A 55,151-nucleotide genomic window follows, 5' to 3' on the forward strand; every position below is an offset into this window, starting at 1 on the left:
TTGATTAAGATTCTTTTATCAAAATTATATCCTTCCATTAATAGTGTATGTTTAAGTGATATTATGCTTGTATGAAGAGAGCAGACCAGAAGGAGGAATATGAAAAAATTAATTTTATGTCTCAGCATTCTTTTTATAAATACGCAGCCGATTAAGGCTGCGGAATGGAAAGCCTTAGATGATGATTGGTATTTACTGAATGATAACGGCAGTATAAGCAAAGGAATCGTTAAATTGGACGACCATTATGAATGGTTTGATCAGCAAGGCCGCTGGCAGCGCACCCTGCAGTATCCATTACTGCTGAGCGGCTATAAAACATTGGATCATCTTGCAGCTGATATTCTTGATTCAATTTATGATTCAACCCGCTCTGAGCGGGATCAGTTAATGGCCATTCAGACATGGCTCATGGAACATGCTTTTTATAAACCGCATACGACTGATCAGACACGCTGGGGCGATTATGAAACTGACAATGAAACGATCGGCATTCAGCGCCGGCTTTGGGAAGCTGCGCCAATTCTTCTTGATCATTATGGAATCTGTTTCAATTATGCAGCCTGCTTTTACTGGCTAACCCGCTCACTTGGCTATGACAGTATGATTATCACCGGAACTTGGCGCGGCCAGCCGCACTCATGGAATGCAATTTATCTAAATCAGTGGCTGTTCTTTGATGTTACGATGGCCGATACATTTAATGACTCAAATACTTATTTTATGATGAATACTCTGCCTGACGATTATCAAGCGGATGACTTTGCACACTCCCTGCGGCTGCATGAATGGCAAAGCTATACCGATCTTGAAAAAGAAACGACAGTAATCCGCAATAAAGAAGAATTGATTGACATGCTTGAAAGACAAAGTAATATTGATATCATTGATGTCTTTTATGCCGGTGAACCTTTTTGTATGGACATGTCCGCAATGTTGGTTAACGCGGAAAATATCAGTTATCTTTCAGCTGTTCCCAAAGCCTCAGATGCAGCGATAATGCTTAAAGGTCAGAGGATTCAGCTGCGGCTTACCTATAAAAATCAGTTGTTAGATCAATGGCTGATGAAAAACCAACAGACATTTTGTCTCACAAACTAAAAAACAAAGCCTCTGCTTTGTTTTTACTCTTAAACCCCTATTTCATTCATTCTGTTGACAGCTGTATGAATTTGTTGCTGATATAACTGCCAGTATTCCTCAACGATCTGCGCACCCCAGCGATCAATGAGATGCTGTTTCATCGCATCACTATTCATTTCGGCATTATACAACTCAACGTAAAGCTCATGGAAATAATGGACACCCCAATATTCCAGCTCACTGATTCCCTTGCCCATGTTTACCTTACTCCTTTTATTGATAATTTTACAATTCTTGGCAGGTTAACGCAAGCATATATGAGCAGAACATTTAATATGCCTATATTAATATGAGCATTACTTGTAGTTAAAACTGATTGAATTGCTTAATCAATATAATTATACATAAAGGGTCGGGTGATTGCATGAAGGAAATTTTTGGAAAAAGACTCAGGGAACTTAGAAAAAGCAAAGGCATCACTCAATCAGAGTTAGCCCTAATATTGAATGTTACCTATTACGCTGTCTGTAACTATGAAAGAGGTAAAAATATGCCCTCAGATGATATTAAAATCATGCTGGCTAAATTCTTTAATGTCAGTATCGATTATATGATGGGTCTTACTGAAGATATGTATATTCATGATAAAAACTCTATTGTTCTTTTACCCAAATCTGTAAGCGCTAACGCGAGAAAAGATATCGAAGCCTCGATTCACAAAATTGTTATGCAGGAACAAAATGGGTCATATAAATAACAAATTGGGAATAATTTCATTAATTCCACAATAAGTATAACACATTTTATATAAATAATACAAGTTCACATAAAGTAAAAAGGGAAATGCTAAGCGTTTCCCTTTATCTTATTATCGATGGCTTCCGCAGCCTTTTTACCGGCCCCCATAGCCAGAATAACCGTTGCCGCGCCAGTGACCGCATCACCGCCGGCATAAACATTTTCACGGGTTGTCATGCTGTCTTCATCAACGATCAAACATCCCCTTTTATTTGCCTCAAGATGCTCAGTTGTGCTTCTCAGCAATGGATTCGGACTTGTGCCGATAGCCATAATCATACAATCCGCTTCAATGATGAAATTGCTGTCCTTGATTTCTACCGGACGCCGTCTTCCTGAGCTGTCCGCATCACCTAATTCCATTCGGATGCATTCTACGCCGCTCACATTGCCGTATTCATCGCTGTGCACGCGGACAGGATTACACAGCAGTTGGAACTCAATGCCTTCCTCCTGCGCATGTTCAACCTCTTCACGGCGTGCCGGGAGCTCATCCATTGAACGCCGATAGACGATGGTTACGTTTTCTACCCCTAATCGTTTTGCACAGCGGGCTGCATCCATAGCCACATTGCCGCCGCCGACTACCACACATCTTCGCGCGTGCTGAATCGGTGTCTCACTGTCAGGCTGATAAGCCTTCATCAGATTGACCCGGGTTAAAAATTCATTGGCAGAATAAACTCCCTTTAAATTTTCACCGGGAATATTCATAAAGTTAGGCAAACCGGCACCAGAACCAATAAATATAGCCTCATAGCCAGCTTCAAATAATTCATCAATCGTTAATATCTTACCGATGACCATATTTGTTTCAATTTTAACACCTACTTGTTTTAAGCCTTCTATTTCATAATTCACGATTGACTTAGGCAGACGGAACTCAGGAATACCATAAACCAGCACTCCGCCGGCAACATGCAGCGCTTCATAAACGGTAACCTCATATCCCTTTTTCGCAAGATCACCGGCACAGGTAAGTCCTGCCGGACCGCCGCCGATAACAGCAACCTTATGATGATTGGAAACCGTACACTGATTATATTCATTCAGATTCTCTCTGGCCCAGTCAGCCACAAAACGTTCCAGCCGGCCAATGCCCACAGCTTCTCCTTTAACACCGCGCACACAGTGTTTTTCACACTGACTCTCCTGCGGGCAGACACGGCCGCACACCGCCGGCAGCGAACTGGTTTCCCGAATGATTTTATAAGCGGCTTCAAAATTTCCCTGCTTGACCTCATTAATGAACGCTGGGATATTTACGGCAACCGGACAGCCGCTGATACAAGGTGAATGCTTGCAATTCAGACAGCGCTCAGCTTCCTCCATCGCCATTTCCTTCGTATAGCCAAGCGCGACCTCATCAAAATTATTCCGGCGCACCTCTCCATCCTGCAGCGGCATCGCCACCTTCTTTAAACTCATATTAGGCATCCTGACTTACCCCCTTATTCAACAGATTACAAGCTTCATCATACATATGGCGTTCCTGCTGCTGATACATTTTGCTGCGGGCAATCGCTTCATCAAAGTCAACCAGCGCACCGTCAAAATCCGGTCCGTCAACACAGGCAAATTTCACTTCATTGCCAACGGTTAAACGGCAGCCGCCGCACATTCCTGTACCGTCAATCATGATGGGATTCATTGAAACAACCGTCTTAACATTATATTCCTTAGTCAGCTGGCAGACAAATTTCATCATTACCAATGGGCCAATCGCAATGACTTCATCAAACTGTTCCCCCTGATCAAGCAGCTGCCGCAAGACATCGGTAACTAAGCCCTGCTGACCGGTACTGCCATCATCACTGACAAGATAAAACTGACTGACAGCATTGAATTCATCTTCAAGAATGACTAGATCACGATTTCTGAAACCAGCCACAGCAATTACCTCACTCCCCTGTTCATGCAGTGCCTTAGCAACCGGATAAGCAATCGCGCAGCCTACACCGCCGCCGATCACACAAACCTTTTTTAAGCCTTCTATCTCACTGGCCCGTCCCAAAGGCCCTACAAAATCATGCAGCTCATCTCCCGCTTCAAGCATATTCAATTTATAGGTTGCTGCACCGACAATTTGGAAAATGATTGTTATACTGCCCCTGCTTTGATCAATATCCGCAATTGTCAGCGGAATCCGTTCTGAATGATCATCACTTCTAAGAATAATAAATTGTCCCGCTTTCGCTTTTTTCGCAATCAACGGCGCTTCAATCACCATTTTCACTACGGTTGGATTCAACGCCTTTTTTTCTAAAATTTTAAACATCCCTTCAGCTCCTTTACAAGTTAACATTATAGCATTCTTTCGATTTAATGCACAGCTCCCATTGAAAATAAATCACAAAAAATGTAAAATATATCATTTTTGAAATTTTTTACAAAAAAAGGTAATCTTTATTGATTACCGTTAAGTGATGCCTTGACCATCGGCGCTTCAAATAATTTACTGCAGCGTTTATAATCCGGCATATATTTTTCAATAATATAATAAAACTGTTTAGAATGATTAGGCTGAATAAAATGAGCAAATTCATGGATTACTACATACCGCAGAAATTCTCTTTGGTAGTAGATACAGCGAACATTTAAGGTAATCTGCCGTTTGGAGGGCATACAGCTTCCCCAGCGGCTGTTCATCTCTCTGATTTTTAATCTTGGCACCGGCAATACATAATCACGGCTCATTAATTCATAAACCGCTTCTACCTCAGCCATAAAGATTTTTTCACATTGGCGGATTAAAAAACTGCGGATCAGTGAAGGTGCTTCTTTTGCCTCATGAAGATAAACAATACATTCATGATGCTCAAGCTTAACCCCCTTGCGCTGACCTAAAACCAGCCGAATCGGATAAGCCGCCCCCAGATAATTCAATACCTGATCATCAGCGTGATAGAATACGTCAGCCTTATCACGGGCTGCCTGCTGGCATTTTAAGATCCAATCTACCTTATCCGCCACAAAGGCGTCAATTTTATTTAAAGGACAATAAGCATTGGCAGAAACTAAAATCTCTCCCTTTTCACTTACGTGCATATTAATATTCTTCACGTTTTTAATAATTAATGTGTATTGTATAATATGGCTGCCTACCGCCACTTTTCGTATTTCACTTGTCAAACGAATCACCGCTAACATTATTTCATTTTTACGATCAAAATGCAAATCTATGATAAAATAGAACCGGTGAAATTATGAAACAGAAAACAAATCCATTTCCATACAGTGATGACAATAAACGCTATCATACATGGAATTATTATTTAAAGCATCGCTTTCATAAAAAGGTATTTAAGGTAGCCTTAAATGCCGATTTTTCCTGTCCTAACCGCGATGGCAAATGCGGTGTCGGCGGCTGTACCTTCTGCAGCTCGCTGGGCAGCGGTGATATGGCCGGCAATGCAAAGGAAGATTGTATGCAGCAATTTGAAAAAGGCATTGAAATAATGCGCAGAAAATGGCCTAATGGTGAAGCGATGGCATATTTTCAGGCATATACAAATACTTATGCCCCATTAAGTGTACTGAAACAAACCTTTGAACCATTTGTACAGCGTGAGGATATCAAAGCTATTGCCATTGCGACGAGAGCTGATTGTCTTGAGGATGATGTCATTGATTATCTGCAAAGCTGTACCGCGCATAAAGAAATCTGGATTGAGCTTGGCCTGCAGACGATTCACAATGAAACTGCGATGGCAGTTAACCGCGGTCATACTTATGAATGCTTTTTGGATACGATTCAGCGGCTTGCCAGAACTGATTTAAAAATCTGTGTGCATCTGATGAATTCCCTGCCTCATGAAACAAGTGAAATGATGATTGAAAGTGCTAAAGCAATCGGTCAGCTGCCGATTCATGCGGTAAAAATTCATATGCTGCATCTGCTGAAAAATACCCGTATGGGTAACGATTATCTAAAACAGCCCTTTGCCATGATGAGCCGTGAAGAATATATTCATACGGTCGTTGAACAATTGATGGTGCTGCCAAAGGAAATCGTTATTCAGCGTTTAACTGGTGATGGCGTTCTGAGTGATTTAATAGCGCCGATGTGGACCGTCCGTAAGGTTACAATTCTCAATGATATTGATAAGGAAATGGCCCGCCGCAATGTCTGGCAGGGCTGTGCGTTAGAAAGCGAAATCACTCGCTGAATTTTCTCATTACACAGAATAAGGCAGATCCCCTGCAGGGTCCTGCCTTTTATTTTTTATCCTGTTCATGAAGTCTGAGAATCTTCTCAGCAATAAATTCATCGGTAATCAAGCAATGAATATAATTCCCCTTTAAGGCTGCATAAGTTGCATGTGCCTTATCGACACCGCCGGATACGGCAATTACATTTTTAGCTTTTTTTAGATCATCAAGGCTGACACCAATTAAATTATTTTCCACATCATCAAAGATCTTATTACCATTCTGATCCAAAAAATGCCCGCAGATAAAACCTACCGCTCCTTTTTGAATCAAGCGCTGCTTGCGTGCCTGATCGAGATAACCCGCCCAGCTGTTGACATTATCACCGGAATGAAAGTCAGCGATCCCTGTCACTAAATAATCGACACTGCGCGCCTCCTGCAAAGCCTTGGCAATGATGACCTCACGGACTAATGACTGCTTGACAATGTTGTTTTCCACAAACAGCGGCGCATAAATCTGTGAGTACGTTCCCCGATATTTCTCCGCCAGCTTGCGTACTAAAAACGGTGAGTCCATTTGGGCATTGTAACCGTCGGCCGCCGCCCCGGTCAGCTGAACAACATGAATATCCCGGCTGCTTTTCGGCTTGATCTGCGATACCATCTGATAAAGTGTTCTGCCCCATGCAAGGCCAATCGTATCGCCGTCCTTCAGCTTTTCATCCAGATATTCACCGGCAATCTTGCCTAAACGGCTCAGCCGCGTATTCGCATTATTATTTTCCGGATAATTTTTGATTACGACAGCATCCTTTAGACCAAATACTTCACACAATGTCCGCTCTAAGGTTACCACACGTTCTAATGGAAAACGGATAATGATTTCCACAATTCCCTGTTCCCTTGCTTTTTTCAATAAGCGGCTGACTTTTGCCCGCGAGAAAAACATCTTCTCAGCAATAACATTCTGCGGAATATCATGTTCATAATACATACTGGCAACTTCCGCAATAACTGCCAGTTCATCTGACTCTTTTTCTTTCATGCTTCCATCTCCAAAGAAAGGCAAGCTTTCGCTTACCCTTATTATAATTTATTTTTGTATAAAGTCACAGCTGTTTTTACTTTTTGGATCGATACAGGAACCCTTATTAACAATCCAGCCCGCCTGCAGCGCAATCGGCCCTTTCAACAGCGGATCATGGAAATCCTGCTGCCATTTTAATAGCTTGGCATCCATTTCCTCAAGCAGCGATTGATAAGCTTCATCATCCGCAAGATTATGCTGTTCATAAGGATCCTTGCGAAGATCGTATAACTGAACCATATCCTTTTTTGAATCCTCAAGCTGTTTCAGATATGCCTCTTTGCTGATGGAGTTATCAATATTGGACAGATTCAGCTGCCGCCATTCCTCATCATAATAACGGATCAGCTTGGCCGTCTTCGTTCTGATGCAGCGGATTGGCTCATAAGAAGTATGAAAGTTAACCTCTGCGAAAACCGCTTCGCGGACTGCCTGATTGGGATGATCAAACAGAGCGGAAAAATCAACACCGTCAACTTCATGTTCCAAATCAAGCTTAAGCAATGAACATAATGTCGGATAAAGATCAACCTGGGATACTAATTCATCACAGACAATACCCTGTTTTTTACCTGGTACACGCATCATTAAGGCAACCCCGATACCGGCATCATACAGCGTACATTTAGCCATTGGGTAGGGAATGCCATGATCGGTGGTAAACAACAGAATCGTATTCTCATACAGGTGGTTTTCTTTCAGCGCCTGTATTAGCTGGCCAAAGCATGTATCAAAATGCTTCAGAGAAGCGGCATGGCCTTGAAGATCCCTGCGGACTGCCTCACAGTCTTGAAGATAGGGCGGTATTTTACCGGTAAAGCTGTCATCGGTATCTGGATATTCGCGGTGTGTCGCAAAGAAACCCATTGAGAGAAAGAATGGCTTTTTAGCTTCCTCGCTGCTCAGCCATTTTGTACAGTTACGCACATTGGCTCGATCCCACTCGACCAGCTGCTTTTCTGACAACCCCTGATTATCGGCTGATAAATCACGCTGATAACCGATAATCGCAGCTCCCTGTTCATGCTCCACATAACGGCCGGCTTCATGCTGAACACCGCAAAGCAGTGTCTGATAGCCATTGCTGTTAAACAGATGCACAAGATGCTCACGATAATCATTTAATTTAAAACCGCGGTTGGCTAGCCCAAGCATGCCATTGTTGTGCGGATACCGGCCGCTGACTAATGCTGAGCGGCTTGGCGAACATGTCGGCGATGTACAATAGGCATTGGTAAACACACAGGCATCAGCCGCAAATTGTTCAAGATTTGGGGTAAAAACCTCAGCGCCATAAGGCGAAAAGAAACGGCCGCTGTCATGGGTGTGAATATAAACTACATTTGTCATAGCTGCCCTTATTCAATAATGCCTGATTCAAGGATTTTCTGTTCCATTTCAGCCTTTGACATAATATTTTTTAAACCAATAACCTTCGCCTTTGTATTCTTAAAATTGCGCACCAATGCTTCTGAAACAATAATCAAGTCATACTCATTTGCACTTGAGCTTGCTTCATCGATACTTGTATGATGCAAAGAAACCTGTACATTTAATTTTTTAAATACTTCCTGAGCACGCATTTTCATCATTTGACTGCTGCCCATACCACATCCGCATGCTACTACTACTTTCAACATTTTCTTAGTCCTCACTTTCTGCCAGATCAAAATATCTCTCTTTGTTATGACGATATTGCAGCTGTGGAATTACCAGCATGCCAACGATACATAACAAGACGCCTGGAATTGATAAATACTTAATAATAAAACCCATAGCCGGCCATAAAGTCGCCCAGTCAAAGTTACCGACATAACCGCCGAAGCCAGACATACCAAATAAGGTGATTGCCAGCGCACTACCTAATACTTGAATTAAACCGCTGCCGATACACATAACGATCAATGCCTTAAAGCCGCCCTTTTTATTCGCATATAAGCCAATTGTCGCATTGTCATAGAATAAAGGAACAAAGCCGGGAATAATCATCAATGGTGACTTAGTAATCAATAAACCCGCGATAGCGATGATTTGTCCGATAGCACCAAACAGAAAGCCTAAAGTAACCGCATTGCTTGAACCAAACGCATAGGTAGCCGCACAGTCAACCGCCGGCAGACAGCCCTTAAGAATTGAATTAGAAATACCGTTGAATGATTCAACCATCTCTGAAACGAACATTCTGACACCTGTTTTTAAGATTACCAGATTTACCGCGAAAGACGCGCACTTTTCAAGGATATAGACAGGGAATGCAAGTCCGGCAGGGAAATTGCCAGCATCGAGTTCCATCAGAATTGACGGACCGATTACAATCAGCACGATGCCAAAGAATACAAGCATTAGGATTGTTGTTGATACTACATAATCATCAAACAGCTGCAAAGCACCATTTAATTTAATATTATCAACACCCTTTTCAGGATCACCGATTTTACCAGAGAAACGATCTGCGAACCAAACGCCCAGCATCTGCTGATGACCAATCGCAAAGCCTGCCCCTTCCGTTAAATCCTGTGTAGCTTCAACAGTAAGATTTGAGAAGACTGACCAATAAGTACCAATCAGTAAACCGGTAACGATGATGCCTGTCATATTGCGGAAACCAGGAATCAAAAAGTAAATGATCCATGTAGCTACGGCCGCTTGTTTAACCATGATATGACCGGTCGTAAACAATGTTCTTACCTTTGTATATTTTCTAAATAAAATCAAAACAATATTCCAGATAAAGGCAATCAGTAATGTAATCATCGCAAAGGAAGTCGTTACCCCAATTGACTCCAAAGCTGAATTCGCGGCTACAAAGCCAAAGTTAGGATCGATAACTACGGCATTCAACGCGAAACGCTGCTGAATACCATTTAAGATCGGTGTTACTGAAGCGACAAGCTGTTTAGCCCCAACCTGCAGAATCATATAACCAACCATTGCTTTAATAAAACCAGCAAGCACTTCATACCATTTACGCTTTAATAAAATATACCCCACCAAAACGATCAATCCAATAAAAATAGCTGGTCTGGAAAGAACGTTATTAAATAAAAAGACCCAAGCTGAATTAACTATACCCATAAACGCATCCATATTTTTCACTCCTTTAATTAATGTAAACGCTTAACGCATTTTCAGTATAGCAAAATATGAAATTTATGCAATAGATAGCTAATATTATGAAATTAATTTCACTATGAATGTTTTCCAATTTTAAAATTATTGAAAATATGTTCATATACAGCGAATTCAGCGATGCCAATTAATACCAGACAAATGTGCTTATAATAAAACAGGACAAAATAGTTGGCGGCTGATACAATAGGATAAAAGGAGAGATATCATGGAATGGATCAATATCGTACAGAATACTTTAAATTACATTGAGGATCATCTGCTTGAAGATATCAATGCCGATAAGATTGCCAGTCAATTCTTTATTTCAAGCATTTATTTTCAAAAGATATTCAGCATTATTACCGGCTTTACAATTAATGATTACATTAAAAACCGGCGGCTTTCACTAGCTGGTGAAGAATTGGCAGGCAACAAGATTAAAATTATAGATGCCGCGCTTAAATATGGTTATGAATCACCGGAGAGTTTTACCAAGGCATTTACGCGTTTTCATGGCTTTACCCCTTCATCACTGCGCAAAGGGATCTGTCAGCTGAATTACTTTTTACCGTTAAATATTAAGATTGATGTCAGCGGCGGTTTTATCATGTCGAGAAAGCTGATTCCTAATGTGGAAAAGCTGTATCAGGTAAAATCAGAGAATTATATGTTTCCCAGCTGTATGCGTTCAGTAATGGCTGCCTTTAATGAAGATCAGGCTTATGATTTTTCCTTCTTTGCAGGGGTCAGCGGCGACTTCTTTACACAGCTGTGGCTGGAGCCTAAATGGCGTTATAATGATTCTTATTCAAATGTCTGCAAAGCGAGTCAAAAACCGATTAAAGCTGCCTTTGATGCCTGTGGTTTTGAATATACATATGTTGATAATACACAGATAAAGGAAAATGAAGCGGAAATGCTTCAAAAAATTATCGCGTCAATTGATAAGGGACTGCCAGTTCTTGCCTTTGGCATCGTCGGACCGCCGAATTGTTCAATTATCTGCGGCTATGCGCAAGATGGCAAACAGCTGATCGGCTGGTCACAATTTACCGGTGAAACTAATGAAGATGAATTAATTGATCAGGTCTGCGCGGAAAATTATTTCCAGGTAGGGAATGATTTAACACATATTGAAGCTTTAATTTTCTTTGGTAAACAGAAACCGCGGGTATCAATTGCGGAAAATATCAAGCAGTCTATTTTAAATATCCCGGCATTAGCGGCTTTACCGTCCACTGATGAGCTGCGGATGGGCAAGGATGCCTTTGATGCCTGGGCGGATTCATTGTTATGCGATGAATATTTCCAGGATGAAACGATGCTGGAAGGGCCTTTGGATACTTATCAAAGCTGTGTGGTTCAAACTGGCACTAACTTATTCTACCTTGATGATTATCTGAAAAACGCGTTAACGCTCTGTCCGGAAATTGAAGCACAGCTGAAAACCCTTATTGATCTGTTTGCGCAAGAAAAAGCGGCATTTGATCAGCTGATTGAATATCAGGGCGGTTATTTCTTTGAAAAGGATCGTAAGGCACTCTTAGATAAAAACTTCCGAGATGGTTTAGCAAAGCATGTCAAAGCGGTTGGCAGCTGTTATGAGAAAGCAATACAGTCTATAAAATAAAAGAGCCGGCAATCAGCCAACTCATCAGACAGCCCATGGCTGTCTTTTAATATTTACTTGTTTATTTCCTTAAGTGTCTCTGAGTGATCATTAAGATTAAGAAAAAGCAGTCTTTTGATAATTAAATTCTTCTTTATCATTTATTATCCTGTGTAATTACTGCTTTGCCTCCAGATCCAGCAGTCCTAATGCCAGCCGTTCATCAACGATCAAAGTATTGACATAGCCGCCCTTGACGGCACCGTATACACCCTTGGCCTTATTGACGCCGCCGGCCACTGCTACGACATTTTTTATTTGCTTAAGATCCTCAAGCTTGATTCCAATTACTTGCTGATCCAAGGTTTCATCAACCAGATGACCATGCTGATTAATAAAGTGAGCCAGCAAGACGCCTACCGCTCCCTTGTCGCTGAGCTGACGATAGCCGGCATCATCAAGGTGATGCTCCCATGCCTTGATTTTTCTTGATGAAAAATGCCCGATGCTGGTTACGACAATATCCACCTGCCGCGCTTCCTCCAACACCTTGCGGATAATCGGCTCACGGACTAATGAATCACGCACCAATTCATTTTCCACTACCAGCGGTGAATAGAACTGTGAAAAACTGCCGCCGTATTTATCAACAATCTTACGCACTAATTCAGGTGCGTCATAGGCACTGTTATTATCACTTTCTGTCGTTCCCATCAGCTGGATCACCCGCAGATTCTTATGATGATTGGCATTCATGGCTTCTACGATATGATAAATCGTCTGTCCCCATGTAATGCCCATTGAAGTATTATCCTTGATCACACCATCCAAATACTGAGCTGCCGCGTTCCCCAGACGTTTCAGCAGCATTTCATAGGTTGTGGAATAATCTTTGATGACGATAACCTCATTCAGTTCAAAGATGTCTTTCAATTTCATCTCAAGATTCATAATCCGCTCCAGCGGATAGTTAATCGTTATCTCAACCACCTTGCTTTCAATGGCCTTGCTTAACAGACGGCTTACCTTAGATCTTGAAAAATAGAGCTTATCGGCAATCTCCTGCTGTGAAAAATTCTGTTCGAAGTATAGACTGGCAACCTCTGCCATGATGCCCAATTCTTCATCATTAATTTTCATATTACCCCCTCCTTTCATTTATTATAACATTTTGAAGCAAAAACACTTATAAATCATAAGATCCATAAGTGTTTTTTATTTAATGATTAATCAGTCAATCCCAACCGGTAGAATTGCTCCTCTGGCGCGTCATTTTCACGCATCTTCGCAATCATTGCCGCAATCAGACGTTTCTCAGCCTCCGCGTCGCGGATTGGCTTAAGCTGTTCAGGATCATCCTTCAAATCAAACAGCAGATTGCCGAATTGTGAGACCTTATAATTCTCTTTCGCTTTAATTTTCAAAACGGAACAGCCCTTTGTAAAGGTAAACGGTTCTCTTAACTCAACATCCTGAAGTTCCTTAACCTTAAACCGCTCTGTCATATGCTGAGGAACTAAAGTATAGTTATATACCTCATTCTCTCTGCCCTTCACGGCGGCGCGCATATAGGAATACTGACCATCCGTGATATTCACATGACCGGAGAATACACCATAAATTGCCGTATCCCGTACTTTTTCATCCTTTTCAATCACCTTGCTTAAATCATAGCCCTGCATATCCTTTGGTACCTCAAGGCCATGGAAATTCAAGATTGTCGGTGCCCAGTCAATCAGCTGTACAAGACTCTGACGATGTTCACCCTGCTTCTTGCAGCGCGGGTCCCAGATAAATAATGGATTGTTTGCGACCTCATTGTAATAAGGCATTTGATTCTTGCCCCACCAGCCATGTTCGCCCAGCAGGAAGCCATGATCGGTGCCGACTATCAGCATCGTATCCTCCCACATGTTGTAGCGGTCCATCATATCCAATACCCGGCCGAGATTTTTATCACACATTGACACTAAGGCCTTGTATTGACGGCGGCAGTGATTGACTTCAGCTTCACTTTGATCAACCTGACCGCGCGGCCAATCAAAATGCTTGCCGTCATAGTCCTCCGGATAGAGATCCAGATATTCCTGCGGAACATAAAAGGGTTCATGAGGATCAAAGGTTTCAATATCTAAAAGCCAATTGTCCTGATCCTGATTCTTTTCGATAAATTCACAGCCGCGGTCAAACACCTGCGTCTGCGGAAAATCCTTTTCTTCAATGATATACTTGCGGTTTATCCAGTCATAGCGCCAAAGTCCGCTGACCCCCTCGCCAGTCTGTTTCTTTGGTACAAAAACAACCTCTGGAATCTGCGGATCTTTTATCTCCGCTTTCCAATGATCTCCCTCCTGACCGCGCACAACTTCCCAAGATGAATAACGAGCGTGGAAGTTGCAGCCGCCATCTTCCCAATAATGCAGATGATCGCTGATCAGATGGGTATAGACACCATGCTTCTTTAAGATTTCCGGCATTGAATCATCAAAAGGCTCCAGGGGTCCCCATTCACGATGAAGGAAATTATGCCGGCCGGTATGCAGCTCACGGCGAGCTGGAATACATGGCATACTGCCTACATAAGAGTTGTCAAAGGTAATGGCTTTTTGTGCCAATCGTTCAAAATTAGGCGCAATCGTATCACAATCTGGATTGTAGGGCGGTAAAAAGCGCTTATTCAGACTGTCATAAAAAACGATGATCGTTCTCATCGAACCACCTAGTTCTTACGTGCTTCAGGATAAAATTCATCAACGATCTTACCGATTGAAGCGGCGATCCCCTTACCATCCATGATATTAACAACCTCGATTACATGGGCATCTGCCGGGAAAGAAGCACCTTCAGCCAATTTTTTGGAGATAGCGATAATATCTGTCCAGTCACTCTGTGAACCCATTTCACCTACGGCGGTATGCTTTACCTCAGCATTGATGCCGTCAGCGGCTAAAGCCTTTTTAACGATTGATTCTGAAATAGCGCTGCTGCCAACACCATAACCGCATACAAATAATACATTTACCTTATCTTTCATCTTTTTTTCCTCCATGATTTATTTAATTAATGAATTAAATTGCCGATAAAACGTAAGCCCTCAGTCACTGCCGGCCAGAATGTTGAGAAGTCAAACATACCAGACCAACCAGTTCCTTCTGGATAATACATCAGATTGATTGCCCAAACACTGCCGAAAGTCTGAATAAAGCCTAATAAAATTGAACATACGATAATTGATTTAATACCGCCGTATTTATTCGCAACAACACCGATTGGGCCACCTGAGAAGAACAGCGGTACGAAACCAGGCAGTACCATGATTGAAGAATTCATAGCTAATAAGACTAACATTGCTAATACAGTACCAACCGTTGTGAAAATGAAACCTAAAGTAGCCGCGTTTGGTGAGAAAGGCAGCAAGGCAGCAACGTCGATAGCAGGCACTGCATCTGGTACGATTTTTTCTTGAATACCTTTAAATGCACCGGTCAACTCACCGCACATCATACGCACACCAGTCAGCAGGATAACCATGTTCATTGAGAAATTGATACCCGTTAAAATAATATAAACAAACCAGTGTGTATTGCCAGCTAATTCCTGAATTCCGCTGATTCCCAGCGGCGCCATAAAGGCACCTACGAAAACTGTCATAATGATAGCTACTGAAGTAACATTATTATTGAAAATATTCAGCCAGCCCGGCAGCTTCATGTTTTCCGCGTCCTGTTCCGGATTGCCGAAGAAATGCGCGATTTTTCCGAAGAACCAAATACCAATCTGCTGATTATGACCGATGGTGAAACCGGCGCCGCCTGTCACATCATCGACCGTCTTATACGCCAAGGTCGTAGAGAATGCCCAATAAACACCAACTAATACACCGGCAATGATCACAGAAGCGGTTGTGCCAAGTCCTAAAGTTGCTAGAACGAGCCATAAAATAGCTTGTGAATGCGCAATACCGGCATTACCTGTAAGGAAGATACCCTTTGCTTTTGTGAAACGGCCAAAATAAACAAGCACCAGATTCACTGCGAAAGCAATCAGGAACACATAACCGACAAGACCAAACAGACTGCCCAAGGCTTCCTGAGTTGTGGCCTTCATAGCATAAGAATCCATGATATAACCCTGAATACCAAATGAATTACTTACTGCCGTAGTAATCGGTTTAAAAATACTGGTAAACTGGCCGCCGCCAAAGATTACCATCTGAATACCAACCATAGCACTTAAGGTACCGGTGATTACTTTGGTAATACTTTCTTTATTCATGATATAGCCGATACAGATCAGCAATCCGATCAGGATAACCGGCTGTGTCAAAAAGTCATTAACGATAAAGCTAATAAATCCGTTCATATTTCCTCCTTATTCGTCCTCTAATTCAACGTTTGCGAATATGTTATAAATCTCATCAATTTCATTGCTGCCTACGACCTTTTCCGCAAGCTCAGGGTCGCCAAGTACGGCTGCCAAAGCCTGCAGCATTTTCATATGTGCAGCATTATCAACACATGAAATCGGCAGAATCAATACCGCCCGGCTGTCTTGAGACTCATCAAAATATACGGGGGTTTTCAATTTTAATATGGCAAAACCATTTTTCAGAGCACCGCTTTCTGAGCGTGCGTGCGGCATGGCAATATTTGGAGCTATAACAATATAGGCACCCAGCGTATTGACTGTTTCAATCATCGCGTCAATATACCGTTCTTCTATATACCCCTTGTTCAGCATCGGCTGTGCCGCCAGCTTAATTGCGGCCTGCCAGTCCGTAACGCTATCGGCGATTTGAATACAATCTTTGCTAAGTAATTCTTCCTTCATAATTTCACTCCTTGGTGTAAGCGCTTTACACTTATAAAATAATAAATGGCAGAACATTTGTCAACGCTCTGCCATTTACTTGCACGAATGTGCATTTCTAAAGTTTTAAAAATTCATATAAATTAATAACCGTTCATAAAAGTTACTTCTTACTATGTTTTGCAATGATCTCATAAGCCTGCTTGCTGACCGAGAATAAATCATTCGTTGTTGTCTCTACCCCATACATCATAACGATCCCCTTCTGGGTTGTCAGCTTCTTTACTTCACTGTATTTAAAATATTTATTGCAATAGAAAAAGCCATGTTCATCATAATAGAAGTCTTTAACTGTGATAGCACCAAAGATTTCACCGATACTTAACAGAATCAGCAATGCACAGACCGCGGTCGTTACCGGATCAGCAATATAACGATATAAGGCAAATCCCGCTAAGCCGGCAGTAATCAGAAACAGAATGACATTGCCGGTGCTTAAACGCAGCAGCTGAAGCTTTTGGCCGCCCTTGATTGCTTCCTGAATGGCCGTGCGGGTCATCAAAAACTGTTTAACACGTTTATAGGCAAGGAATACACCCAATGCGACACAAAGTATAACTATAACCATAAAAATCCACTCCTTTTGAAATTACTCTCATTGATACTGATATTATAGCAGACTTATGATGAACATTTGTGCATTTTGAATCTTTTCAATGAGAATTTAACATTTTGAACTTGAATTTTGTAAGTGCTTTCGATAAAATGGAAGCATAAAGGCTGATGAAGACATACTTCTGTATTGCGATACTCAGAATATGTTGCCTTTAACTTCTGTTAAACATGAAGTGTTTAAATCCCTTTCACTTCGAAAACAGAAAAATCGCATATAAAAACGGCGCTTGCTCCGCCGTTTTTATTTTACTCTTGATGATTATTTATTATTCAAGAACAACACTTAGATCAATGTAATGCTTATCACGAATAACCTTGAAAGTCATTGTATCACCCGGCACATGACTTTGCAGCTTAGCCTTTAATTCCGCTGAAGAAGAGATTTGTTCCTCATCGGCAGCAATAATCAAATCACCTTTCATGAAGCCCGCGCGTTCAGCATTAGAGCCCTCACTTACTTCCGCAACTAATAAGCCAAGAGTATTCACACCATAGCTCATCGCTGTCTGTACATTGCTGATTTCCACATAACTGATACCCAATGTCAGACGGCCTTCAACCTTACCGTTTGAGATCAGCTGCTCCGCAACTTCCTTGGCAATATTAACCGGAATTGCAAAGCCGATACCTTCGACATCACTGCCGCTTGATTTAGCATTGACAATACCGATCAGTTCACCATTTGTATTAAATAAACCACCGCCAGAATTACCCGGATTAATAGCCGCCGTAGTCTGCAGCAGCGTCATAGTCTGACCGCTGATTGTAATTGAACGATCAAGCGCGCTGATAATACCCTCGGTCACTGAACCGCCTAACTCACCTAATGGATTGCCAACCGCGACAACACTTTGACCAACTACCAGATTGCTTGAATCACCAAAGACGGCTGGTTTTAAATTAGACGCGTTGATTTTAATTACCGCGACATCGGTCTGCGAATCACTGCCAATCACTTCCGCATCATATTCTGTACCATCACTTAAACGTACCGTAATCGAAGTAGCACCCTCAATTACATGATTATTCGTTATAATTGTACCGTCTGATGAAATGATTACTCCCGAACCGGCACCGCTGGCTACATATTGCTGCAGGAAGGTACTAGTCTTAACCGTTGATGTAACGATCTCAACCACACTTTCCTTTACTGTTGCCGCGACATCAGGAATCGACATATTCGTTGCCTCACTGCCATCCGCCTTCGTTTGTATCACTGACTGATACAAAACTGATTTACTGCTGTCATTGCTTGGACTCGTCAAGCTGACTGCCAGATAACCGCCGGCAAAGCCTAATCCGGTGGATAATAAACAGCCTGCCAGACACAATGCGATAATTTTTTTATTCGAACGGAAGAAGTGCTTCTTCTCAGGCTGTTCAACCTGTCTTTCATTAACCTCTGCTTCCAGTATTTCAGGATTTCTTTCTTCATTACTCATAAACTCAACCTCCTTGTTTATGCTTCTAGTATAGGAAGCATTCGTGACATTTATATGAAATCAATGTGAAGATTAGGTGAACAATTATGGAAAATTTCGTCAAATCTTACGCAAGATTATCTAGGCTGTCACCAATGCTCTTTACCGCCTTATTATATCCCCTTTTTTGATTCAGCGTAAACTTAAATGAACAACTGTATTTAACTAATAAACCGAATGGGTTTGCGAAAAAATCTTGAAGTATAGCGCCAGTCAAGGTACAATAAATGAGTATTCTTTTCATATAATAGGAAAGTCTGGAGGAAATTATGAATCTTACTCTTGAAATATTAAAAGCGATTTTGCTTGGCATTGTACAGGGTATCACTGAATGGCTGCCAATCAGCAGTACCGGCCATATGATTCTGGTTGATGAATTTATCAAAATGCAGTTTCCTGCTGAGTTTGTCGATCTGTTTCTCGTTGTCGTTCAGTTTGGCTCGATTCTTGCCGTAGTATTACTGTATTTCCATAAGCTGAATCCCTTCTCCCGAAGAAAATCAGCAACCGAAAAAGCCAATACCTTTGAATTATGGTCTAAGGTTCTGGTAGCATGTGTGCCAGCCGGTATTATCGGTGTTTTATTTAATGATACGATCAAAGAGCTGTTTTTTAATTCAACGGTGGTGGCAATCACTTTAATTGTCTACGGTATCGGCTTTATTCTGATTGAGAACCAAAAGAAAGTATCTGTTACCAACACATTAAATGCAATTACTTACAAAGAAGCACTGCTGATCGGCGTCTTTCAGGTATTAGCATTGATTCCCGGCACTTCACGCTCCGGGGCGACAATCTTAGGCGGCATCATGCTTGGTTTATCACGAACCGTTGCCAGTGAATTTACCTTCTTTGTCGCGATTCCGGTGATGTTTGGTGCTTCATTGCTTGATATTGTTAAGTACAGCGGTTCTTTCACCTTTGCACAGGTATTGGTTCTTTTGGTAGGTATGGTCACAGCCTTTTTAGTATCCGTCGTTGCAATCCGCGCATTGATGAAATATATCCGCAAACATGATTTCAAGATTTTTGGTTATTACCGCATCGCTTTGGGGGTGCTTGTCCTTTTGTACTTTGCCTTTATTCGTTAGGAGTGAAATTTTATGGATTCATCGATTATTCTGATATTATTAGCCCTATTTATTATCTTCGGGCTGATTAAAAAAATCTTTAAGCTAGTCCTCTTCGGACTTTGTCTTTTTGCCCTATATCTTCTGTATATGTATGCAGTAGATCAGGGAATGCTGACAGCAGTATTTACTATATTTAATTTCTAGCAGCTCTGGCTGCTTTTTTTATATCAGTCCAATTGCTTCTAATAAAGCACCCTTTTATGGGTGCTTAATAAGCATAATATTTACAGTTTTTACATTTTTCTCTAAAATCATCTTTATTAAACTCAGCTTCAAGACAAGTTTCTATCAACTGCTTGTCTACGACATCTCTGCATACAATACAATTTATAATGTTAATCATCCGTTCAACAATAGGACAAAAAATCTGTTCATTATCTTCCATTTCTCTTCAATACCTCCCTTTATTATCATATATCTTAATCAAATTCATTAGTGCGAAACACGAATTTTTTATTAACATCAGCAAATTCGACACCACCTGCATGAATACTAACGAGAATCAAATCCGATTATCTAATTTACAATATTAAAGTTTCAATTTTTCACTGTCTGCTTGCATATTTTATTTAACTCATGAAGGAGTTCTGGAAGATCTTCATGTACGGTATCATACACTACAGTTAAATCAACATCACCATATTCATGAACAATTCGGTTTCTCATACCTTTAACTGCACGCCATGGTATCGAAGTTTGATTTTTGAAATTGTCTGTCAAGCGATCTGCGTTTTCCGAAATTTGAATCAACCTAAACATCACTGAATCAGTAAGGAGTTCATTATCTTCGAGTTCAGATTGCGTCAGTCCTTCTGTATGTTCTATAATAAATTCTAAATCAGTGACTATTTTCTTAATGTAATATTGATTATCTTTCTTATTATCCATATATTTTTATTCCATCTTTCAATATTTCATTCATTAATTCTGGATTGTCATTCAACTGTTCACGCTTTAAGACGTCAACCTTCTTTTTCAAACCTTCGCGTAATGCTTCAACCAAATCATAATATTTCATTCCTGTAATAGAAGTGGAAATCAAAAGATCCACATCGCTCTTTTCATTGGCGGTTTCTTTAGCATAAGAACCAAATAAATAGCAATATTCAATATCAAAATTTCTGAAAATATCAGTACATATCTCTTTTATTTGATTAAGCGTCAAAATGCCATGTGTTTCATCAACGAAACCATATTGTTCTAACTTCTGCATCATAAAAGCATATTTAATTGATGTCACCTTGGCTTCATCTGTTTCGTAGTTTTGATAGGTACGCAAAGGAATGCCAAGGTATTGAGCACATTCACACTGAGTTAGTTGTTTTTGTTTGCGAAGTTGCCTTAACGTCACATCCATCACCTCTATAGATAGTATATCATTAAAAGGGATAACACGCAATAATTGCGTATTGAATAAAATAAAAAGTGCAAAAATTGCGTGTTTAATAAAAGTAAAATGCGCAATTTTTGCGTTTATTAAAATCATATTAACACACCTGCCACAAATGGAACATTAGCTGTAAGTCTTTTTGAGCTATCAAAAATTCAATTCCTTATTTAGCTTCCATAACTTTTTAGTCCTCATAGCAATAAACTGTACGATAGATATTTAACCAGCATCTCTTTGATGTTATCTCGCAAAATCAAGCGTAATAGATAGATGGAAAAGGCAAAAAATAGCTGCCCGTAAAGAAAGAGCCACGGCTATATGTCCAATAGCCAAGGCTCTTTTATTTTTCTAATCAGTATAAAGTTTGTTTAATTGCATTCTAACCTCGTCCAGCCAATTATAAAACGCATTTTTAACTGTTGATAAAATCAAGAATCATATCCATGCGATCCAAAGTATCCTGATAACCTAGGTCAAACCAAGCCCCCAGCAATTCCTTATCCTGAGTATAACGGGTAACTCCCATATCTCTTGATGGCCGAAGCGTTATCGCCTTGCCTTCTTTTTCAAGCTGTTTTACCTTCTCCCACTGTTCATTATAATGAACATGGCGCAGCTCAAGATCCTTGCGTACATGCTTATACTTGCCATAAAACAGCGATGCCAGCATCAGCTGATACTTAGCCGCCGGTTTACGGACATAATTCTCTTCTTTGGTTGAAATGAAGACATGCTTGCTGCAGCCCTGACGAATGGATTGCTCGATGGGAATCATATCGACCAAACCGCCGTCCATATAAGTGCCATGATTAAATGCCACCGGTTTCGTCAGCAACAGCAAAGCACAGGCTGCTTTAATCAAAATATCATCCTGTTCATGATAAGATTTATCAAAGTATTCAACCTCACCAGTATCCAAATTATATAAACCAACATCCATCTGGGCAGCGTTTTTTTGATAAGCCTCATGATCCAAAGGTGTCATTTCCTCAATATAATTGTAGGTAGAATAAATACCAAATACCGCGTGTTCATGAAGGATCGGTGATAAACCGACCGCTTCCTTACGGCTTGCGGAATCAACGCCTGTCACCCGCAGACGATCCCGCTGCTTAGACACATACGGCATCAGACAAACCGCTCCGGCACTAATACCCACCGTATAGGGGAATTCAATATTGTTATCTAAGAAGCACTGCAGAACACCTGCCGTATATGCCGCTTTAGTGCCTCCCCCTTCACAGATTAAACCTATTTTTTCTTTCATTCTTCAATCTCCTTTAAAGCAATGGTGAGAACAGACTTAAAATGGAACGGTAAGCCCTTCTCAAAATATTTGACTTCATATATTTTTCGTAAGTGATTTCTTCACATTTTTCCAATGTTTTTAAGTAATCTGCCTTCAGATCCATGACAGCCCGGCTTTCATACATCCAGACACCACATTCATAATGCAGATAATAACTTCTGAAGTCAAGATTAATCGTACCAATAACTGCTAATTTATCATCAGTGACCATCGTTTTCGCATGGACAAAGCCCGGGGTATATTCATAAATCTTCACACCGTTCTTAAGCAGAGAGCGATAATTGGCCCGCGTTACCTCAAACACAAACTTTTTATCCGGAATATGCGGTACCATGATGCGCACATCAACACCGCATTTAGCCGCCAGCTCCAGCGATGTTTTCATTTCATTATCCAGTACCAAATAAGGCGTCTGAATAAATATATAACGATTTGCGGCATTTACCAGTGAGATATGAATATTTTCACCCACATGCTCATCATCTGTCGGTGAATCAGAGAAAGGCTGTACATACCCATCATCACTCAGATCATCAAAGGCATGAGCATCCGCTTTATACAGCAGATAGTCGTCGCAAACCTTTTCATCATAATTCCAAAACTGCAGAAACATCAAAGTAAAATTCCATACCGCTTCACCACGGATCATAATTGAACAATCTTTCCAATGACCATAAACTGTTTTCGCATTCATATATTCATCAGCCAAATTAATACCGCCGGTTACGCCAACCAAACCATCAATCACCACAATCTTACGGTGATCACGATTGTTCATTTGTATTGCCAGCTTTGCCTGAATCGGATTAAATACCTTACACTTAATGCCTAATGCCTGAATCGTCTTATAATAATCGGGATCTAGCTTAGGGATACAGCCGGCATCATCATACATCAATCTGACATCAACACCCTGCTTCACCTTTTCCACCAAAACATCAAGGATGGTATTCCACATAATCCCTTCTTCAATAATGAAATATTCAAGGAAGATAAATTTCTTTGCTTTTTTCAATTCTTCAACTAACCGTTCAAACTTTACCTCACCGCTTGGCAGAAAGGTTGTCTGCGTTCGTTTATAAACCGGGAAATCAGCATTTTTCCAAAGATAATTAGCCTGCTTATAAGCATTCTCATCCTGATCGCGGATTTCCTGCATGATCTGCTTATCCTGTGAAATGATCCTATGAACATTTAGCTGTGATTCATGATCACGGCGCATTAAAGCCTTCGGCACCTTTTGTCCGCCAAACAGCAGATAAAGCAGTCCGCCGAAAATCGGCACCAGCATAATGACAACGATCCAAGCTAGTTTATAAGAAGGATTTTCATCCTTATTCATGATATAGATGACCATGACAATACTCAGCAGATTTAAAATCTGATTGATAAATCTGGAATAGGCGCTCAGTATTGAAACCACACTCAGCAAAAACAACAGCTGAAGCAGAATCAGGTAAGCCACAAAAGCTGTCTTAGAAGTCAGCACGCTTACCAGCTTCTTCAAATTCATAAGTTCACCTCCCGCCCTTGACTAAATAATAAAGCTTATTTCTTATCCGCAGCGATAAAGCGTTTCAGCATTTCAGTAACCGTATCAATCAAAGCATCATCCAGGACACAATCCTTCCCGGAAGCTGTTTTCATTGTTACCAGATAGCCCTTTTCATTCATTGTACCACTGGTAACCAACAATCCTTTTTTATAATGTGCCATCGAAGAATTCTGACGTTCCTCCTCTTTTAATTCACACATTTCATGCTTCACATCACCCTTACAGCATTTAACTAATTCATTGGCTGACTTGCGGTTACCCTGTGTATAACCGATTGAAAGCTCCTCACCGTCACCAACACAATTCAGCTGAATCACATTGGGATTACGATTCATAAAGGATAATTCATCCTTTAAAATCATATCGCCGAAGAAGACACCCTTATTCGCGTCTGTAAAGACGAAGGCTGTCTTGCGGCGGCCGTCAACCCCAATTGCATCCGCAATTTCAAGAGCTGCCAGAATACCACTCGTATTACGGTTAAAATTCTTCTTATTAGGAAATCCCTTAGTTAATGCAACTAGAATCAGTGCCATCAGCAATAAACTGATCAGACTGATTGCAGCCTGCGCCCCAGCCGTTGGAAAATAAGGCGGCAGCACATACAGCAAGACAACAAACAGCAGATAGAATACAATGATCGGTACAAATGTCTGTACTAAACCGGCATTCTGATTCTTTGTTCCGTTATTGACATAATATGTATTTTTATACCACAGACAGCGCTCTGGTGTATCATAAGGAATCACCAAGATATTTTTTGCCTGTTTCAAATTACCGTACACATAATCATAACGCGGAAAAACACTGAAACGTTTCTTCATCAGCACAGAGCCTTCCATTCCCAATGCCTTAAAATCCTCATCCAAGGCCGCATGGAATTTCTTCTTCTGCCATGAATAAAAACGGCAGCCATAAGTTTGTGTATATTTATCTTTTAAATCCTGCTTCATAATTCATCTCCTATTTTATCTTAAATTCATCCGCAAAGGTCAGATTCAGACCCTCAATCAGTTTATTACATTCATCAATTGCTCGTTCATCAAGCAGATCAACGGGTACATGAGCGTCATAGCCATAGACACACTGCACCGAATATTGGGCAATAATCTCCCAAAAAGGCCGATAAGGATACGGATAAGCGTCACCTTGTGCATAAGGCTTCTTGCCGCTCTTTCTTCCTTTCAGATTCACTTCCAGCAAAACATCACATTCAACCGCGCATTGGGCAATCTGATGAGCCGCTTCCTCACAAGCCTTGGAAAAACTGCGGCGGCCAAGCATGAAGTAATCCGGATGCGCCAAACAGCTGACTAAACCGCTGCGCATTGCCTTACAGACAAGATCAGTATAATCTCTGACATCCTCATCCCGGCATAAATAATCAAAACCAAAACCATCAACATATTTGCAATGCTGACCAACAATCATATAATCACAGCGTTCACGCATGTCTTTAAGAAAATCAACCTCACTATCATAATACTCGATTTCAAAACCAACTTTAATATCAATTTTGTCACGATACTTTTCTTTCAGATGATAAATCGAAGTCAGATAATCATTAGTATCCCGATAAAGCATGCGGTCTGTCGGTATATCAAACCATGTATAACCGATATGTTCACTAAAGCCAAGCTGTTTAAAACCTGCATCAATAGCGGCCAAAACATATTGTTCATCATCGCCGTAGGCATGTCCGCAGCGCTTGGTGTGGGTATGCATATTAAAATCCTGTTTACTTTTCATATTCCACCTGCCAATCCCCTTTATTATACACTGATTAACGAACAATTTATAGTATTAGCATCAGATATTGCACGATCTGTCTAAAATTCAGTATCACCGCAAGAATCACTAAAATCAATGCAAACAGACTCAGCTCAATACATTTATCTTTCATCAGAAACCTCTTTTCAAGATATACTATGCTGATTATTAACATTGAGTTAAAATTGTGTTACAGTTTTGTCACTTCCGTTTTCTTTTTGTTAATGACGTGTTATAGTATGCATGTGAAACAATCATTAAACTTTTTCATGAACTATATTTGTCCCTACCTACCTAAAACTCAACGAAAGCAATTGTTTCACAGCCCTCAAGAATTGTCCTCCTAGTCAAAAGACAATTCTTTTTTTCTGTTTAAAATGAAAAGACCCGCTGACATATTGTGACAGCGGGTTTTGCTTTTACTAGTTATTTAATTTCGATTAATTCATAGCTGCGGGTGCCGAGACCGATTTTCTGCGCGTGCTCCAAACAAACTTCCCAATTTGTATCCGGGTGCGTGCCGGTAAACGGATCATGGTGATCACAGTGGTGTTCCCGGTTTTTAGCAAGCTGAGAACCTGGAATAACCGGTGCCTTTTGACACATATCAGCACATGCCTGATCGATAGCGACAGGATCAAAAGACGCAAACATACCGACATCACCGATGATTGGCAAATCGTTTTCAGAGTGACAGTCGCAGCATGGTGATACGTCAACGACTAATGAGATATGAAACTGCGGGCGGTTCTGAACAACAGCCAGCGAATATTCCGCAATCTTTTTATTCAGCAGATCATTGGCCGAACCATTGGTAGGGTGGATAGCATCATGATTGCAGGCACCGATGCAGCGGCCGCAGCCAACACACTTGGTATGATCGATAACGGCCTTGCGTTCAACAAATGAAATAGCGCCATGCGCACAGTTTTTATAACACTGACCGCAGCTGACACACATTTCCTGATTAACCATCGGCTTGCCGCTATAATGCATTTCCATCTTACCGGCCCTTGAACCGCAGCCCATGCCGATATTTTTCAGACAGCCGCCAAAACCAGTTGATTCATGACCCTTAAAATGTGTCAGCGTAATGAAAATATCAGCGTCCATAACAGCACGGCCAATTTTTGCTGATGTCACATATTCGCCATTAACCGGCACATCAATATCATCAGTGCCTTTCAAGCCATCAGCGATAATGACATGACAGTTTGTCGCAAAAGGATTGAAGCCATTTTCATAAGCCGTATCCAAATGATCAATCGCATTCTTACGGCGGCCTACATAAAGTGTATTGCAGTCAGTAAGAAAAGCGCTGCCGCCATTCTTTTTAATTAAATCAACTAAAACTTTCGCATAATTAGGTCTTAAATAAGACAGATTTCCCGGTTCACCAAAATGTATTTTAATCGCCGTAAATTTATCTTTGAAATCAATTGTTTCAATACCTGCCGTTTTGATTAGCTTTTCCAGCTTTTGAAGCAGATTGCAGTCAGCCGTTGCGGTAAAGTCACAATAGTAAACTTTAGCTTTATCCATAATTCATACCTCCCATTTATACGCCTATTATACTTTTTTTGTGTTTAAAGTACAATTGGTGAGTTGTGATAGTTGAGATAAATGAATAACGATGTTTTGAACTTTACTCATTCGCCGGATTTACATGGATCATGATATGTTTAATTTCAGGATAGTTATGTTCTACATCCTTGTGTATATGCTCAGCGACCTCATGAGCCTCACGGAGTGATTTATTGCCATCAACAGATATTTCTAAATCAATATAAACCTTGTTGCCAAACATCCGTGAATGAAGCATATCGACGGATAGTACAGATTCCTTTTCAGCAATAAAGCTAGTCAGCTGCTCTTCATAATCTTCACCGCAGGAAGTGTCCAGCATTTTGATCAGCGCGTCTTTTGAAATATCGTAAGCAACCTTTAAAATGAATAAACAGATGACAACACTTGCGATTGAGTCCATGACGGGGTAGCCTAACATCGCACCGGCTATGCCGATCAATGAGCCGATAGAGGAAAGCGCGTCTGAACGGTGATGCCATGCGTCTGCCATGAATGCGGATGAATGAATGATTCGCGCATAATGTCTTGTATACCAAAACATTGCTTCCTTTCCTATTATGGAAAATACGGCAGCGGCAAGAGCGATGGCTTTGGGTACGGCTAACGCATCATATTGATTGGCAATGATATTTTCTATTCCAACCTTGCCAACCCCAAGTCCGGTAGCCATTAATACCAGTCCTAGGATTAATGACGCGACACATTCTAAGCGCTCATGACCATAAGGATGTGAGTCGTCAGCGGCTTTCTTGGAAACCTTGACACCGATCCACGCGATTAAAGTTGTTAAAACATCGGAGAAAGAGTGGATGGCATCGGAAATCATAGCTCCTGAGTTGCCTGCGATGCCCGCGAACATTTTAAAACCGGATAATGCGGTGTTGCCAATTAAACTTACCATTGACAGTTTGCGAATAATTACCGCTTCATTCTTGTCAGCGGTGCTGATTGCCATTTCACATGGCGTTTTGTTTTCTGTTGTCATAAAAGAGTCCTCCTAATTTCGTCATAAATGTACGAAAATGTCTTATCTCTTATGGCACTTCATTGAGAATGAATTCCGCAAATGGTTAAAAAAAACATCTGTGGAACATACAACTGTCCCACAGATGCTAAGTTAACATCTGTTGCCGCCTCAGCAGCCCGGCCCCATGACCTAAAAGGTTCATCGCCTGCTCAGTTTGTACTGTTGATCTCGCATTCAATAGAATGTAATGCAGTGCAAAGAGTTAACTGTGTTATAACATATTATATGAGGGGTGTCAAGGAAGTGTGAGGCTGAAAGCAACAATTTTGAAATGCAATTAATAACATTATTTAGGCACAAATACATTTTACTAGAAACATTAATTATAAAATACAATTAATAAAAATCAACTTGAATATATTAACAAGTGTAATTCAATCAAATTTATGACTTAGCATAATAATTAATTAGGTCATATATGAATTTGAAAAATTGAGTATGATTACAAAATTAATTAGATACAAATACATTTTATTAGAATCACTATTAAATACATTGATAAGGAATCGGCAGAAATGTCTAAGCACAAATACATTTTACTAGAATCATTATTAACTCATAATACCTATGTTTTTAATCTAGGTTTAAGCACTAATATATTTTACTAGAATTTCTATTAAATGGCAATCATGAACAATTTCCAAGTAAATTTTGCACAAATACATTTTACTAGAATCACTATTGCGCACTGGCGATGTTGTTGAGATAATAGAGTCTAAGCACAAATACATTTTACTAGAATCACTATTTAAGACAATAAGTATTTCCCTCAATTACTCGTCTAAGCACAAATACATTTTACTAGAATCACTATTGATGTAACTATGCTTGTTACAAGCAATGAGTCTAAGCACAAATACATTTTACTAGAATCACTATTACTGAACCTATAAGTAGTGTACCATGTATAGTCTAAGCACAAATACATTTTACTAGAATCACTATTTTGAACTCCCCTGTTTCAGTTGGTGATCTGTCTAAGCACAAATACATTTTACCAGAATCACTATTTTAAATGGGTAAAGAAAAAGCGCAATCCAAGTCTAAGCACAAATACATTTTACTAGAATCACTATTTCGGCTTGGGACCGAGAGAGTACAGGTTCAGTCTAAGCACAAATACATTTTACTAGAATCACTATTTATTGGGAAGTTATATTGCTTTAAACATGAGTCTAAGCACAAATACATCTTACTAGAATCACTATTCAGTTCTGAACCGCCTCATGTAATTTTTACGTCTAAGCACAAATACATTTTACTAGAATCACTATTAATGGATCGACAAAAGTGACGAAATCCTAAGTCTAAGCACAAATACATTTTACTAGAATCACTATTGCGGAGGATTTGCGCGAACTGAACGAAATGTCTAAGCACAAATACATTTTACTAGAATCACTATTTAAAGCCCCGAACATCAATATCCATATTGTCTAAGCACAAATACATTTTACTAGAATCACTATTGCCACCGGTGATACTTGTGATGACCGTTACGTCTAAGCACAAATACATTTTACTAGAATCACTATTGAGAATTTGTAATACAAGAGTTATTAAATGTCTAAGCACAAATACATTTTACTAGAATCACTATTAGATGGCAAGATTTTACTATATTTCCTACGTATTTCACCGGCTTTTCTTTCATTCATCATGTAATATTTTCTGCAATTTTACCGTTTTCCAATTATATCACATCATCTATGTTATATTTCTCAAAAAAATAATTTATAAAATCAGCTCGTTCAGATAATAATTCATTGTATTTAAGAAACGTATGCTGTTTTTCTAGAACTTTAATAATATTATGATATTCATTACGATCTAAAAAATCTTTATACAAAATCTTCTTTTCACAGTTCTCAATAATTTCATTATTAAAAATGCAATCAATTTTATAATCTGTTACAAATAAATGAGAAATCAAATTTTTTGTATAATAATAAAATTCTGCATCATTAAGGAATAATACAACATACACTTTTCCATTCCTCATCATCTTATCCAAAATATATAATTGTTGTGATAAATCTAATCCCTGTTTGAAATCTCGAATAATTAGAAAGCTATCCCTTTTAACATTTAAGAAATGAAGTATCAACAAAAGTTGCATTTCCCTGGATATTGAATCGTTAATCTCTTCCTTATCAACTAAATGAAACAAGTTTTGAAATATATTCTCTAAATTATCCATTTTAAATTCAGGGGAAACTAGTCCTGGGTAATCTTCTAACAAAAATTTATATTTGCTTTGAACTACCAATTGTATATCACATAAGCATTCTGCTAATTGAGCTAATAACATATCTTTATACTCATATTCTTGAATTATTGCTTTAAGAAATTTTAAATTATAACTTTTTGATGTTAGTTTTAAATCATCCAATATGGTAGTCCCATTATAATCAATGACCTCGTATTCTTTTTTCTTGATAAGCGTATTATTAAATTGAAATTCTTTAGTTCCGCCAGATAATCCATCAACTATGATATCAGCTAAATCATTCATATACTTACAGTTGACATTAAAACATAGTATTTTATCAAAATTTAATTCATAATACTGCTCATTATAATAAAAACTGAGTTTATTCATTCTATCACCAATGTAAATTTTTTATCTACTTCTCTTCCTGTAGGAATAGCTGTCCCTACTATTAATAGCATATCTTCAAATTGTTTCTCCGTAATGGATAATATTCTGACATTCCCTGTATCCGGCGAATTAGATTTTACTCTCTGTATATGTTTATCTGCATCTGCTTGGTTTCGGCAAAATCTAGTATAAACAGAAAACTGCATCATAATAAAGCCATCATCCATCAGAAACTTTCTAAATTTTGTATAAACCCTTTTATCACGTTTACTTACCATCGGAAGATCAAAAGCAACCATTAATCGCATGTATTTATAACTCGATTGAATCATCTTCTTGATTTTCATCTATGGTAAGTTCAGGTAAACACAATAATGAGGAATCATCATTTTCTAAACATTTTATATAACTTTTCACAGTTTCTTCGATGGCAAACTGAAGATTATAAAATTTTTTATTCATTTTCACTTTAAATTGAAGAAGTTCAATTAATTCTTTTCGGATAGCTATAGGAAGCGGATAATCTAACTCATTCAAATGCTTATAAACATAAAGGTCAACAACAGGGCGATAAGGTTCCACAAAATCATAACTGAGGTTGAAGCTATTATTCATTGACTCATGATGAATGCCAATATTAGTATTAAAACCATACATTGTCAGGACACGAGTAACTTGTCCAGCAACAATGCTATATCCATAATTCAAAGCAGCATTCACAGCATCCTCTGATTTTCTTTTACGACTAAATACATTTCCGTACATTGCTTCAAAAAATATTTTAGCAGCTATCGCCTCTCTATTTGTTTTATCACCTGACTGCAAATCTTTAATACATTGTTTCAATTTAACTGATGCATCTTCATTCTTAACAGTACTGTCAACAACTGCTTTTTGATTCGAAATTTTATAATGAATCAAGCGATTCCATAATTGAGAATTAAAAGGCTTTTTAACACCTAACTGATCATAAAATACTTTCAATTGTTTATAATGCATATTCATCGGTAATGTTTGTGTTATTGGTAAATGTTTTTCATCACAAATGATTAAAGTTATATAATAATCAGACAGTGCCGCTAACAATGCTGCAGTGATTACAGTTTGATGATCTTCTAAAAGAAGAGATGCGATATCCTCCAAAGGAATCGCAATCTCTTCACTTTCTTTTTTTATAATTAAACTATGATGCCTAAGCGATAACTTTTCAGCTTTGCGTATATAGATTTGACGATAGCTCATAAATGTACCTTGCCTAAAATATCTACATTAATTGGCTGAATAGATTTTATTGTTGATACTGTTATTATTAATCGTGATTTAGATTTAGTTTGTAAACCTGAAGCTAAAATATCATAATCATCACCTAAAATACTGGTTATTTCAAACATTCCTGCACTAAATCCATTAACTTTACATAGTCCCTTAGCACCATTTCGCAATTCCAGCAAAATGATTTGATTCTTGTATAATTTCACATAAGGAATATAGCCTTCTCTTGCTAATTCACTATATTTGATTTTTCGATTATTTTTCGATTGTCCCCACCAAATAAGCACCTCAGGGTCATTTTTAAAATTCATCACTCGATAGCGATCCATGCCTATAAAATATAGCTTATCAGAATCTTCACGTCTAAACACATGCGTTTGGATTACATTCTCCTTTTCTACATATTGTTTTTTCTCTTCATGCAGCAATATTTCTTCCTTTGGACTATCATAATCTAATTTTACTTTCTTAATTGGATTACCATTACTATTTTTAGGCAATTCCTTGTGTGAATTATAAGCTTCCTCACCATTTGCATATCCGCTTAACCATGATTTAACAGCCTCATACACTGCCTTTTGAGTCCCCTCTTTATCATAAATTTTATCAAGCTGTTTATAATCAAATTTCTTATCAGTTACAGCCATTCGATTTGTTAAAACAACTGTGTTTTCTGTTTTAGGCTTCGGCGCAACACCATAAATAGTAGCTTTATGTAACCGCCCATTTACCTTTTTAGTATATTGGTGAGAAATAATCACTGGCTTACATTGATTTACCTGAGCCGCGTTATAATTTGCCAGACACATGAGGCCACGCTTCATTGTAGCCTCATCACGCTCATAAAGTCTTAATTTAATTTCATCCCTAAAACTATCATATGGCATTGGGAAATGACGAGGATCACTATTCTTTGTTAAATCATAAAGCTGGCCATAGTCAGCCACCGTCCTATTGATTATTTGCGTTGATATTTCACCCGTTGCCGGATCTACTACGGAAACTTTAAATTTCCTCATTGTAGATGAATTTTGTCTCAGATTCTGCTCATGAATTTCTACTCGTCTACGCAAGGAGTCTGTGGCACACGCAATAATTGCAGCATCCAACGCATGATGAAGATGATTTTTACGATTTTTTTGATCTCTTTGTTTCTCCAGCTTCACAACTTCTTCCTTCAGCTTTTTAATCTCTTTATTATTTTTTTCTTCTGTAATATAAATTGACAGTAAATCATATTTTTTCTTCAATTCTTCATCAAATTCATCATGCAGTATATAACTTGGATTTTGATAGGAATGTGTCAAATTTTTTAATCCCCAAACTCCCTTTAATTTATCCGTTATCTGCCCCGTAAAGCTTTTAACTTTGATGGAAGGAAAACAATACTTTAAAATCTCACAAATAACCTTAGTGGCATATCTTGTATCATTCAAAGCTCTTGCACTGAACTCTTCTTGTAAATCATCCGGTATTTTCTTTAATAAATATATCTCTTGTTTTTTAGGATCATTAATCGTACGCAGTACCCATGCTTCATATTTTGCGTATCCTGAATCTCTGCCAAATACTTCATAAGGTATATTATTCGCTTTTTCCAAATTTCTTTCTTTGCGAACTAATGTTTTATTAGCAAAAGTATCATTAAAACTAATTGAATATGGCATAATATGATCGATTTCATATTCACGGGTGAATAATGTTTTTTCATTAATTTTCGCAGCCATTTCATCATTTGTTAAAGCGAGCGTATAAGGATCAATGCCGCCTTGCTCAATAAATAGTTTATACTTAACTAAATCATCATGACTAATTTTCGCCATAGAAGTAAACTGATCAGAATACTTATTAAATATCTGCATTTTCAAACTAGTGTTAGTCACTTGATTTGATAATTGCATATCCATTAATTGTTTGCGCTCGGTATCATTTTTAGTTAATTCACGGGCAACTTCAACATGAATAGCTACTGGTTTACCATAACGTGCAAAAATAGCATTAATCACCATTTTTGTTTGTTGTAAAGTTGCGATTACAGACCGATTTGTAACTGTCTTATCCAACTCTTCAAAAACCTCTTTCAGCGGCGGCAGCTCTTCATAATCAGTATCATTTTTATGCGCTTGTGAATGGTCAAGATTTAATGCTGCCATTGCCTGAGCATAATCCATTCCTTCATTAATCATCAATGGTAAAAGCTGATAAAGCATATTGAAGGAAAGCTTACCAAATTCTTTAAAACTTCCTTCATCAAGTTTCAGAATGGCCGCTTTAAATAATTGATCTTGATTTTTTAAAAGCTCATCTTCTTCTATTCCTTTGCGAATTTCATCATCTGATTTATAACGTGATAATAGATTAGCCAAAGCATCTAAAACCTTCACTTCGACATTTTCATAACCTAATTTTTTTAACTGAGATTTCAGGATCTTAGTATTTTTCATTTCATAGACAGAAATGTTATTCTTAGCTTCATTCTTTAATTCTTCTAATGTTTTATCTTTATTTTTTTCTTCTTTGGATTTACTGACAATTTTCATAAAATCTTTCTTAGTCAATAAAAGACCTGGAAAATTGACTTGATGTCCGATCACCTTTTGAATATTCTTATATTTAATTTCTTTTCCAGAGACAGCTTCCTCAAGTAGTTTCTTAATTTGCTCATTATTTAAACGATTCTTAATTCGACTGCCTTCTTCATAAAAGGTGATATTGCGCAATTTCTGAATCATAATATATAGCTCATAGCTATAAGATGTAATAGGCGCTCGATCCTGTTTGTCAAATTTACAGATACCAATCATTTTAGATAAAGGATCATGATAAGGTCCCCATTCTGGTCCTTCTGAAAAAGATAATTGTTTAGTTAAAATAGTCAAATAATCATTTTTGAATTGATCGCTGATTACGTTCATCTCAATCTGTTTATTCAGTAATAATTCAGCTTCCTTAACAATCATTTCTCTTGTGATACCTATCTTATATTCTCCGCTTGTATTCTTAATTTTATCTTTAAATTTAGGATCATTAACTATATATTCAGAAATCGTCCATTGATTGTTTATTAATTCATTCTCTGTTGTTTGAATTGAATAAAGTAGCTTTTGATCCTCAGAAGCTGAAGCCGTACTATTTGTGGAATGCTCATCCTTTACTTTACGATTTGATTTAAAACCGCGATATTTTGAATAATGCACTAGACAAATCAAAAGTTCCTCAATCGTTAATTTATTATTTAACCCTTTTACTTTTAATAAATAGGGATTGTCATACTTACAAGCTTCTTTCTCAAAAAATAGATTCATTTCATCTTTTGTAAAGTAATTATTAGATATAAATAAATTTTTGGTTTTCTGAATTCTTGCTTTTCTTCTGCGCAGCAGACGGCGTAATCCACGTGCATTTCGGCGATCTTCCATAGAACCATTTTCCGCGCTAAAAATCCTGCTGCCCAAATCTATGATCCTAATTGGTTCATTCTCATTATTCACTGCCATGCAACTCCATCCAATAGAGCCAACACCTAAATCAATACCCAGTATATATTTCTCTTTCATTTACTTTACCTCCCTATTTTTGTGTAAGACAAATATAAAAATAGTTTTACAGCACATTACTAAATACTAGATGTTATTTTATCCAACACCTCTTTTTGTGCAGAGCCCAAATTTAACTGCATAACTTATTAAGTTAATTTTAACACAAACGAATATTATGTCAAAGCTTAATTCATAATACTTATATAAATTTAAAATGGTAAGTTAAATTCCACTTCTGACTTCCTAAAGTTAAAATCACTCTTTCACAGAATTCTAGTTGATTTTACATTTTCAAAAAGTACAGGAGCTCCTTACTGATTGATCCTTTTTATATAAAATAAAAGCTGAACAATAAAACACCGCTCAGCATTCACAGCATCTTCTAGAACCAAGATGGTTAATAAACGTTTTAGCTATGGACTGCAGAGGTATTACCTAATCAGGTTACCCTCATTTATCGAAGTAGTTTTCATGGCTAAACAAAGCAGCAAGAAGTCTTTATAATAGTAATCATTATATATTGCTTATATTACTAGATTTTTATGTTTTTTAGGTTATATATATCATAATAGTTACTTCATAAATCAAAAAAAACACTCATACCTTCATATTGACTTTTCTTATAATTTCATTTATCATAAAGACAGTCAAGGGACGCCTTGAACTAAGCACAAATACATTTTGCAAGACTCATTATCAGAGTCACCCCTTCACGGGGGACTGCAGAGAAATACCTGATAGGAAACTGTCAGGTATTTTTCTTTTTCCCAAAAAAATCCTTTACATTTTCAAAAACGCTCTTATAATAATGGAAAAAGAAACGAGGTACTTTTATGCTGACTGATATGAAGATACAAACTGAAGCGCTTGCCGATGAAATGATGGAGCTTGTTAAGGATCTCTATGATCACCCTGAAATCGGCAACGAAGAATTCCGCTCAATGGGTGTCCTGTGTGATAAATGCCGGTTGCTTGGCTTTGAAGTCAGTGAAGGCTATGTGGTGCCGACTGGCTGGATTGCTAAATATGATTCAAAAAAACCCGGGCCAACCATCGCTTATCTATGCGAATTTGACGCGCTACCAGAAGTCGGTCACGGCTGCGGCCATAACTTGATTGCCGGTATTGGAATTACCGCCGGTGCCGCCTTAAAGTCAAAAATTGATGAACTCGGCGGTCAGATCTGGATCATCGGCACCCCGGCAGAAGAAAACTTCGGCGGCAAAGTTTCGATGGCTGAAGCCGGTGTCTTTGACAATGTCGATGTCGCGATGATGCTGCATCCCAGTGATGAGAATGGCTTAGGCGGCAGAACCAATGCAATCTATCCATTAAAATTTGAATTCTTTGGCAAAAATGCCCATGGCTGTCATCCGCGAGATGGCAAAAGCGCCCTCGATGCCGCTGTCTTATCCTATGTAAATATCAATTTCATGCGGCAATTCGCACCTGCCAATTCATTCATCCACGGCATTATCCGCAACGGCGGTGAGGCAGCCAATGTCATTCCTGCCTATGCTTCTCTTGAATACTACTTCCGTGCTGCTACCATGAAAGAAGCGAAAGCTATGGGCGAACAGGCCATCCAATGTGTTGAGGGCGCCTGTAAAGCCTGCGGCACAACCTATGAAACATCCGTCTATGAATGTCCGTATGAAGACAATGTCATCAACTACACACTGGCTGATTGCCTCAAAGATAAATATAGTGAATTAGGTTTAGAAGCCACGCCGGTTGATGAGGTACCAGGCGGTTCAAGCGATATCGGCAGTGTCAGTTACCGCTGCCCAGCCCTGCATGGCTATATCAAAATCTGCGGACAGGAAGCTGCCGGTCACTCAAAAGAAAGAGCCGACGCGACGATTTCACCAATGGGCAGAGCTGCCTTAATCAACGGAGCTGCCGCCCTTGCATCAATTGGTGAAGACTGCATCAGTCAGCCTGATCTACTGGCAAAAATCAAAGCTGAATTCAAAGCCAGCATTCAATAATGTTCTCTAAATGCGTTATTCTTTCATAAAACCCTCTTTTTCCTGAAAATTTTCATCTTTTTATCATTTACCTCTTGACATTTCAAATTTTTGTAGCTATTATTGATTCAACATCAATGAAAAAGAGTAGTAGTTTCCAGCGGCACTTGCAGAGAGTCATGGTTTGGTGAAACATGACAGGTCAAAAGAAATGAACGAGCTTTGGAGATGTTGCCGTATGAAAGTAAGGCAACTGTTTCCCGCATTAAGGGCAGAGGTGGTCAGCAAATGCTGACAAGTAGAGTGGTACCGCGAATAACATCGTCTCTTCATTATGAAGAGGCGTTTTTTTATTACAAGGGGTGAAGAAAATGAAACAGCTTTCTTCTCATAAGTTTCAAAAACGACGATGATGTTTTTGAAACAGAGAAAAATGTAGACTAATAAAAGCATAAAATACTTATAAAATATAAGAAAGAAAGAGGAAAAAAACAATGAAAAAACTAGTAAAAATTACAGCTGCCATGCTGATGACATGCGCGCTAATCACAGGATGTTCTTCAAAACCAACTGATAACAATGATCCGCAGACTGCTGCTACATGGGAAGATCAATTAGGCAAAAAAGGCGTTATCGCAATCGGTATCTCTCCTGACTATCCGCCTTATGAATCATTAGATGCCAGCGGCAACATGGAAGGCTTTGATATCGACATGGTAGCTGAACTGCAGAAATATTTCGGTAGTGAAGATGCTCCTTATGAAATTGAATGGGTACAGATGTCATTTGATACAATTATCTCTTCTGTTCAAACAGGTCAAGTTGACTTAGGGGTAGCCGGCTTTACTTATGATCCAGACCGTGATGTATTATTCTCTGAACCATACATGGAAAGCGGTCAGGTTGCCTTAGTAAATCCTGATTCTGATATTAAAACAGTAGATGATCTGAAAAACAAAAAAATTGGTGCTCAGCTAGGTGCAACAGCTGAAAAAGCGGCTAACTCAATCGAAGGCGCAGATGTTCAGGCCGTAAGCAGTGTTAATGTATTGATTGAATCATTAAAGAGCAACGCATTAGATGCAGTTGTCGTAGATATTCCGGTTGCGAAAGGTTATGTAGAGAATGCAGGCTTTGTTATGCTGGATGAAGTGCTGATCGATGAAAGTACATCAATCATCGCTGCTAAAGGCAATGATGAGCTGATTGCTAAAGTTAATGAAGCAGTTAAAGCATTTAAAGCCAGTGATGCTTACAATGAATTAAAAGAAAAATGGGGTATGAATTAATTACCCCTTTCTTATGGAGGATAAGACATGGATATAGAGCTGATATTTCAAAATGCAGATAAGATACTCTCCCCGGAGAATCTGTTATTTATTCTAAAGGGTGCCGGTATCTCATTAGTTATCGCTACCATCGCCCTTCTCTTTGGTACTATTTTCGGGATTCTCGGCGCGGCCGGCAAGATTTCTAAGAACCCGATTTTAAGAACCTTATCAACAATTTATGTAAATCTGTTCCGCGGCACGCCAATGCTGCTTCAGATTTTGTTTTTCTATCTGGGTTTCCCGCTGCTGTTTCGTGCTATTACCGGTGAAGTGCTGAGAGCACAGGCTTATGTTGTCGCTATCGCCGCCATCAGCTTAAACAGTGGTGCCTATTCCACCGAATTGATTCGTTCTGGTATTATGGCCATTGACAAAGGTCAATGGGAAGCCAGTAAGACATTAGGTTTATCTTATATGCAGATGATGCGTTTCATCATTCTGCCGCAGGCATTCAAACAAATTATTCCGCCAATGGTCAGTGAGTATATTACATTGATCAAGGATTCATCGCTCGCCAGTGTTATCGGTGCCGTTGAGCTTCTGCAAAGCGCTCAGATTATCGGTGCTAAATATTACAACTATCTGATTCCCCTGCTGGCAGTCAGCGTTGTGTATCTGATTATGACTTCAATTATTGCCTTTATCGCAATGCATCTTGAAAGGAGGATGGCGGTCAGTGATTAAATTAAATCATATTTCAAAATCCTTCGGTACCGTAGATGCGGTTAAGGATGTATCATTAGAAATTAAACAGGGTGAGATCGTCTGTCTGATTGGTCCAAGCGGCAGCGGTAAAAGTACCGTCCTGCGCTGTATTGACGGTTTAGAGATCCCTGACAGCGGAACAGTAGAAATCTTTGATGAAGTGATTGATTTTAATAATGAAGCTTCCATTAAACAGGCCCGCAGCCGGATGGGCTTTGTATTCCAGCATTTCAACCTGTTTCCGCATATGAGTGTCCTTGACAATTTAACGCTTTCGCCGATTCAAGTCTTAGGCATGGATAAAGAAAGTGCTGAAAAACAGGCAGTGGCTCTTTTAAAGCGGGTTGGCCTTGAAGATAAAAAGGATGCCTATCCAAAACAGCTCTCCGGCGGTCAGAAGCAGCGTGTCGCAATTGCCCGCTCATTAGCCATGAATCCGGAAATGATGCTGTTTGATGAACCGACCAGTGCCCTTGATCCGGAAATGGTTGTAGAGGTATTAGAGGTTATGAAGGAACTTGCGAAGGATGGTATGACCATGGCTGTAGTAACTCACGAAATGGGCTTTGCGAAAGAAATCGCCAACCGGGTAATCTTCCTTGAGGATGGACAAATCATTGAAGAAAAAGACCCGCAGACCTTCTTCACAAATCCTGAAACTGATCGCGCAAAGGAATTCTTAAGTAAGATTATTCACTAGAATAATCTTTTTTAAATAAATGGAGACACCAATGAAACTAGAAAATTTTAAAGTAGAAACTTGGATGAATGAACATGAAAATGACTGTATTTATAATCTTACAGAGAGCTGTTTTACACCGCTGACGATGCGTGAGCTGTTAGATCTCTGTGAAGTGCGTGAAGCCTTTATGGAGGATTTGCTGGAAGTGCGGTTAGATTATGGGCCAATCGCCGGCTCAAATGAATTGCGCCAAGAAATTGCCTCGCTTTATAAAAACTGTTCGCCGGATCAGATTGCTATTGCGCAAGGTGCTATTAATGCTAATGCCATGGCGCTCTATGAATTAATTGAAAAAGGCGATCATATCATTGCCTTTACCCCGCTCTATCAGCAGCTTTTATCCCTGCCCTTATCCATCGGTGCTGAAATTACCTGTATTCCCTGTCTTGAAGAGGCAAATTGGGAGCCGGATATCAGTAAGCTGAAAGCAGCACTAAAGCCCAACACCAAGGTGCTCTGTCTGAATAATCCATGCAACCCTACCGGTTATCTGTATACGGATGAGCAGATGCAGGCGATTGCGCAGTTTGCCCGCCAGCATGATTTATGGCTTTTTGTCGATGAGGTTTACCGCGGTTTGAATCAGCATGATGACAGCTTTGGTTCCTCTTTCTTTGATTTCTATGATAAGTGTATTGTCAGCGGCGGCTTGTCTAAAACCTTTGCCCTGCCGGGTCTTCGCATGGGCTGGCTGGCAGCGCCTCAGTCTTTTATCGATAAAATAACGATACGCCGTGATTACCACATTATCTCATTGCCGAAGATTAATGATACACTCTCAATTCTGGCATTAAAAAACAAAGACAAGATTTTAAAACGCAATCGACTGATCAGCCTGCAGAATCGAAAAACAATTCAGCGCTGGGCAGCTGAAGAGCCTCATATCGATGTTGTATTTACTGACAGCACAACACTGTTTATCCGTTATGATATGGATATTCCCAGTGATGAACTAGCACTTCGCCTGCAGAAAGAAACCGGCGTTTTCTTTGTCCCGGGCACTTGCTTTGATATTGATCATCACCTGCGCCTTGGCGGCGGCATTGAGCCTAAGCAGCTCGCTGAGGGTTTAGCTGTTTTTTCTAAATGGCTGCGTCAATTTGACAAGGAGGAAAACAAATGAATTACACAGACTTAATTACTTTTTACGGAACTAAGGATATTGAAGCGACCACTGCTTTTTATCAAGATCTGCTGGGTTTAAGACTGGCAAGTGATCAAGGCAAATGCCGTATTTTTGAAGTTGCCCCGCACGCGCTGGCAGCCTTTTGTGAGCATCTCGATGTGACTCACAGTCTTAAAAGTCCGATGCTGACCTTTGTCCTTGATGACATTGACGGCTGTTTTGCCAAATTAAAAGATCACTGCGAGGTAGTTGAACCGCCTAAACGCAATGATCAGTTTAATCTTTATCATTTCTTTATCCTCGATAACAATGGCTATACATTGGAATTCCAAAAATTCCTTGATCCTGACTGGAATCAGCTCAGGGCTGCAGACTCTCAATAAACCAGCGGTTGCGTTCATAAAACAGAATCCGTTCATGACCGGCAATCTGACATGTAAAGCGCAGACCGCTGCCGCCCACCGGTGATGCTGCCCAGCGGATATCAACAACCCGTTCAATCGGATACCGTTTGATTTCATCCCACTGAATAGCCAGCGGTTTGACTTCACCATGCTTATCCACCATAGTAATTACATCAACATATTTTTTATACATAGCAATCACCATTATAAGAAGCTGACTGGAAAAATAATATGATCCGCCTTTGGATTAAAATTAGTCAGCTCATCATCCAGCAACATTGAACAGCGTTTAATCTTCGTGAACCCATAGCGGCTGCGTATCGCATCCACGGTTTCATCAAGTACACGCTGTTTTATTTTGCCATGATCTGTAAAAAAAGAGAGCTGTTCCACCGCTGCTGGCTTCTGCAGATCACTCATCGTCAAAGAAATACTTCTAAGCGGTAAAATAAAGCTGTAATGCTCACGGGTAAGCTGCATCGCCATGGCTAAAATCTCATCGGCAAGACACGTCGGTTCAGCAAGCTTGCGCTGACGGCTCAAACCATGCAGCTCATTATCCCGCAGACCAATCGTAACCACCTGACCTTCTACCCCCATATCACGTAGTCTTGAAGCCACCGATTCGGCAAGTACCCGAAATACCAATTCGACATCCTTTAGACTGCGCATGTCCCGAATCGAGGTGATGCCATTGCCTACCGATTTAGCTTCATCCTGATAACCGGTAAAAGCCACGCTTTTATCATCGATGCCGTTGGCAAATTCATGAATCATCACCCCAACCTTCCCCATCCGGCTCTCTATCAGATCGGCTCGAAATACTGCCAGATCACCAATTGTTTTAATGCCAAATTCATTCAGCTTCCGCTTTGTTGCCCGGCCGATATAAATCAGTTCCTCCACCGGCAGCGGCCAGACCAGCTGCTGATAGTTTTCCTCATCAATTACAACCAAACCATCCGGTTTTATCATATCAGAACCCAGCTTTGCGAAAACCTTATTAAAACTGACACCCACAGAAATCGTTAAACCCAGCTGTTCATAAACCTTTTTCTTGATTTCCCGCGCAATCGCTTCACCGCTGCCATAAATCTTTGAGGATGCGCTGACATCAATCCACGCTTCATCAAGACCAAAGCTTTCCACCCGATCTGTATATTCCCGATAGATGTCCTTCACCTTTTCACTATAATAAAGATAATCATCATAATTAGGCGGAATAACCACTAGCTGCGGACATTTCGCATAGGCCTCACGAAGTGATTCACCCGTTTTGATATGGTATTCCTTTGCCAGATCATTCTTCGCCAGAATAATGCCGTGACGGGTTGTCTCATGACCGCCAACAGCCATCGGCACCTTACGCAGTTCCGGTACCTTCATTTCTTCAATCTGCGCGTAACAATGATTAATATCACAATGCAGAACGACTCGTCTGTTATCCACAGTATCACCTCATCTGCACTTATTATAGTCTCAAAAGTCTCATTTTTCAATAATTATGAGACGATATCCAGCTATTTCCAGAATTATGAGTGTTTAATACTTGTAAATAGTGATACTTTTTGATACGATATGAATACAGGAGGAACAGTATGAAAGCGGAAATACTCAGACAAAGAAAAGAACAGCTGGGATTGACTGTCGAAGACCTGATGCGGGAGGTTGGTGTATCCAGAGCCACGCTGTTTCGCTGGATGGCAGGCACAACAACACGGATTCCCGCCAGTAAGCTGGAAAAACTGGCAGCTGTCTTACAAACCAGCGTTGATCATCTGAGAGGTATGGATGAAACAAGCATCATGAAACCTATTCTCGGTACCGTCAAGGCAGGCTATGACTTATTTGCGGAAGAAAATATCCTCGGATATGAAGAGGTCAGTGAAAAAGAAAGTCAGCTGGGTGATTATTATCTAAGGGTTCAGGGTGATTCAATGACCGGCTCAAGAATCTATGATAATGATTTATTGTATATTAAAGCCTGTGATTATGTGGAAAGCGGTCAGATTGCCATCGTAATCATCGCTCATCAGGAAGTTACGGTGAAGAAAGTCATTTGGAAGCAGGATATGATGATTCTTGAAGCTACCAATCCAAATTACGAAAACCGTTATTATACAAAGGAAGAAGTCAATGAGCTGCCGGTACAGATTATCGGCCGGGTCATTTTCAATAAAATCAGCTTTTAGAAAAAGTCAGCATGTACCTAACATACATCCTGACTTATTTTTACTTATTCCAGCGGTTCCTTAGCCGCTTTTTTTCCTTTTTCATCATAATCGTCCAAAAAATTATAACTCATCTTATCATCATGATAGCCGATAATCGTTTGGAGATTCACATTATGCACACTCTTAAAAATATTATATTCAATATAAGGATTCACCGTTCGGAAATGACTGATCAGCTTCTTCATTTCCTGGCGTTTGGAATTCTCGCCATTCGTGCGCTCACTTTCTTCCGTAAACCGGCATGCGCATTGAATAAACTGCAGTTCATTATGCGCGCACCATGCCTTAATATCACTTTCTCTGACTAAGTAAAGCGGCCGGATCAATTCCATGCCCGCAAAGTTATCACTGTGCAGCTTCGGCATCATCGTCTGAATCTGGGCGCCATACAGCATCCCCATCAAAATCGTTTCAATTACATCATCATAGTGATGGCCCAAGGCAATCTTATTACAGCCCAGTGACTGCGCATAGGCATAAAGATGTCCCCGCCGCATTCTGGCACATAAGTAACAGGGTGACTGACCTTGTGTTACTACATAATCAAAGATTTCCGCTTTAAAAATCTGAATCGGAATATTCAAAAACTCAGCATTCTCTCTGATTTGCTTCAGATTAGCCTCATTATAACCCGGATCCATGACAATATATTCCGCAGTAAACGGTATCTGACTGTGACGAATCAATTCCTGAATACATTTAGCCAGCAGCATACTGTCCTTACCGCCAGAAATACACACAGCGATTTTATCATTAGCTTTAATTAGCTCATAATCTTTAATGCCTTTAATAAACCTTGACCAGATACCTTTCCGATAGGTTTTAATAATACTTCTTTCTGCTTCCTGACAACTTCTCATACACTTACCTCTCAACTTATTAAGTCTACATAATTCATGAGCGGTTGTCAATTTTAAAGTGATGCGAGCCTTTCTTCTATTTTACCCTTCAAGGCATCGGCAGCCTGCTGATTGGCTAATTGCTGACGATATAGCTGCTGCAGCAAAGCATCCACCTCATCAATTGATGTATCAACGACATCCTGCATGCGGCTCACTTGATTCTGTACATGCCAATCCATAAACAGATTATCAAAGAGATAATCACCAATTACTGAAAAAGAGTCCATCTCTAAATCAGAGGCTGATGCCAGTTTAACATCGTTTAATTCCTTATTAAAATGACGGATATCACTTTCCAGCGACTGCAGACTTGCCTGTGCTTCACTGATTCGTTCATGCTTAATTGCTGTCGCGATCATCCCGCCGCCAACCATGTCATAGATTCCCCAGCCAGCTGCCGAGGAAAGCTTTTCACGGGCATCCTTAAGACGGCTCAGCACAAGATCACCGGCATCCATCGCCTCATTGATCTCCCGCTGACGCAGAGTAATATCCTCAAGCTCACGTTCCATCGAGTGAATGGCTGGATCATCAATTAAGCTCTTTTTCAGATTCAGCAGTTCATTATATTCGGCCTCCGCCTTTTCCAGCTCACGCAGCTTTTGGTTCAGTGCATCTAATTGAAACTGCAGCACACTGATTTCATTTTCCTGCTTCTTCACTGCTCTTAATGCCGCCAAGGCTTCCTCTTCTTCTTTTTCAAGCCGCTCCTCTTTACGCTGCGTCAAGGTTGCGAACAAATTTGCCATCGACAAAGAGTTCAGCTTCGCAACATCCCGATCTTCTTTCTCAAGCTGATCACACAGCATCTCATAAACCCGATGCGCTTCATCCAATTTCAGCACTAATTCATTTCTTTCTTCGCACAACCGCTGATAATGCTCCATGCGAAACTTCGCATCCGCTAACTTTTCATTTATTTCCAACATCGTCATACACCCCTTTTTATGATATCTTTTAGACTTAAAACTGCATTTTAAGCCAACCAAGGCAAGCATCTTCAGCCTAGCTGACGACCTCTTTGATTGGTATAATCATACCATGTCATTCATTATTTTTGAATTACAATAATGTAAGGCAGTCTTCACAATCAAAAGAAAAAACGGCCGCAGCCGTTTAATCAGTATCAATATTCGCAGTTCCAAACTCAATGCCGACTGTCATCGACACAGAACCGCTGTTAACCGAGGACGCTTTCTCAAAATGATCCTTATTGAGGTAAATATCCGCCATATCAGGATTAAAATCAAAACGGAAATCCTGCACGTCCTGATTCAGCTTAAGATCAATGTCTCCATAGCTGCTGTACAGACTGCCCGTTTTAAGAATCTCACCCCGATAATCTAACGAACCGAAATGATTCGTATAATCAAAAGATTCACCCACAGCTTTACGAAGATCCACTTCACTGTATTCACCATTAAAGATAAAATCCTTAAGCTGAATATTTTCAGCTGTCAATGTAGTAAATGAGCTGTTGCTTGTCATTTTATCGGCCATCAGCCCCTCTATATCAAGCGTCGTATAATCAAAATCAAAGCTGCCGCTGCCTAATGTAATATTACGCATTGTACCATCAGAAAAAGAATAATTTAGCTTATAGTCCTGCCATGCACAATCCTTTAGCTTAAAATCAGCATAACTTAGATTCAGCTGTATCTTGTCACCATTCAGATCACTCGCTTCTAAATCACCAAATTCAGTAAAAATCATTAGCTCCTTAAACTGACTGTCAGCCGGATATGTTATTTCTATTTTATTACTCTTATTCGCATTCCAATTCACCGTATTAGGCATTGTATCAATCACAGACACATGCAAGGTATCCTCTTTGACACTGAATTCCGGTTTCCATTTAGCACCATAAAATTCTGTATGAATTTCAAAGGTTTTGCCGCTTTTCAGTATTACATCACTGAAGCCGCTGTCGATATCAATATTTGTAAAATCATCCAGCAACTCCATTTTTTCAATTTTTTCATAATTGTAATTGGTTCTTGCCGGTGGGACAATACGTGAACAGCCGCTCAGCAGCAAAACCAACACAAGTCCTAACTTTTTCATATTCACTCCTATTCCTGCAGTGCAATCTCAACACATCGATCGATTCCCTGCATCAGATCCTTATAGTTAACCTCAACATCGATATCCGGATAAAGTGAATCCAATTCATATCCTGGTACCATTTCAAAATATTCCTGACAATAAATAACAAAATAAGGAAAGTAATTCAAATAAAATTGATCAGTCTCCCCATAACCATTTACATTCCCGCCGGTTGGTGTACCAATCAAAACAGAATCATAATTATATTTCAGCTGTACCGCATTCATGATGCCGCTGGAGTATGTCTGTTCAGCAATTAAAGTAATAAGCTTCAAATCATTATCCTGACAATAACGATTAATCATCATCAGCAATGGTTCTATCACCAGTGAATTACCGCCGGTATTATAACGTAGATCAAGAATCAGCTTCTTGCAGTGCTGCTCATTCATCGTCTTTTCCACATCGGAAGCAAACTGGCTCATGGAGTAATTTGATATTTCTTCACATGAATTATATTGAACATAATATGTCTGATCCGCCAGCATGAAGCCTGTGTAGAACTTAGGCTGCCGGTAAGTTGCCGTCTTTGGCAGCTGAACTGTCTCCAGCCGGCCGACAAGCAAGGGGCCAGTTTCCGAATGCAAGGTGATCTCACTGATTTCATCATCCTTTTTTACAGTCAGCGTCAATGCCTTGTTATCTTCAAGGATTCCCATGTTTACTAAGGCATCCGCATTAACCAACAGTGAAGGCATCTGTTCATTAAGCCATGATTCATTTTCATAGCTGATAAGTTCTTTTGCCTTCGCTTTGACATCGGCCATTTCTACACCGTTAAGCGCTACAATCTCAGCACCCAAATAATCGGCATATTCACCATCAATCCCGTTCAATATCCAGCCGTCATGATAATAATGCAGTGAATAAGGCAACATTTGAAACGGGAATGTCCCGGTATAATTCAAATTAAGCGTCGTATGCGCTACCCCGATTGAAGCGATTATCCGCCGCAGTTCAAAATAGTAATCAACCTCACTTAAATCATTCAGCTTATCGGCAGCTGCCTGCTGCAAAGCGTAAAACTCTTTTTTAGAAATACAGTCATACAGCCCATATTGCCGGCCTTCCAGCTGTTTGCACATAAATGTCAGGTCATAAAACATCTTTTTCGCAAGATCCGTATAATCATCACGCATCTTCACTTCATAAACTTCATCGTCTTCCTGTTCTTTTACCTCTGCCTCTTTCTGAAACGGAATCACGGCACATGCAGAAAGCATCGTCAATGTCAGAACGGCCGCAGCAACCTTAATGAAGCCATCCATATCAGTCACCGAAGCTTACGTTAATCATACCGGTATCATTAGTGACTGTCAGATGATGCTTAGCGGAATTGTTATGATTAGAAATTTCACCTGTATTAATTTTCATGCTTTCGCCGTCGATCATAACCATCCCCATGTCGTGGTGAATGACATAATCATAAGCGTCATGATGATCATCAAACTCCAGATCAATAGCACCGACACTACCTTCAATAATTGTATCATTGCGGAAATCTCCTTCCAATGCGATTGCGCCTACCTCAGACTTAATCGTTGTTTTATCACTGTCTACATCAATCAGCTTGATAGCACCAGCCTCAGAATTAATATTAATCTCTTTAAAATCAAGATCCTTGACACTGATGGCACCTGCCTGACTATCCACCTTAAACAGATCCAATAGATCATCATCCTTAACTTTAATCAAAATGCGCTGATCATAAGAAGCGTTGCAATGGGTATCAGCTACATTGATTGTATACATACCATCTTTATTGCTGATTGTTAAGTCATCTTCATTAATATTTAAAAATTCAATTTTATTTTCATCACCTTCAATAGCTGTAATGCTGCTGCAGGCAGTGACAATGTCAAAGCCTTTTATGCTGCTGGGTGTCTCATGATGTGTCATATGATCAGATTGATGATTCATATCTTCATCATAATAATGATCATAATCGTCATAATCATCATAATCATCAAACCAATGCATATCATGCATATTCATTCCCATATGATTATTGTATCGGATCTGATTTGGCCGAGCGCCTAACGCATAACCAATACCGCAGCAGACAGTACCTACGGCAAAGACACAGCCGGATACACATAAAATTGTTTTCAGTGTTTTATTCATCGACATGCTCTTTATCCCCTTTCAAACGGTTATATAGATTTGCAAAACCATTAATTACGATTGGTTTTAATTTAATAAATAAGTAAATCGCAGCCGTAGCAATCAGTACGACACCGCTGATACCAATCAAGCCAAGACCAATTGACATAAGTCCTGATGCTAAAGAAACCGTCAGCATTTTAAACCCTGCATATACCAAACTGCATACAGCAATGAAGCCTGCCAACAGCACGCAGCCTAAAGCAAACAGCAGACAAACACCAACAACCACGGCCACAAAGATCAGTACCGCGAGTACAAGCACCAACGGCAAGCCGACCGGTAATGCCGCAATGCCAAGAAGGATCAGCGCTAATGTTTTCCAGCCATTATTGCTTTTTGGTTTCTCACGGTATACCGTTGTTGTATCTTCAGGAAGGCAATGCTGATTGATTGCATATTCAGCACGAATCTGAGCCGCGAACTTAGCCGGTGAACCTAAATCTCTAGCTACTTCCTCAGCATTTTCCTCGCCTGCCTCATCAAATAATTCACTTACATAATCAACAGCACTCTCAACTTCATCAATAGGAAGATTGCGCAGCCGGTTTTTTAAATGGTAAATATATTCTTTCTTAGTCATTTTCATTACCCCCTTTTAGGATAGAATCCACATTCTTGCTGAACAAGTCCCATTCCGCAAGATAATACTGGCACTTTACTCTTCCTGAATCTGTTAAACGATAATATCTTCGGTTTCTGCCTTGATATTCTTGATCATATGTTTCCAGATACCCCTCCTTCATCAATCTGCGAAGTACAGGATATAATGTTGATTCTGAAACATTCATTACTTTTTTTGCTTCCTGTGTCAGCTTATAACCATATGCATCTTCTTTCTGCAATATAGCCAGCACACAGGCATCCAGCAAAGCCGAGCCTAGTTGAAATACCATATCATCGACCTCCTTAACAATATTATACAGCGTATAGTATAGATGTCAATATAATATTGTTAATTTTTCAATACTATATGAAAGTAATGATAATTGCCTGGGAAATAAATTAAATCATATTCCTACTAATGTTCATCAATGCAAGAAAAAAGACTGCCAGCGGTATGTCAGCAGTCTATTGATCAGTTAATAAATATCATTTAATTGTGCTATGACTGTTTTAATTTTAAATATTCAGTAAATGTTGCCGCTCCTAACTTTCTTCGTTTTGAGAGCATTTTAGCCCAGATAGCATTCGCTTCAAATTCTGTAATAATTAAGCGATTATAGGCATCTATAAGAATATCACTTGTTGTAGTATGCTTTAGATGGTATTCAGATATATAATCTGCGATATCTGCTAAATTATTACTAGCAACAATTCCATCGTATTTTTTTGCTAAAGAAATTGCAGCTGCTTCACCTTTACCGATAATTTTATGCCCGCCTTTTGGTGCTTCTGTTAATTCATAATAGGTTGCATATTCCTCAGAACCAACGATTATATCTTGTAATGAAACGAGCTGCAGTTCAATTAATATTTTAATCCGATCTCTTAATTGAGGAACACTCGGTTTAGAAAGCTCAATATATACGGGTTTAGGTATAACGACTTTTCCCGGATAGAGTCTTGGTAATAAGCTTTCGTTATGTACCCAAAGAAAAGCACTAAGGCAATCAGTATCAAAGAAAAGCAAATCAGTCAAGCACTGCCCCTCCCTCCGTTTCTTCACCAAAAACTATATCACTGCGGAAAGCATCTAATAATAACTCCTCATACTTACCATTGGAAATTAAATTATGTTTGTATAAATTTTCAGCTTGATAGATGTAATGACCATAAACACACATTTTTTTATTTTCAGCTGATGGTTTATATAAAGAGACATCATATCCAAGTCTAGCAGCCAAGCTAATAATCCCTGTTTGCATAGAAGCCACAATCGCTGATGATATTTCTCCCTCCTCCTGCAAACGGATTAACATTACTTGATGACTTACACCGAAATATTGTTCCAATCGAATTATTTCTTCTATAGTTAACTGTCTGTTTATACCATTTTTTAATTTCTGGATTGATTCATATAAAGCTGCTGAAGGCATCAAAAAATAAGAAGCAAACTGATTCGCTTTTTTCTCATTTTCACTATCTTCATCTATTTTACTTGAGCAGATGGTAGTAAAATCAACCTCATCAAAGTAAAGATGGTAAAGTTCATGTGCTAAAGTATACCGCTGTCTGCCAATAGACATGTCTGAGTTTATTGCTATGATTGAGGATAATTGATTTTTAAAACAAGCTCCGCTAATATTTTTGCCTAGCGGATAAAACACTAATGAAAGCGTCTGAATAGTTTGTGATAATGAAAAAATATCAATGGGAGATAATTCATCTTCACATAGAAGATGCCTTATGCTTATTGCTTTGTTGTTTAAATCCATTTTATTGATCATTCTCAATACCTCCCGCAAGCTGATCCATTTTAAATTGATTTAAAGCTATTTTATTAATCACGGACAAAGCATATAGATCCGCTGTTTCAATCGACCCCGTTCTGAAAGCTATTGTATATATGGATGTAATATCTTTATCAGAAACCAAATCCTGAATAGGACAGCAAAAAAGATTTGCAATATCATTTAATAGATCAGAATTTATAGATCTTTCACCTTTTTCAAATTTAGATACTAAACTTTGATCAATTGATAAGTAATCAGCAACTTGTTTTTGAGTAAGATTAGCATTTTCTCGTAATTTTTTAATTTTCATACCGATATTTATTACCGAAATATTTTCCACATCCATTCTCCTTTCATGTTTTATACTTTATATTATACCTTTGTTCGTCATAAAGTAAATATAAAAAATGAATATAAATATGACAAACTTTCAAAGCCATAATAAAAGACTGCCAGCGATATGTCAGCAGTCCGTATTTATGATCAGACATCAAGCAACGATAATATAAATAAAACAACCAAACCAACAACTACACCGCCAATAAGCCCTAGTAAAACTTTTTTCTTATCCCCTTTTGCATAAAATTTATTATAAAGTTCAAATTCAATCATACCTATTAGAAAACTGATAATATGTTTCATAAATTTCACCAAAACATACCAATTAAAACATATGGCACGCTCCCCTTCTTTAATACATCTATACCATGAATCTGTTTGATGTTCAACATTTCATGTTACAAATATAATTTGCAAGCTATTTTTATTAGTATTCAGATGCTTTTATCATAGCAAATTAAAAAACAGGCAGTTGCCCTTTTGGACACTTCTGCCTGTCATTTATTTTTATTCTCTTACCCGATATCTATTTTATTATCTACTCTGTGATATTCTCCCCAGGATTAGGAATAGTTTCAGGTTTAGGAGTTAAAACAAGTCCAGATAAATCAAGTGTATATGTGAATTTATCATTACTAGTTTTTTCCATATCACCATCCATGTCTACTATGATCTCCAAAGAGGATTTAGCTCTAACTTCATCTTCAGTTTTTCCAAGATAGATAACCCAAGTATGGGGTGTTTCACCTTGATTAGGCTTATCTCCACGCATAGTTATGGTTTTAGCATTAGGAACATTAATATCAAATACAATATAATATCCCTCATTCATCTCTTCACCCCATGCACCCGCACTCCAGCCAGTCACATAGTTTAAAGTACCCGTAATTGTATCATTGGTAACCTCAACATTTGATTGAATATCAGCTAATTTTTTACCGTACCAATCAAAATCATCATTGGCTGTGAATGTTACCGGTTCTTTGAGTGTCAAATCTGAAGTATCAATTGTATATTCAATGAAGTTTCCATTGCCTTCGAAATCAACGCTTACCTTGATTGTATCTTCATTATCACGCAAACGAACAATCCAAGTGTGGGTATCGTTCTGGTTTTCAGCAGTATTCTTTAATTCTTTCACAGTATTATTATCTGATAATGTCATTTTTGATACGGCTGTTTTTTCAAAGCCTTTTACATCAATATCTAAAACGATGTAATAACCATTAGCTTCTTCACCCGGATATGCACTCCAGCCAGTAATATAATTAACATCTCCTGATGCTTTAATGGTATTACCGTTGCGAGTATAAGAAACACTTCCTAAATCAGTAGTAGCCTTTGCATAATCTTTACCGTCAAACAATTTAGTTACTGAAGTTTTACTGATTGGATTTGCTCTAACCTTTTCAACTGTCAATTTATATGTTTTTAAAACCTGATTATTCTCGTCTAAGAATTGATAATACAAATCCGTTTTTGATTCAGCAGCTGGATGAGTTCCTTGATCGTCTGTTGTCGCAATACCAATATACTGCATCAAGCAGTTACCATAGCTATTGGTATTATCTATTACTTCGGCATTACCTAAATCATTTAGATTTTTTGATGATTTTACTTGTGTAGCGCCTGCCGGTATGGCAATTTCCAAACCAGCATATAAAGTATTTTTATCAGCACCTAATGCTTCATCACCAAATAATTCTAGTAATGCTGCCTTATTACTTTCATTAAATGCCTCTGGCAGTATAATGGTTGCCTTGCCGTTTTCAGTCTTAATGTCAGCACCCGCTGCTTCATATGCGTTGGCGTATTCGAAAGTTTCTTTCCCTCCAAATTCACTTTCATCTGGAGCCATTGCATTTGGTCCATCCTGTCTCACAGCCACTGGTGCAAGTGTTGTTTCCACAGTCGGTCTTGTCTCACTGCCGCCGCTTGAAGAACCACCAGTTGATCCGCCAGTTGAAGGTTTATTTACTTCTGGTGCTTTCTCAACATCCTTGCCTGTTTCTACATCCTTGATAACTGTATCCTTGCCAGCTTCTACACCGTCAACATTCGCTTCAACTTTGTTAATTGTACCTTTACCGTCAATGCTTACTGGCGCGTCAGCTGTCAATGTGCCTACCGTACTGCCTTTTGATACTTCTACCTTCGTATCTTTTGCACTTTCTGTTACTATTACATTCTTAACGTCGGCATTTACCTTGATTTGTGTATCAGTCTTTACTTCAAGACTTTCTACCGGTGCCTGAATGTCCACGCTCGCATATGTCCGTGTACTTACTTCCTGTGCCGGTACTTCAATCACGATTTCACCTTTGGTTGTTGATTGTACTTCAATCTTCTCTACTTCACCCTTGAAGCTCTTGTCCGGTGTTACCGCTGCTGTCTCTTCCAATACGATTGTCTTAACTTCTGTTTCGCCGCTTAATACGACTTCTGTATTTCTTGTCTGTGTGCTGATTGATTCAATCTTTGAATCAGTGATTGTTAACTTACCGGCTGTCTTGTTGTCACCAATAATAACCAATTTACCTTTTACAGTTACACCTTTTAATTCTAATGCTTTCGCTGTTGTCACATCAACATACAGGTTACCTTCAATGACTTCACCTTCTATTGCTTCTGGATCTGTTAATACTACGGATTTTGATTCAGCTAATGGAATAGCTTTGCCATCTTCAGTCAACTCATAACCGTCTTTGACATAATCCTTCGCCATAACACCGGTACCTTTGA

General features: G+C 39.2%; 54 protein-coding genes, 1 riboswitch and 1 other annotated feature. Of the genes, 12 read left to right on the top strand and 42 right to left on the bottom strand.

All coding sequences use genetic code 11. From position 1 onward, the window contains the following. The first annotated feature begins 99 nt into the window (after nt 1-99). Nucleotides 100-1,101, top strand: coding sequence for a transglutaminase-like domain-containing protein (locus DAHG_RS07880; protein WP_022937798.1), 1,002 nt, complete (start codon nt 100-102; stop codon nt 1,099-1,101). A gap of 29 nt (nt 1,102-1,130) precedes the next feature. On the opposite strand, the gene DAHG_RS07885 is transcribed toward DAHG_RS07880, so the two are convergent. Next, the gene (locus tag DAHG_RS07885; protein ID WP_022937799.1) at nt 1,131-1,340 is read right to left on the bottom strand and encodes a hypothetical protein; all 210 of its coding nucleotides are present in this window, start codon (nt 1,338-1,340) and stop codon (nt 1,131-1,133) included. 167 nt (nt 1,341-1,507) lie between these two features. Here DAHG_RS07885 and DAHG_RS20520 point away from each other — a divergent pair, with 167 nt between their 5' ends. Beyond that, entirely contained in the window at nt 1,508-1,840 is a 333-nt protein-coding gene (locus DAHG_RS20520; RefSeq protein WP_022937800.1) for a helix-turn-helix domain-containing protein, read from the top strand. 89 nt (nt 1,841-1,929) lie between these two features. Here DAHG_RS20520 and gltA read toward each other — a convergent pair whose 3' ends face one another. The 3 genes from gltA to DAHG_RS19095 all read right to left on the bottom strand — a co-directional run bounded on the left by gltA (nt 1,930) and on the right by DAHG_RS19095 (nt 5,031). Beyond that, the gene (gltA, locus tag DAHG_RS07895) at nt 1,930-3,318 is read right to left on the bottom strand and encodes an NADPH-dependent glutamate synthase (protein ID WP_022937801.1); all 1,389 of its coding nucleotides are present in this window, start codon (nt 3,316-3,318) and stop codon (nt 1,930-1,932) included. Next, nucleotides 3,311-4,159: a sulfide/dihydroorotate dehydrogenase-like FAD/NAD-binding protein gene (locus tag DAHG_RS07900; protein WP_022937802.1), complete on the bottom strand. Its 849-nt coding sequence runs from the start codon at nt 4,157-4,159 to the stop codon at nt 3,311-3,313. The genes gltA and DAHG_RS07900 overlap by 8 nt, the downstream gene beginning before the upstream one ends. Nucleotides 4,160-4,287: 128 nt before the next feature. Continuing rightward, nucleotides 4,288-5,031 carry a M48 family metallopeptidase gene (locus DAHG_RS19095; RefSeq protein WP_084744427.1) on the bottom strand — a complete coding sequence of 248 codons (744 nt, stop codon included), beginning with the start codon at nt 5,029-5,031 and terminating at the stop codon, nt 4,288-4,290. A 56-nt stretch (nt 5,032-5,087) separates the two neighbouring features. Between DAHG_RS19095 and mnmL the strand changes: the two genes are divergently transcribed. Next, complete coding sequence (gene mnmL, locus DAHG_RS07910) at nt 5,088-6,050, top strand: tRNA modification radical SAM protein MnmL/YtqA (RefSeq protein ID WP_022937804.1); 963 nt, start codon at nt 5,088-5,090, stop codon at nt 6,048-6,050. 49 nt (nt 6,051-6,099) lie between these two features. On the opposite strand, the gene DAHG_RS07915 is transcribed toward mnmL, so the two are convergent. The 4 genes from DAHG_RS07915 to DAHG_RS07930 are packed head-to-tail and all read right to left on the bottom strand — an operon-like array spanning nt 6,100 to nt 10,209. Beyond that, nucleotides 6,100-7,080 (bottom strand): sugar-binding transcriptional regulator, encoded by a 981-nt coding sequence (locus tag DAHG_RS07915; protein WP_022937805.1) that lies wholly within the window; start codon nt 7,078-7,080, stop codon nt 6,100-6,102. 48 nt (nt 7,081-7,128) lie between these two features. Continuing rightward, the gene (locus DAHG_RS07920; protein WP_022937806.1) at nt 7,129-8,472 is read right to left on the bottom strand and encodes a sulfatase family protein; all 1,344 of its coding nucleotides are present in this window, start codon (nt 8,470-8,472) and stop codon (nt 7,129-7,131) included. Between the two features lie 8 nt (nt 8,473-8,480). Further along, nucleotides 8,481-8,762, bottom strand: a complete 282-nt coding sequence (locus tag DAHG_RS07925) for a PTS sugar transporter subunit IIB (protein WP_022937807.1) — start codon at nt 8,760-8,762, stop codon at nt 8,481-8,483. Between the two features lie 4 nt (nt 8,763-8,766). Beyond that, nucleotides 8,767-10,209, bottom strand: a complete 1,443-nt coding sequence (locus tag DAHG_RS07930) for a PTS ascorbate transporter subunit IIC (RefSeq protein WP_022937808.1) — start codon at nt 10,207-10,209, stop codon at nt 8,767-8,769. A 250-nt stretch (nt 10,210-10,459) separates the two neighbouring features. Here DAHG_RS07930 and DAHG_RS20525 point away from each other — a divergent pair, with 250 nt between their 5' ends. After that, a complete protein-coding gene (locus DAHG_RS20525) occupies nt 10,460-11,863 on the top strand; it encodes a helix-turn-helix domain-containing protein (RefSeq protein ID WP_022937809.1) in 1,404 nt (467 codons plus the stop codon). Nucleotides 11,864-12,019: 156 nt separating this feature from the next. On the opposite strand, the gene DAHG_RS07940 is transcribed toward DAHG_RS20525, so the two are convergent. The 7 genes from DAHG_RS07940 to DAHG_RS07970 form a co-directional block, all read right to left on the bottom strand. After that, the gene (locus DAHG_RS07940) at nt 12,020-12,982 is read right to left on the bottom strand and encodes a sugar-binding transcriptional regulator (RefSeq protein ID WP_022937810.1); all 963 of its coding nucleotides are present in this window, start codon (nt 12,980-12,982) and stop codon (nt 12,020-12,022) included. An 86-nt stretch (nt 12,983-13,068) separates the two neighbouring features. Further along, complete coding sequence (locus DAHG_RS07945; protein WP_022937811.1) at nt 13,069-14,553, bottom strand: sulfatase; 1,485 nt, start codon at nt 14,551-14,553, stop codon at nt 13,069-13,071. 8 nt (nt 14,554-14,561) lie between these two features. Further along, on the bottom strand, nt 14,562-14,876 hold the full coding sequence (locus tag DAHG_RS07950; RefSeq protein WP_022937812.1) for a PTS sugar transporter subunit IIB: 315 nt from the start codon (nt 14,874-14,876) through the stop codon (nt 14,562-14,564). A 26-nt stretch (nt 14,877-14,902) separates the two neighbouring features. Further along, a complete protein-coding gene (locus DAHG_RS07955) occupies nt 14,903-16,204 on the bottom strand; it encodes a PTS sugar transporter subunit IIC (RefSeq protein ID WP_022937813.1) in 1,302 nt (433 codons plus the stop codon). 9 nt (nt 16,205-16,213) lie between these two features. Continuing rightward, nucleotides 16,214-16,672, bottom strand: a complete 459-nt coding sequence (locus tag DAHG_RS07960; RefSeq protein WP_022937814.1) for a PTS sugar transporter subunit IIA — start codon at nt 16,670-16,672, stop codon at nt 16,214-16,216. Nucleotides 16,673-16,814: 142 nt separating this feature from the next. After that, nucleotides 16,815-17,279, bottom strand: a complete 465-nt coding sequence (locus DAHG_RS07965; RefSeq protein ID WP_022937815.1) for a DUF986 family protein — start codon at nt 17,277-17,279, stop codon at nt 16,815-16,817. Between the two features lie 313 nt (nt 17,280-17,592). Beyond that, nucleotides 17,593-18,768, bottom strand: coding sequence for a S1C family serine protease (locus DAHG_RS07970; protein ID WP_022937816.1), 1,176 nt, complete (start codon nt 18,766-18,768; stop codon nt 17,593-17,595). 308 nt (nt 18,769-19,076) lie between these two features. Between DAHG_RS07970 and DAHG_RS07975 the strand changes: the two genes are divergently transcribed. Further along, nucleotides 19,077-19,898 carry an undecaprenyl-diphosphate phosphatase gene (locus DAHG_RS07975; RefSeq protein WP_022937817.1) on the top strand — a complete coding sequence of 274 codons (822 nt, stop codon included), beginning with the start codon at nt 19,077-19,079 and terminating at the stop codon, nt 19,896-19,898. A 250-nt stretch (nt 19,899-20,148) separates the two neighbouring features. Here the strand turns inward: DAHG_RS07975 and DAHG_RS21125 are convergent, their stop codons facing one another. From DAHG_RS21125 to cas9, 13 genes are all read right to left on the bottom strand, one after another. Next, the gene (locus DAHG_RS21125; RefSeq protein WP_022937819.1) at nt 20,149-20,325 is read right to left on the bottom strand and encodes a hypothetical protein; all 177 of its coding nucleotides are present in this window, start codon (nt 20,323-20,325) and stop codon (nt 20,149-20,151) included. Between the two features lie 152 nt (nt 20,326-20,477). Further along, nucleotides 20,478-20,828 (bottom strand): HepT-like ribonuclease domain-containing protein, encoded by a 351-nt coding sequence (locus tag DAHG_RS07990; RefSeq protein WP_022937820.1) that lies wholly within the window; start codon nt 20,826-20,828, stop codon nt 20,478-20,480. Further along, a complete protein-coding gene (locus DAHG_RS07995; RefSeq protein WP_022937821.1) occupies nt 20,821-21,426 on the bottom strand; it encodes a nucleotidyltransferase domain-containing protein in 606 nt (201 codons plus the stop codon). The genes DAHG_RS07990 and DAHG_RS07995 overlap by 8 nt, the downstream gene beginning before the upstream one ends. A gap of 316 nt (nt 21,427-21,742) precedes the next feature. Further along, entirely contained in the window at nt 21,743-22,597 is an 855-nt protein-coding gene (locus tag DAHG_RS08000; RefSeq protein ID WP_022937822.1) for a patatin-like phospholipase family protein, read from the bottom strand. A gap of 13 nt (nt 22,598-22,610) precedes the next feature. Further along, nucleotides 22,611-24,152, bottom strand: a complete 1,542-nt coding sequence (gene cls, locus DAHG_RS08005) for a cardiolipin synthase (RefSeq protein WP_022937823.1) — start codon at nt 24,150-24,152, stop codon at nt 22,611-22,613. Nucleotides 24,153-24,187: 35 nt separating this feature from the next. Beyond that, nucleotides 24,188-25,147, bottom strand: a complete 960-nt coding sequence (locus DAHG_RS08010; RefSeq protein ID WP_022937824.1) for a hypothetical protein — start codon at nt 25,145-25,147, stop codon at nt 24,188-24,190. Nucleotides 25,148-25,157: 10 nt separating this feature from the next. After that, nucleotides 25,158-25,943 carry a histidinol-phosphatase gene (locus tag DAHG_RS08015; RefSeq protein ID WP_022937825.1) on the bottom strand — a complete coding sequence of 262 codons (786 nt, stop codon included), beginning with the start codon at nt 25,941-25,943 and terminating at the stop codon, nt 25,158-25,160. Between the two features lie 447 nt (nt 25,944-26,390). Then, entirely contained in the window at nt 26,391-27,506 is a 1,116-nt protein-coding gene (locus DAHG_RS08025; protein WP_022937827.1) for a DUF362 domain-containing protein, read from the bottom strand. A 103-nt stretch (nt 27,507-27,609) separates the two neighbouring features. Then, nucleotides 27,610-28,536 (bottom strand): cation diffusion facilitator family transporter, encoded by a 927-nt coding sequence (locus DAHG_RS08030; RefSeq protein ID WP_022937828.1) that lies wholly within the window; start codon nt 28,534-28,536, stop codon nt 27,610-27,612. A gap of 111 nt (nt 28,537-28,647) precedes the next feature. Beyond that, a riboswitch (NiCo riboswitch) is annotated at nt 28,648-28,741 on the bottom strand. A 1,530-nt stretch (nt 28,742-30,271) separates the two neighbouring features. After that, nucleotides 30,272-31,180: a hypothetical protein gene (locus tag DAHG_RS08035; protein ID WP_022937829.1), complete on the bottom strand. Its 909-nt coding sequence runs from the start codon at nt 31,178-31,180 to the stop codon at nt 30,272-30,274. Further along, nucleotides 31,177-31,488 carry a CRISPR-associated endonuclease Cas2 gene (gene cas2 / locus DAHG_RS08040; RefSeq protein ID WP_026880887.1) on the bottom strand — a complete coding sequence of 104 codons (312 nt, stop codon included), beginning with the start codon at nt 31,486-31,488 and terminating at the stop codon, nt 31,177-31,179. Before cas2 ends, DAHG_RS08035 begins: the two co-directional genes overlap by 4 nt. 4 nt (nt 31,489-31,492) lie before the next feature. Beyond that, on the bottom strand, nt 31,493-32,422 hold the full coding sequence (gene cas1 / locus DAHG_RS08045; RefSeq protein WP_022937831.1) for a type II CRISPR-associated endonuclease Cas1: 930 nt from the start codon (nt 32,420-32,422) through the stop codon (nt 31,493-31,495). Further along, the gene (gene cas9 / locus DAHG_RS08050; RefSeq protein WP_022937832.1) at nt 32,419-36,009 is read right to left on the bottom strand and encodes a type II CRISPR RNA-guided endonuclease Cas9; all 3,591 of its coding nucleotides are present in this window, start codon (nt 36,007-36,009) and stop codon (nt 32,419-32,421) included. Before cas9 ends, cas1 begins: the two co-directional genes overlap by 4 nt. An 815-nt stretch (nt 36,010-36,824) precedes the next feature. Between cas9 and DAHG_RS08055 the strand changes: the two genes are divergently transcribed. The 6 genes from DAHG_RS08055 to DAHG_RS08080 all read left to right on the top strand — a co-directional run bounded on the left by DAHG_RS08055 (nt 36,825) and on the right by DAHG_RS08080 (nt 42,248). Continuing rightward, the gene (locus DAHG_RS08055) at nt 36,825-37,982 is read left to right on the top strand and encodes a M20 family metallopeptidase (RefSeq protein WP_022937833.1); all 1,158 of its coding nucleotides are present in this window, start codon (nt 36,825-36,827) and stop codon (nt 37,980-37,982) included. A gap of 107 nt (nt 37,983-38,089) precedes the next feature. Then, nucleotides 38,090-38,293, top strand: a binding site (T-box leader). 162 nt (nt 38,294-38,455) lie between these two features. Further along, nucleotides 38,456-39,250 carry a transporter substrate-binding domain-containing protein gene (locus tag DAHG_RS08060; RefSeq protein WP_022937834.1) on the top strand — a complete coding sequence of 265 codons (795 nt, stop codon included), beginning with the start codon at nt 38,456-38,458 and terminating at the stop codon, nt 39,248-39,250. 27 nt (nt 39,251-39,277) lie between these two features. Beyond that, entirely contained in the window at nt 39,278-39,976 is a 699-nt protein-coding gene (locus tag DAHG_RS08065; RefSeq protein WP_022937835.1) for an amino acid ABC transporter permease, read from the top strand. Further along, nucleotides 39,969-40,697 (top strand): amino acid ABC transporter ATP-binding protein, encoded by a 729-nt coding sequence (locus DAHG_RS08070; protein WP_022937836.1) that lies wholly within the window; start codon nt 39,969-39,971, stop codon nt 40,695-40,697. Before DAHG_RS08065 ends, DAHG_RS08070 begins: the two co-directional genes overlap by 8 nt. Nucleotides 40,698-40,728: 31 nt before the next feature. Continuing rightward, nucleotides 40,729-41,862 (top strand): aminotransferase class I/II-fold pyridoxal phosphate-dependent enzyme, encoded by a 1,134-nt coding sequence (locus DAHG_RS08075; protein WP_022937837.1) that lies wholly within the window; start codon nt 40,729-40,731, stop codon nt 41,860-41,862. After that, the gene (locus DAHG_RS08080; RefSeq protein ID WP_022937838.1) at nt 41,859-42,248 is read left to right on the top strand and encodes a VOC family protein; all 390 of its coding nucleotides are present in this window, start codon (nt 41,859-41,861) and stop codon (nt 42,246-42,248) included. Before DAHG_RS08075 ends, DAHG_RS08080 begins: the two co-directional genes overlap by 4 nt. On the opposite strand, the gene DAHG_RS08085 is transcribed toward DAHG_RS08080, so the two are convergent. After that, nucleotides 42,226-42,462, bottom strand: a complete 237-nt coding sequence (locus tag DAHG_RS08085) for a hypothetical protein (protein ID WP_235696035.1) — start codon at nt 42,460-42,462, stop codon at nt 42,226-42,228. The genes DAHG_RS08080 and DAHG_RS08085 overlap by 23 nt on opposite strands. 11 nt (nt 42,463-42,473) lie before the next feature. Continuing rightward, nucleotides 42,474-43,718, bottom strand: coding sequence for a DNA polymerase IV (dinB, locus tag DAHG_RS08090; RefSeq protein WP_022937840.1), 1,245 nt, complete (start codon nt 43,716-43,718; stop codon nt 42,474-42,476). Nucleotides 43,719-43,867: 149 nt separating this feature from the next. Between dinB and DAHG_RS08095 the strand changes: the two genes are divergently transcribed. Continuing rightward, nucleotides 43,868-44,461, top strand: a complete 594-nt coding sequence (locus DAHG_RS08095) for a LexA family protein (RefSeq protein ID WP_022937841.1) — start codon at nt 43,868-43,870, stop codon at nt 44,459-44,461. A 44-nt stretch (nt 44,462-44,505) separates the two neighbouring features. Here the strand turns inward: DAHG_RS08095 and DAHG_RS08100 are convergent, their stop codons facing one another. From DAHG_RS08100 to DAHG_RS19115, 12 genes are all read right to left on the bottom strand, one after another. Beyond that, a complete protein-coding gene (locus DAHG_RS08100) occupies nt 44,506-45,363 on the bottom strand; it encodes a tRNA lysidine(34) synthetase (protein ID WP_022937842.1) in 858 nt (285 codons plus the stop codon). 53 nt (nt 45,364-45,416) lie between these two features. Further along, on the bottom strand, nt 45,417-46,334 hold the full coding sequence (locus tag DAHG_RS08105) for a hypothetical protein (protein ID WP_146211897.1): 918 nt from the start codon (nt 46,332-46,334) through the stop codon (nt 45,417-45,419). A gap of 187 nt (nt 46,335-46,521) precedes the next feature. Beyond that, complete coding sequence (locus DAHG_RS08110; RefSeq protein ID WP_022937844.1) at nt 46,522-47,469, bottom strand: DUF4097 family beta strand repeat-containing protein; 948 nt, start codon at nt 47,467-47,469, stop codon at nt 46,522-46,524. A gap of 8 nt (nt 47,470-47,477) precedes the next feature. Next, complete coding sequence (locus tag DAHG_RS08115; protein WP_022937845.1) at nt 47,478-48,779, bottom strand: S41 family peptidase; 1,302 nt, start codon at nt 48,777-48,779, stop codon at nt 47,478-47,480. 1 nt (nt 48,780) lies between these two features. Beyond that, on the bottom strand, nt 48,781-49,641 hold the full coding sequence (locus tag DAHG_RS08120) for a DUF4097 family beta strand repeat-containing protein (RefSeq protein ID WP_022937846.1): 861 nt from the start codon (nt 49,639-49,641) through the stop codon (nt 48,781-48,783). Then, nucleotides 49,628-50,257 carry a DUF1700 domain-containing protein gene (locus DAHG_RS19105; protein ID WP_022937847.1) on the bottom strand — a complete coding sequence of 210 codons (630 nt, stop codon included), beginning with the start codon at nt 50,255-50,257 and terminating at the stop codon, nt 49,628-49,630. The genes DAHG_RS08120 and DAHG_RS19105 overlap by 14 nt, the downstream gene beginning before the upstream one ends. Next, the gene (locus DAHG_RS08130) at nt 50,250-50,570 is read right to left on the bottom strand and encodes a PadR family transcriptional regulator (protein ID WP_022937848.1); all 321 of its coding nucleotides are present in this window, start codon (nt 50,568-50,570) and stop codon (nt 50,250-50,252) included. Before DAHG_RS08130 ends, DAHG_RS19105 begins: the two co-directional genes overlap by 8 nt. 209 nt (nt 50,571-50,779) lie before the next feature. Further along, nucleotides 50,780-51,316, bottom strand: coding sequence for a hypothetical protein (locus DAHG_RS08135; protein ID WP_022937849.1), 537 nt, complete (start codon nt 51,314-51,316; stop codon nt 50,780-50,782). Beyond that, entirely contained in the window at nt 51,309-52,064 is a 756-nt protein-coding gene (locus DAHG_RS19110) for an ImmA/IrrE family metallo-endopeptidase (protein WP_022937850.1), read from the bottom strand. The genes DAHG_RS08135 and DAHG_RS19110 overlap by 8 nt, the downstream gene beginning before the upstream one ends. Next, the gene (locus DAHG_RS08145; RefSeq protein WP_205408112.1) at nt 52,054-52,410 is read right to left on the bottom strand and encodes a helix-turn-helix domain-containing protein; all 357 of its coding nucleotides are present in this window, start codon (nt 52,408-52,410) and stop codon (nt 52,054-52,056) included. Before DAHG_RS08145 ends, DAHG_RS19110 begins: the two co-directional genes overlap by 11 nt. Nucleotides 52,411-52,553: 143 nt before the next feature. Further along, nucleotides 52,554-52,712, bottom strand: a complete 159-nt coding sequence (locus DAHG_RS21130) for a hypothetical protein (protein WP_022937852.1) — start codon at nt 52,710-52,712, stop codon at nt 52,554-52,556. A gap of 235 nt (nt 52,713-52,947) precedes the next feature. Beyond that, on the bottom strand, nt 52,948-55,151 hold a 2,204-nt coding region (locus tag DAHG_RS19115; protein ID WP_034456878.1), incomplete at its 5' end, for a hypothetical protein.

Origin of the sequence: Dielma fastidiosa (assembly GCF_000313565.1) — a bacterium.
In the GTDB taxonomy this organism is placed as follows: domain Bacteria; phylum Bacillota_I; class Bacilli_A; order Erysipelotrichales; family Erysipelotrichaceae; genus Dielma; species Dielma fastidiosa.

What these genes read in the sequence shown, in the direction of transcription:
- DAHG_RS07880 (WP_022937798.1), top strand. Translation starts at nt 100, where the DNA reads ATGAAAAAATTAATTTTATGTCTCAGCATTCTTTTTATAAATACGCAG.
- DAHG_RS07885 (WP_022937799.1), bottom strand. Translation starts at nt 1,340, where the DNA reads ATGGGCAAGGGAATCAGTGAGCTGGAATATTGGGGTGTCCATTATTTC.
- DAHG_RS20520 (WP_022937800.1), top strand. Translation starts at nt 1,508, where the DNA reads ATGAAGGAAATTTTTGGAAAAAGACTCAGGGAACTTAGAAAAAGCAAA.
- gltA (WP_022937801.1), bottom strand. Translation starts at nt 3,318, where the DNA reads ATGCCTAATATGAGTTTAAAGAAGGTGGCGATGCCGCTGCAGGATGGA.
- DAHG_RS07900 (WP_022937802.1), bottom strand. Translation starts at nt 4,159, where the DNA reads ATGTTTAAAATTTTAGAAAAAAAGGCGTTGAATCCAACCGTAGTGAAA.
- DAHG_RS19095 (WP_084744427.1), bottom strand. Translation starts at nt 5,031, where the DNA reads ATGTTAGCGGTGATTCGTTTGACAAGTGAAATACGAAAAGTGGCGGTA.
- mnmL (WP_022937804.1), top strand. Translation starts at nt 5,088, where the DNA reads ATGAAACAGAAAACAAATCCATTTCCATACAGTGATGACAATAAACGC.
- DAHG_RS07915 (WP_022937805.1), bottom strand. Translation starts at nt 7,080, where the DNA reads ATGAAAGAAAAAGAGTCAGATGAACTGGCAGTTATTGCGGAAGTTGCC.
- DAHG_RS07920 (WP_022937806.1), bottom strand. Translation starts at nt 8,472, where the DNA reads ATGACAAATGTAGTTTATATTCACACCCATGACAGCGGCCGTTTCTTT.
- DAHG_RS07925 (WP_022937807.1), bottom strand. Translation starts at nt 8,762, where the DNA reads ATGTTGAAAGTAGTAGTAGCATGCGGATGTGGTATGGGCAGCAGTCAA.
- DAHG_RS07930 (WP_022937808.1), bottom strand. Translation starts at nt 10,209, where the DNA reads ATGGATGCGTTTATGGGTATAGTTAATTCAGCTTGGGTCTTTTTATTT.
- DAHG_RS20525 (WP_022937809.1), top strand. Translation starts at nt 10,460, where the DNA reads ATGGAATGGATCAATATCGTACAGAATACTTTAAATTACATTGAGGAT.
- DAHG_RS07940 (WP_022937810.1), bottom strand. Translation starts at nt 12,982, where the DNA reads ATGAAAATTAATGATGAAGAATTGGGCATCATGGCAGAGGTTGCCAGT.
- DAHG_RS07945 (WP_022937811.1), bottom strand. Translation starts at nt 14,553, where the DNA reads ATGAGAACGATCATCGTTTTTTATGACAGTCTGAATAAGCGCTTTTTA.
- DAHG_RS07950 (WP_022937812.1), bottom strand. Translation starts at nt 14,876, where the DNA reads ATGAAAGATAAGGTAAATGTATTATTTGTATGCGGTTATGGTGTTGGC.
- DAHG_RS07955 (WP_022937813.1), bottom strand. Translation starts at nt 16,204, where the DNA reads ATGAACGGATTTATTAGCTTTATCGTTAATGACTTTTTGACACAGCCG.
- DAHG_RS07960 (WP_022937814.1), bottom strand. Translation starts at nt 16,672, where the DNA reads ATGAAGGAAGAATTACTTAGCAAAGATTGTATTCAAATCGCCGATAGC.
- DAHG_RS07965 (WP_022937815.1), bottom strand. Translation starts at nt 17,279, where the DNA reads ATGGTTATAGTTATACTTTGTGTCGCATTGGGTGTATTCCTTGCCTAT.
- DAHG_RS07970 (WP_022937816.1), bottom strand. Translation starts at nt 18,768, where the DNA reads ATGAGTAATGAAGAAAGAAATCCTGAAATACTGGAAGCAGAGGTTAAT.
- DAHG_RS07975 (WP_022937817.1), top strand. Translation starts at nt 19,077, where the DNA reads ATGAATCTTACTCTTGAAATATTAAAAGCGATTTTGCTTGGCATTGTA.
- DAHG_RS21125 (WP_022937819.1), bottom strand. Translation starts at nt 20,325, where the DNA reads ATGGAAGATAATGAACAGATTTTTTGTCCTATTGTTGAACGGATGATT.
- DAHG_RS07990 (WP_022937820.1), bottom strand. Translation starts at nt 20,828, where the DNA reads ATGGATAATAAGAAAGATAATCAATATTACATTAAGAAAATAGTCACT.
- DAHG_RS07995 (WP_022937821.1), bottom strand. Translation starts at nt 21,426, where the DNA reads ATGATTTTAATAAACGCAAAAATTGCGCATTTTACTTTTATTAAACAC.
- DAHG_RS08000 (WP_022937822.1), bottom strand. Translation starts at nt 22,597, where the DNA reads ATGAAAGAAAAAATAGGTTTAATCTGTGAAGGGGGAGGCACTAAAGCG.
- cls (WP_022937823.1), bottom strand. Translation starts at nt 24,152, where the DNA reads ATGAATTTGAAGAAGCTGGTAAGCGTGCTGACTTCTAAGACAGCTTTT.
- DAHG_RS08010 (WP_022937824.1), bottom strand. Translation starts at nt 25,147, where the DNA reads ATGAAGCAGGATTTAAAAGATAAATATACACAAACTTATGGCTGCCGT.
- DAHG_RS08015 (WP_022937825.1), bottom strand. Translation starts at nt 25,943, where the DNA reads ATGAAAAGTAAACAGGATTTTAATATGCATACCCACACCAAGCGCTGC.
- DAHG_RS08025 (WP_022937827.1), bottom strand. Translation starts at nt 27,506, where the DNA reads ATGGATAAAGCTAAAGTTTACTATTGTGACTTTACCGCAACGGCTGAC.
- DAHG_RS08030 (WP_022937828.1), bottom strand. Translation starts at nt 28,536, where the DNA reads ATGACAACAGAAAACAAAACGCCATGTGAAATGGCAATCAGCACCGCT.
- DAHG_RS08035 (WP_022937829.1), bottom strand. Translation starts at nt 31,180, where the DNA reads ATGAATAAACTCAGTTTTTATTATAATGAGCAGTATTATGAATTAAAT.
- cas2 (WP_026880887.1), bottom strand. Translation starts at nt 31,488, where the DNA reads ATGCGATTAATGGTTGCTTTTGATCTTCCGATGGTAAGTAAACGTGAT.
- cas1 (WP_022937831.1), bottom strand. Translation starts at nt 32,422, where the DNA reads ATGAGCTATCGTCAAATCTATATACGCAAAGCTGAAAAGTTATCGCTT.
- cas9 (WP_022937832.1), bottom strand. Translation starts at nt 36,009, where the DNA reads ATGAAAGAGAAATATATACTGGGTATTGATTTAGGTGTTGGCTCTATT.
- DAHG_RS08055 (WP_022937833.1), top strand. Translation starts at nt 36,825, where the DNA reads ATGCTGACTGATATGAAGATACAAACTGAAGCGCTTGCCGATGAAATG.
- DAHG_RS08060 (WP_022937834.1), top strand. Translation starts at nt 38,456, where the DNA reads ATGAAAAAACTAGTAAAAATTACAGCTGCCATGCTGATGACATGCGCG.
- DAHG_RS08065 (WP_022937835.1), top strand. Translation starts at nt 39,278, where the DNA reads ATGGATATAGAGCTGATATTTCAAAATGCAGATAAGATACTCTCCCCG.
- DAHG_RS08075 (WP_022937837.1), top strand. Translation starts at nt 40,729, where the DNA reads ATGAAACTAGAAAATTTTAAAGTAGAAACTTGGATGAATGAACATGAA.
- DAHG_RS08080 (WP_022937838.1), top strand. Translation starts at nt 41,859, where the DNA reads ATGAATTACACAGACTTAATTACTTTTTACGGAACTAAGGATATTGAA.
- DAHG_RS08085 (WP_235696035.1), bottom strand. Translation starts at nt 42,462, where the DNA reads ATGTATAAAAAATATGTTGATGTAATTACTATGGTGGATAAGCATGGT.
- DAHG_RS08095 (WP_022937841.1), top strand. Translation starts at nt 43,868, where the DNA reads ATGAAAGCGGAAATACTCAGACAAAGAAAAGAACAGCTGGGATTGACT.
- DAHG_RS08100 (WP_022937842.1), bottom strand. Translation starts at nt 45,363, where the DNA reads ATGAGAAGTTGTCAGGAAGCAGAAAGAAGTATTATTAAAACCTATCGG.
- DAHG_RS08105 (WP_146211897.1), bottom strand. Translation starts at nt 46,334, where the DNA reads ATGTTGGAAATAAATGAAAAGTTAGCGGATGCGAAGTTTCGCATGGAG.
- DAHG_RS08110 (WP_022937844.1), bottom strand. Translation starts at nt 47,469, where the DNA reads ATGAAAAAGTTAGGACTTGTGTTGGTTTTGCTGCTGAGCGGCTGTTCA.
- DAHG_RS08115 (WP_022937845.1), bottom strand. Translation starts at nt 48,779, where the DNA reads ATGGATGGCTTCATTAAGGTTGCTGCGGCCGTTCTGACATTGACGATG.
- DAHG_RS08120 (WP_022937846.1), bottom strand. Translation starts at nt 49,641, where the DNA reads ATGTCGATGAATAAAACACTGAAAACAATTTTATGTGTATCCGGCTGT.
- DAHG_RS19105 (WP_022937847.1), bottom strand. Translation starts at nt 50,257, where the DNA reads ATGACTAAGAAAGAATATATTTACCATTTAAAAAACCGGCTGCGCAAT.
- DAHG_RS08130 (WP_022937848.1), bottom strand. Translation starts at nt 50,570, where the DNA reads ATGGTATTTCAACTAGGCTCGGCTTTGCTGGATGCCTGTGTGCTGGCT.
- DAHG_RS19110 (WP_022937850.1), bottom strand. Translation starts at nt 52,064, where the DNA reads ATGATCAATAAAATGGATTTAAACAACAAAGCAATAAGCATAAGGCAT.
- DAHG_RS21130 (WP_022937852.1), bottom strand. Translation starts at nt 52,712, where the DNA reads ATGAAACATATTATCAGTTTTCTAATAGGTATGATTGAATTTGAACTT.